Consider the following 56,094-nt stretch of genomic DNA (forward strand, 5'->3'; position numbering starts at 1 on the left):
CATCACCATCGAAGAACTCACCCGGTTGATGGCCGGCGGCGCCGAGCTGGATTCACTGGCCCGGGAGATCGAGCGCGGCTGATCCCGGTTCCGGCCGGCGCCCATCCGGTGTCATCCGTTTCGGAGGATTCCACGGCCCGGCTATCGGCCCAGGCGACATAGGTTGCTACCGTCTGGGGCGACAGGCCGGATGACGTGCGTTTGCGGGGCGAGAGAGTTGAACCCGACAGCGCGACTCCGACATCGGAAGGAATCGACGACAGCGGGGCGATGCCCGGGAATTGGAGTGCTACCCATGGCTAGAGGAACAACCCCGGTGCTCGATGCGGCGACCGAGATCAACGCGGTGTCGCTGGCCCGCACCGAGCTCGACCCACGCACCCTGATGATCGCCAGGATCGCCGCCCTCGCGGCGGTCGACGCGCCCGTCGCCTCGTACCTCCTCCACGTGGGACCGGCCGCGGAGGTAGGACTGACGGTCGATGACGTCCAGGATGTTCTCGTCGCCGTGGCTCCCATCGTGGGCACGCCGCGACTGATGTCCTCGGCGCGCAAGATCGCGGAAGCCCTCGACCTGGACATCGAGCTGGGAAGCGAAGACGACACTCAGTAGTCAGTGACCGACAACCGAGTGAGGAGCACCCCGTGACCAAGCCCATCGTGTTCGTGGTGCTGCTGGTGCTTCTCACCGGCTGCACTGCCGGCGGCGATTCCGCGTCGCCGAGCCCGACGGCGACAGGTTCGCCGACTGCCGCGGCCGGGTCCACGGCCTCCCCGCCGACCGCCTCCCCGCCGACCGCGGCCCAGGTGACCTGGGCGGGCACGGTCTGCGGCGACATCACCACGCTCAAGACGGATGTCCAGGGCCTGGCCGCCGCCGCGGCTACCGGTGGGGATTCGGTGGGAACGGCCATCTCGAAGCAGATGGACACAGTCTCGGCATCGGCCACGGACCTGGTCGACACCGTGAAGTCGCCGCCGGAGAATCTGGGCGACGATCCGGAACTGCTCGCCGTGCAGGACTCGATCGACAACGTCGACCAGTCTCTGAAGACCTTGGAGGCGAGCGCCAGCCAGGTGCAGGGCACGACGGGGGCAGCCCTGGTAGACGCGTTGGCCACAGTGGTCGGCGACACCGGAGACGCGCTCAACAGTGTCGCCGGCACCGTGCAGACCGTCACCACGGCCATCAACGACACGTCGAGCACCCTCGGCCAGGCATTCCGGGCGGCCCCGGAGTGCGCCGATCTCACCTCCTAGCCCGGCCGCCGGTCGCGACCCATCCGCTGGTCGCACCCCATTCGTTGGTCGTGACCAATACGTTGATCGAGCTTGTCGAGATCCCGTGAGTCGAACGTGTTGGCGACGACGCTCACCGGGTCTCGACGGGCTCGACCGACGAGGTGGGCGCGAGCGCAGATCCTCTCACGGGGTCTCGACGGGCTCGACCGACGAGGTGGGCGCGAGCGCGGACCGTCTCACTCGACCTCGAGAAGCTCGACCGCCGTCGAGGGGCTCGACCGTCGCGGTCGGCGATTTCGGACGGACTCAGGGGAGTCCCAGCTTCGGATGGGAATGAAAAATGACCCCAGGCGTTGACTTGAGTCGAGGGCGCTCAACTTTCGGGATCCCTCCTCGTTTTGACTTCCAGGAGGTTGTTTTGCCTACATACTTCGGCCCGGCCGGATCCGAGAACGGTTCCTTCGACGAATTCCTGGCCCGCTACCTGCAGGGCCAGCGCTCCGCGCAGTCCGGTAGGCCCATTGAGATCACCCGACTGCTCAGCCGGCGCACCCACGAACTTCTCGTGCAGGCCGCGCAGTTCGCCGTCGACCACGGCCACGCCCACGTCGACGCCCTGCACCTGCTGCGCGTCATGGTGGAGCAGGAGCCCGCCGCGTCGGCGATCCGCCGCGCCGGCGGCGACCCCGCGGCCATCGCGGCCGGCGCCGAAGAGCGCCTGCCCGAGTCCAGCGACCAGCAGGCCACCTCGGCGCCCGCGCTCACTCCATCGGCCCAGCGCGCCCTGCTCGACGCCCACCAGGTCGCCCGCGCCTTCGGCTCCACCTACATCGACCCCGAGCACCTGTTCTTCGCCTTCGTGGTGAACCAGGATGCCCCGGCCGCCCAGGTGCTGGCCGCCGCCGGCGTCACCGCCGAGTCCCTGCAGGCCGGAGCCCAACAGGCCGAGGCCGACGAGGCCCAGGCCGCAGCCGGCAACCCGGTCGGTGACGGCACCTCCGACACCCCGATGCTCGACACCTACGGCGTCGACCTGACCGAGCGCGCCCGCTCCGGCAAGCTCGACCCGGTGATCGGCCGCAGCGACGAGATCGAGCAGACCGTCGAGATCCTCTCCCGGCGCACCAAGAACAACCCGGTGCTGATCGGCGAGGCCGGGGTGGGCAAGACCGCGGTGGTCGAGGGCCTGGCGCAGGCCATCGTCGACGGCCTCGTGCCCGAGCAGTTGCGCGGCAAGCGGGTCATCGCGCTCGACCTGCCCGCCATGCTGGCCGGAACCCGCTACCGCGGCGACTTCGAGGAACGTCTCACCAAGACCATGGACGAGATCAGCCTTCATAGCGACGAGATCATCGTCTTCCTCGACGAGCTGCACACCGTCGTGGGCGCCGGCGGCTCCGGCGAGGGCGGCATGGACGCCGGCAACATCCTCAAGCCCCGCCTGGCGCGCGGTGAGCTGCACGTCGTTGGTGCCACCACTCTGAACGAGTACCGCAAGGTCGAGAAGGACCCGGCCCTCGAACGACGCTTCCAGCCCGTGCGGGTGGGGGAGCCCGGCATCGAGGATGCCGTGCAGATCCTTGCCGGCCTGCAGGAGCGTTACGCCGAGCACCACTCGGTGCGCTACACGGATGCCGCCATCCGCGCCGCCGTGGAGATGAGCGCCCGGTACATCCCGGACCGGTTCCTGCCGGACAAGGCCATCGATCTGATCGACCAGGCCGGCGCCCGGGCTCGCCTGGCCCTCGGCTCCCGCGTGGATGTCGACGGGCTGCGCGAGAAGCAGGCGGCACTCGAGTCGGCGAAGGTCGACGCGGTCGCTGCCGAGCAGTACGAGGAGGCTTCCCGCTTGCGCGACGAGGCCGAGACGATCGCGGCGACCATCGACGCGGCCGTCGTCAGCCAGGGTGGCGAGGACTCCGGTCCGTCGGCCGTGGTGGACGAGGCCGAGATCGCGGCGATCATCGCCCGGGCCACCGGCATTCCGGCCAGCCGCCTCACTGCGGGTGACCGGGAGCGCCTGGCCCGGCTCGAGGATGACCTGCACGAGCGGGTCATCGGGCAGGACGACGCCGTGACCGTGATCGCCAAGGCCGTTCGGCGCAACCGCACCGGCATGGGCGATGCGAACCGTCCGGTCGGCAGCTTCCTCTTCCTCGGCCCGACCGGGGTGGGCAAGACCGAACTGGCCAAGTCACTGGCCGAGTCGCTCTTCGGCGACGAGAAGGCCATGCTGCGCTTCGATATGAGCGAGTTCAGCGAGCGTCACACCGTGAGTCGTCTGGTCGGCGCCCCTCCCGGCTACGTCGGTTACGACGAGGCCGGTCAGCTCACCGAACACGTCCGGCGCAACCCCTACTCGGTGGTGCTACTCGACGAGATCGAGAAGGCGCACCCCGACGTGTTCAACCTGCTCCTGCAGGTGCTCGACGACGGCCGGCTCACCGATGGTCAGGGTCGCACGGTGGACTTCCGCAACACCGTGGTGATCATGACGTCGAACATCGGCTCCGAGGTACTGGCTAGCCGCAGCGGCGCGCTCGGCTTCACCGCCGATCTGGACGGTGCCGGCAACGGCTTCGGTTCGGAGAAGGCGTTGCGTGACCGGGTGATGGCCAAGCTTCGTGAGGCCATGCGGCCTGAGTTCCTCAACCGGATCGACGAGGTCGTGCTGTTCCGCAAGCTCGAACAGACCCAGCTGCGCCGCATCGTGCGGCTCCTGCTCAGCCAGACCGAGAGCCGGGTGCAGGCCCAGGGCCACACCCTCACGGTGACCGACGAGGCGATCGACTGGATCGCCGAGCACGGTTACGAGCCCGAATACGGCGCCCGTCCACTCCGCCGGGTGATCCAGCGCGAGGTCGACGACCGGATCGCCGACCTGCTGGTGGCCTCGGCCCTCGGGGACGGCGGCATCGTCGCGGTGAGCGTGAAGGACAGCGCCCTCACGGTGGCGGCCGAGCCGGCCCGGATGCCGCTGGCCGCCTAAACGGCGACACACAGGAGCCCCAGCCGGAACCCAGATGGGATCCGGCTGGGGCTCTGTCGTGCGCTCCGTCGAGGGCTACAGGATGAAGAGCATCTCCTGGTAGGTCGGCAGCGGCCACAGGTCGTCCGCGACGAGGTCCTCGAGCGCGTCCGCGGCCGTGCGCACGGCGGCCATGGCCGGCAGCAGCGCATCCCGGGCGTGCTCGGCCTCGGCCAGCGCCTCATGTCCGGTCTCGGCATCCAGCGCGGCCTTCAGGCCGGCCAGGGCCTTCCGCAGCTCGCCGACCGGGCCGGTCACGGCGAGGAGCGGCGCGGTGTCGGCGTCCACTCCCGCGGCCGAGAGCGCCCCGACGTTGACGGCCAGCTCGGTCTGGTACCGCACGGCCGCGGGGAGGATCTGCGTGGTGCCCATTTCCAGGGTGAGGCGGGCTTCCACACCGATCGTGAGTGCGTACTGCTCCAGGCCGATCTCGTACCGGCTGTGCATCTCCCGGTGGTTGAAGACCTTGTACTTCTCGAACAGATCCATGGCCGGCTCGGTGATGAGCTCGGGCAGGGCGTCGAGCGTGGTGCGCAGGTTCGCAAGTCCCCGCTTCTCGGCCTCGATCGGCCAGGCATCCGAGTAGCCGTCACCGTTGAACACGACGGCGCCGTGATCGGTGATGATCTGCGTGAGCAGCGACTGCACGGCCTCGTCGAAGTCGGTGCCCGCGGCCACGGCCGCCTCGAGGTCGGTGGCGATGTAGTCCAGCGACTCGGCCATGATCGTGTTGATGGTGACCATCGGGCCGCTCACGGTCTGCATCGAGCCCGGAGCGCGGAACTCGAACCGGTTACCGGTGAACGCGAACGGGCTGGTGCGGTTGCGGTCGCCGGGATCGGTCGGCAGCACCGGGAGGGTGTCGACGCCGATGATCATGCTGCCCTTGCCCTTGGAGGAGGTGGCGGCGCCGTTCTTGATCTGTTCGAAGACATCCGCCAGCTGGTCGCCGAGGAAGATCGAGATGATCGCCGGCGGGGCCTCGTTGGCGCCGAGCCGGTGGTCGTTGGTGGCTGAGGCTACGGAAACCCGCAGGAGGCCCGCGTACTTGTGCACGGCCCGGATGACCGCAGCGCAAAAGACCAGGAACTGGGCGTTGTCGTGCGGGGTGTCGCCGGGAACGAGCAGGCTGCCCAGCTGGTTGTTGCCGAGCGAGAAGTTGACGTGCTTGCCCGACCCGTTGACGCCCTGGAACGGCTTCTCGTGGAACAGGCACTCCATGCCGTGCTTCTTGGCGATGGCCTTGAACGTCGTCATCAGCAGCTGCTGGTGGTCGGCCGCGATGTTACCGCGTTCGAACATCGGGGCGATCTCGAACTGGCCGGGCGCTACCTCGTTGTGCCGGGTCTTGGCGGGGATGCCGAGCTTGAACAGCTCCCGCTCGGTGTCCATCATGAAGCCGAGCACCCGCTCGGGGATGGCGCCGAAGTAGTGGTCGTCGAACTCCTGGCCCTTGGGCGGCTTGGCGCCGAACAGGGTGCGACCGGAGTTCAGCAGGTCGGGACGGGCCAGGAAGAAGTGCCGGTCCACCAGGAAGTACTCCTGCTCAGGACCGCAGAACGAGACGACCTTCGCTGGCTTGTCGTGGCCGAACAGTCGCAGGATGCGTTCGGCGTGCTCGCCCATCGCCTGCTGCGATCGCAGCAGCGGGGTCTTGTGGTCGAGGGCCTCTCCGGTCATCGAGACGAACACCGTGGGGATGCACAGGGTGTTGCCGTTCGGGTTCTCCAGCACGTAGGCGGGGCTGGTGACATCCCAGCCGGTGTAGCCGCGGGCTTCGAAGGTGTTGCGGAGGCCCCCGTTAGGGAAGCTGGATGCATCGGGTTCGCCCTGCACCAGAGTCTTGCCCGCGAACTCCGCCAGGGCCGTGCCGTCGCCGACCGGTTCGAGGAAGCTGTCGTGCTTCTCGGCCGTGAGGCCGGTCAACGGGTAGAACACGTGCGCGTAGTGCGACGCGCCCTTCTCCATCGCCCAGTCCTTCATGGCGCTGGCGACGGCATCCGCCACCAGGGGGTCGAGCATGGCGCCGTGTTCGATCGTGGCCATGACCGACTTGTAGATCAGTTTCGGTAGCCGCTTCTGCATGACGACGCTGCTGAACACGTTCTCGCCGAAGATCTGGCCGGGCGTTTCGGTGTCGGTGAAGCTGACGGCCGGAGGCACATAGGCCTCGACGTCCCTGATCGCCTGCAGGCGCATGGCATTTCCACTCATTTACTACCCCTTTGATTCGGGCTCTTTCCGCGACTAGTTACGGAATCCGGTTCTCCAAATGTAGGGAGCTTCTATGCCGGTCACATTTCGGCCGCATGACGGACTCGGTCTCGACCGTCTCCCGATCGGGGGACGAAACCCACTCGCACCGCCAGCGGCTAAACTGGTCGTTTGATTTGAGGGGTGTTTGAGTGGTCGATCAGGAGCTTGCGCGCGAACAGGACTATGTCGCCACGCTGTACGCGCGCCTCGACGCGTTGCAGCGCGAGGCCGAGGACCAGCTGAAGGCCGTGCGGATGCTCGACGTCGGGGGCAACCACCAGTCCAGGTCTGAGCGCGACACCTTCGCCCGCACCTACGAAGACCGCATCGTGCAGCTGCGCGAGGTGGACGACCGGCTCGCGTTTGGCCGCCTGGAGACCGCCCCGGAGGACGACGACGGCATCCCCGTGTACCGATACATCGGCCGGGTGGGCCTGCGGGACGAGAACCTGCAGCCGATCCTGCTCGACTGGCGGGTGCCGCAGGCCAGCGCCTTCTACCAAGCCACCGCCGCCACTCCGCTGGGCGCCCGGTCCCGCCGGCACCTGCTCTCCAGCGGCCGCAGCATTATCCGCATCGAAGACGAGATCCTGGATGCAGCGCTGCTCGAGGGCGATACCGCCGGTCTCCACCAGGGCGAAGGGGCGCTCCTCTCGGCGCTCACGGCCCAGCGCACCGGCCACATGAATGACATCGTCTCGACGATCCAGGCCGAGCAAGACCGCATCATCCGCTCGGGGCTGAACGGCGTGCTCGTCGTCCAGGGCGGGCCCGGCACCGGAAAGACCGCCGTGGCCCTGCACCGCGCCGCCTATCTGCTCTACACGCACCGCGACCGGCTGCAGAACGCCGGAGTGCTCATCGTGGGCCCATCCACCTCGTTCCTGCAGTACATCGAGGCGGTGCTGCCGTCGCTCGGCGAGACCGGTGTGGTGCTCGCCTCGGTGGGCCAGCTGTTCCCCGGGGTCGAGGCCAGCCACGAGGATGCGCCGGCCGTCGCCGCGCTCAAGGGCCAGACGTTCATGGCCGACCTCATCGCGCGCGCCGTGAAGAGCCGGCAGAAGGTGCCGGCCGGCACCCAGAAGCTCCTCGTGAACGGCGACACGCTGCTACTCAAGCCCCAGCTGATCGAGTCCGCCATCCACCGGGCCCGCGTGGGCGGCAAGCCGCACAACGAGGCCCGTGTGGTCTTCGTCAAACACGCCCTCAACTCGCTGGCCCGGGAATGGCTCGAGCAGCTGCAGAAGCAGGGTCGGTCGATGGACGACACCGATCTGCCCATGCTGCGCGAAGACCTGCGCCTGGCCGACGACGTGCGGGTGGCGCTGAACACGGCCTGGCTTCCGCTGACCCCGCAAAAGCTGGTGCAGGACCTCTACGCCCGGCCGCAGTGGCTTGAGGAGCTGACCCCGCGCTGGCGGGCGGCCCAGCGCGCCCTGCTCTACCGCACCCGGGACGCCGAGTTCACGATCGCCGACATCCCGCTGCTCGACGAGGCGGCCGAGCACCTCGGCGAGTACAGCGCCGTCGACGCCGCTCAGAAGCGCGAGGCCAAGGAACAGCGCAAGCGCGACATCGAGAACGCCGAGCTGGCCATCAAGAACATGGACGTCAAGGGACTCGTGAACGCGAAGGCCCTCGCCGACAACTTCGCCGAGCTCGGCGACCGGGCCACGACGGCCGAGCGCGCCGCGCTGGACCGCAGCTGGACCTACGGGCATGTGATCGTCGACGAGGCGCAGGAACTCTCGCCGATGCAGTGGCGGCTGCTCATGCGCCGCGGCCCGCGCCGCTCGTTCACCATCGTCGGCGACATCGCCCAGGCCGCCGCCGCGGCGGCGGCCGACAGCTGGAGGGAGGCCCTCGCGCCCGTGCTGGAGGCCTCCTTCGAGGCCGACCGGTGGCGACTGGAGGAACTCACGGTGAACTACCGCACGCCCAGCCAGATCGCCGAGGCTGCCGAGAAGATGGCGGTGGCGCACGGTTTGCCGATCACCGCATCCCGCACGGTGCGGGCCAGCGACTGGCCCGTCGAGGTGCTCACGGATGCGCTCGACGCCGTGCGCCGCGAACGCGCGCTGGGCGTGGGCGGCACCGTCGCGGTCATCGTGGTGGAGGAGCACTTCGAGGCCCTCGCCGCGGAGCTGGAGGCGGAGTTCGGCGACATCGTCGGCCGGGGAGCGCTCGGCTTGCTGCGCGACGTGGCGCTGCTCACGCCGCAGGACTCCAAGGGGCTGGAGTTCGACGCCGTGGTGGTGGTCGACCCTGCGGGTGTGGTGGCCGCATCCGAACGCGGCGCAGGGGCCCTCTATGTGGCGATGACCCGAGCCACCCAGCGGTTGTACCTGGTGAGCGACGGCCCGCTGCCGGCCGGACTCGCCGACCTAGCCTGACCCACGCGACCGCGAACGTTCTGACTTGCCACTTGGGGCCCCTTCAGCGCGCACGAAGGGGCTTGAACTGGCAAGTCACCCGTGCAGACCCTGCTGACTTGCCACTTGGAGCCCACTCGACACGCACGAAGGGGCTTGAACTGGCAAGTCACCCGTGCGGGTGTTGTGTGCGGGGCCGGCTCGTCAGGCTCAATGGGGTCGGAGCGCTTGGATGGTGGCGAGGAGCGCCTCGGGGTCGAAGGCGGCCGGCGCGCGGATCGCCTGGATTGAGGCGCCCTGGATGAGCGCGACGATGGTGGCGGCAAGGTCGTCGCCCGTCGCCCGACCCTGCATGCCACCCCCGCCGCTGCCCGACGCCGATCCGTGGATGCCGTCCTGGCCGCTGCCCGTGGCGGCGACCTCGCGGCAGACCGGCAGGAAGGCCTCCAGGTACCGGCCGAACGAACCCTCGATGCGGCTGCGGAAGAGGTCGTCGCGGCGGGAGAAGTAGAACGCGAAGAGCAACTCCACGCCGGCGTGGTACTCGGCGAGGCGTTCGAGCTCGCCCCGCACCATCCGTTCGAGGCGGTCCCACGGCGCCAGGGCGGCCAGGCCGGGAGCGGTCAGGGCGTCGAGCGTGCCGTCCAGCAGCACGTCGAGCAGCGCCAGGAGCAGGCCGTCCTTCGACTGGAAATGGAAGAAGACCAAGCCGGGGGAGATGCCCGCGGCCGTGGCGACCCGCCGGGCCGTGACCGCATCGAGGCCGTCGGCCAAGGCGATCCCGTACGTGGTCGCGAGAATCTCGTCGACGCGTTCCTGCTCGGGCCGCTTGGGTCCACCCATCGGTCAGCCGATCGTCCCTGAGCGCGGCGCGGCGCCCTGCTCGGCACGCTGCTCGGCACGTTTCTGGGCGAGATAGCCGCGCCAGGCCCGCCAGGCGCCCGTGGACCACAGGGCCCAGAGCACCAGCACCGGCTGGAAGAGCAGTCGGATGGTGCGCTGGAGATCGGTGTCCAGCCCGAACGAGTCGGTGTGGGTGACCAGCTGGGAGATGTTGCCGGGGAAGATCGCGACGAAGAACGCGGCGACGATCCAGCCGACGTAGACCCGGTACCGGCCCACGGCGACCAGGGCACCGCCAAGAACGATCTCGACGACACCGGATGCGAGGACGACGAAGTCGCCGTCCAGCGGCAACCAGGTGGGCACCTGGGCGAGGAAGGCCTCCCGGTTCACGGTGAGGTGGCTGATCCCGGCCAGGAGGAGGAAGACGCCGAGCATGATCCGGAAGGTCGCCCGGAGAACCCGGGACCAGGTCGGTAGCTGAGTGTGTGGGTGGGTCTTGGGTGCGGTACGGCTGCTCATGGGGCGGCTTTCATGGGGGGACGGGTCGAACTCGAAGTGTCCAGCCTATATTGATCACCCGGTCAATGAGCACTCGATCAAGAGGGCTTGAATCGCGCTCAGCCTGCGGCGGCCACGAGGCTTGCCACTTCGGCATCCGTTCGTGCGTCGAAGACGCCCCACATGATGTGGGTCGGCCCACTGCCGTCGCTGCCGGCCACGGCCGGACGGCTGATCCAGCGGTTGGCCGCCGCTGCGGCGCCGAGGGCAGCCAGTGAGGGGGCGATGGTGGACTTTCGTAGGGTGCCGGCGACGACACTGCCGTCGCCACCCAGTCGCCAGCCGCGGCTCGCGGCCAGCACCTGGCCCACCTCGTCGTTGGTGAGCCAGCGCGAAAAGCTCCGACCGGGCGGGTCGATCTTGGTCAGCTTCATGAGAACCAGCCTAACTTCGGCTCAGGCCGGAATCAGGGCGAGTTCGGCCTCCAGTCGTTCCATGTCGACGCGGTGGCAGAGCTCGGTGGCCGGCGTCATGGCGGTGGCGCTGCCGGCGGCCACCGCGGCGCGGAACGCCGCCCGAGTGTCCAGGCCCTGGGCGATGCGCAGGACGAAGGCTCCGAGGAAGCTGTCCCCGGCTCCCACGGTGCTCTGCACCACGACCCGGGGGACCGGCAGGCGCAGGACCTCACCGGAGGAGGCGAGTACCGCTCCGGCACCGCCGAGGGTGAGCGCGACATGCTCGGCCGCGCCGCGATCCACCAGCGTGCTCGCCGCGTCGATCTGGCTCTGCTCGCTGTCGAGCGATTGCCCGAGCAGTTCCCCGAGCTCACGGGCGCTGGGCTTGACCAGGAAGACGCCCTCGGTGAGGGCTTCTGCCAGGGCGTCGCCCGACGCATCCACTATGCACCGCGCCTCGTGCTCGCGGGCCAGGCGTGCCACCCGGGCGTAGAAATCGTCGGGCACCCCCGGTGGCAAGCTTCCGCTTGCCACGACATAGCCGTGCTGGGGGATGGACTCTGCCACCCGGGCGAGGCAGGCGCGCCATTCGCGCTCGGTGAGTTCGGGGCCCTGCAGCACGAAGCGGAACTGCTTGCCCGTTGCCGTCTCGTCGACCGTGAAGCTCTCACGAGTGCTGCCGGCGATAGGAACGACCAGGGTGGGGATGCCCTCTGCCTCGATCAGCCTGCGGTAGGCGTCACCGGTGGGTCCGCCGGCGGCGTAGATCGCGAGGGTCTGCCCGCCGAGCCTCTGGATGACGCGGGAGACGTTGATGCCCCCGCCACCTGGATCCAGCCGGGAGCGCCCGCAGCGCAGCTTGTGCTCACCGACCACCTTCGGCGTCGAGGTACTGACGTCGAGGGCTGGATTGACGGTGAGTGTGAGTATCGGCTGCAGCGCTGTCGGTCTGGAGGCATCCATGGACCCAGCGTAGGACTCCCGGACGCTCCGCCGGGGGATGCGGGTCTGGGCGGTGGTGTCAGCGGCCGGAGAACAGCCGCGAGAAGAAGCCGCCGCCCGGTGTGGGCTCGTTCTTGTGCCCGGCGCACCGGTCGGCGCGGGGCACGCCGCGCATGACCTGGTCGACGTGCTGGCCGCAGCCGGCCCAGGTTGTCTTTCCGCAGGTTCGGCAGGTCACGGCTCGGCACATGGGGTCTCCTTGGATCAGGTTGAGGGTGGCTGGATTAGCTTCCCTGAAGTCCTCAGGATACCCCATGGGGTATAGCTGAGTCTGACCGGATGCTGGGTGTGACGGATCGGCGGTGTGGCCTCACGGCGGGGTATCGGTGTCGCTGCGTGTGCAGTGTTTCGCTGCGTGTGAAAACTGGTGCATTTTCACCTGCCGCGAGCACTATCGCGAGCCGCGACACCGAACCTGCGCCGCGAGAGTCAACCTGCGCCGAGGGAGCGAGCCTGGGCCGGCTGGCCGGTGCGGCGTAAGGTGGCCGCGTGCCGAACAATCCACCGCAGACGTACACGGCCGCCCAGGTGCGCGAGGCCGAGGTCCCGTTCCTCGAGCGCGGCGTGCCGCTGATGCAGCGGGCGGCCCAGGCCCTGGCGCACGAGGCGGGCGTCCTCCTGGAGGCGCGGCGCGGGGGAGTGGCGGGCGCCCGGGTGCTGGTTCTGGCCGGATCGGGAAACAACGGTGCGGATGCGCTCTACGCCGCGGAACGTCTGGCGCACCGGGGCGCGCTCCTGTGCGTCCTGCCGACGAGCGAGCACCTGCACCGGGAGGCGCTCGAAGCGGCTCTCGCGCAGGGCGCCGACCTGCGGCCCACCGACGAGCCCGCCGAGGTCATCGCCGGACTCGCTGCTGCAGCCGACCTGATCCTCGATGGCATCCTGGGCACCGGTACCAGCGTCGCGCCCGCGTTGCGGGGTACGGCCCGGAGCGTCGTCGCGGCGATTCTTCCGGTGCGCTCCGGAGAACAACCGCCTCTGGTCGTCGCCGTGGACCTGCCCAGCGGTATCGGCGTCGACGATGGGAGCGTGCCCGACCCCACGGTTCTGCCGGCCGATCTCACGGTGACCTTCGGCGGGTGCAAGGCGGGGCTGCTCACCCACCCCGCGTCCGGCTACGCGGGCCGGGTCGTCGTGGCCGACATCGGTATCGGAGCCGAGCTGGAACGCATCCGCCGCCGGGACCTCGCCTGAGTCGCTCGCGATGGCCCTGTCGCTCCTGGCGCACCGCATCGACATGCAGCGAAGTGCCCCTTCCGGTGAGCTGAAGGGGCGCTTTGCGGCATGTCGGCGTGGAGGGCGGTGCCCGAAGAACAGGTGCCGGACGGAGGGAGGTGCAGGATGGAGGAACGGGCGCGGAAGGATGCCGAGGAAGCAGACGCATGGGTCGCCTGCCGGCTCCTGGACGGGCTGTGGGCTCGGCAGCAGATCAGGTCCGTCCGCGGCGAGCCGGCGGGCGGCTCCCTCGGAGCTGAGCGCGCTGAGCCCGGAAGGCCGTGTCACACAGCCGTCCTTCCCTCGCCCTTCCTCGGCTAGGGGGAAACTACACCCGCGGCTGCTCCGGTGGCAGCGCGCCGACGGCCGCGACCGCGCGGGCCCGCAGCGCGTTGCTGCGCTCGGCCAGGTCGCGCTGGCGGCGCACGTATTCGGCCTTGCCCGCCGGTGTCTCGATGGCGACCGGGGCATACCCCCACTCGGAGAGGTCATACGGCGAGGCCTGCATGTCGAGGCGGCGGATGTCGCGCGCCAGCTCGAAGCTGTCCAGCAGCAGCTCCCCGGGAATCAGCGGCCCCAGCTTGATCACCCACTTGTAGACATCCATGCCCGCATGCAGGCAGCCGGGCTGCTCGAGGCGCGGCTGGTTCTCGCGGGTTGGCTGGAGCGCGTTGTGCGTGAGCGCCGCCGGGGTGAAGAAGCGGAACGCGTCGAAATGACTGCAAGAGATGTTGTGGGCGTCGACGACGTCATCCGTGTCGCCCTGGCCCAGTCGCAGCGGTGCCACATGACGGTGTTCGTCCTGCCGGTAGACCATCGCCCACTCGTGCAGTCCGAAGCAGCTGAAGTTGGCCGGTCGCGCAGCCGTCTTGTCGAGCAGGGTCACGATGAACCGGATGCTGCGCGCATTCCTGTCGCGGAAGGTCGCGTCGTCCACGAGAACGTCGTTCCCCTCAGTGCGGTACCACTTCCACCCGGCTCTTTCGGTGCCGGCCGCGCCGCGTAGGCGCGCCCCGGAGCCCGGATGCCAGCGGCGCAGCAGCCCGGGGCGGAACGGGTAATAGGTGAAGAGGAAGTCGTCGACCGGATGGGTGCGACCACCGGCCGCGCGTTCCCTTCGCTCGAGGGAGAGGGCGTCTGCACGGTCCTGGTGCCGTGCCTCGCGGGCCTGCCAGTCCACGGTGTCGAACACTGCGGTGTCGAACACTGCAGTGTCGAACACTGTCGACGCTGGATATTCGGGCATCCCTCGAGAGTACCCGGCGACCCGACGCCCTGCCATCGTCCGGCACGGTCTAGGCTGAACACGGAGCGGAATACTATTCCGTCGAGCAGAACATGCCGATGCAGAGGAGTTTCACCATGCCCACCACCGCCTTCGATCTCACCGGACGCCTCGCGGTTGTGACGGGGGCCAGCAGCGGCATCGGCCTGGCGATGGCCGAGGGGCTGGCGACCGCTGGCGCCGACATCATCGGGGTCAGCGGGCACTTACCCGACACCGGCAGCGAGGTCGCTCGCCGGGTGGAGGGCCTGGGCCGCCGGTTCACGCCGTTTCGGACGGACTTCGCCGACCGGGCCGCGGTCACCGCCCTGGGCGCGGAGCTGGCCGCGAGTCGACCGGACATCCTGGTCAACAACGCCGGCACCATTCGTCGGGCCCCGGCCCTCGAGCACTCGGACGACTTCTGGGACGAGGTGATCGCGGTGAACCTGTCGTCGCAGTTCGTGCTCAGCCGGGCGGTCGGCGCCGGGATGGTGGCCCGCGGCCGCGGCAAGATCATTTTCACTGCGTCCCTGCTCAGTTTTCAGGGCGGGGTGAATGTGCCCGGCTACACGGCCGCCAAGTCCGGCATCGTCGGCCTGGTCAAGGCCCTGTCGAACGAGTGGGCCGGGTCGGGCGTGAACGTGAACGCGATCGCGCCGGGGTATATCGCGACCGCGAACACCCGGGCACTCCGCGACGACGCGGTCCGCTCGGCCGCGATCCTGGGGCGCATTCCGGCGGGCCGGTGGGGCGAGGCGTCCGACCTGGCCGGCGCAGCGGTCTTCCTGGCCAGCAGCGCCTCCGACTACGTGAACGGCATCACGCTGCCCGTCGACGGCGGCTGGCTCGGCCGGTAGTCGCACGCCGACAACGCGGCGGCACGCCGGCCTGCGGCGAGGGGCCTCAGCGCAGCTCGGCCGCCTGCGCGTGGTCCATGTCGTCGAACGGCTGGTTCTCGCCCGCCATGGCCCAGACGAAGGAGTAGCTGCCGGTGCCGAAGCCGCTGTGCAGCGACCAGCTGGGCGAGATCACGGCCTCCTGGTTCGCCACGATCAGGTGGCGGGTCTCGGTGGGCTCGCCGAGCAGGTGCACGACGCGGTGTTCGGGTGCCAGGTCGAAATAGAGGTAGCACTCGGTGCGGCGGTCGTGGGTATGCGCGGGCATGGTGTTCCACATGCTGCCCGAGCCGAGCTCGGTGACGCCCATCACCACCTGGCAGCTGCGCACGCCGTCCTGGTGGATGTACTGGTTGATGGTGCGCTCGTTGGAGGTCTCCTGGGCGCCGAGTCGGCGCACGTTGCCGTGGCCGTGCGGCACCAGGGTGGTGGGGTAGCTCCGGTGCGCCGTCGCCGAGAAGAGGTAGAAAGCGGCGGGTGCGGCCGCAGTAGCGCTGGCGAAGATGACCTCGACCGCACCGCGACCCACGTACAGGCAGGATCCGGTGTCCATGGCCTGGTCGACACCGTCGACGGTGATGGTGCCCGGACCGCCCACGTTCACGATGCCGGCCTCGCGGTTGTCGAAGAAGTTCTCGGTGCGCAGCACGTCGAAACTGGGCAGGCGGATGCTGCCGATCACCGGCCGTGCGCCGCCGAGTACCACGCGGTCCTCGTGGCTGTACGTGGCGCGGAATTCGTCGTCGGCGAAGAGGTCGTTAACGAGATAGTTCTCGCGGAGCGCCTGCGTGTCGAATGAGCGGATCTGGGCCGGGTTGGTGGAGTGCCGAACCTGCATGAGCGGTCTTCTCTCTGACGCGCCCTCAGGCGTGCCGTCTAGTGGAACAAGGTTCCACTAGACAGCGTAGCCCTGCGTGGATTAGAGCGCGGGCACCCGTTCGCTCTCGATCGGGGCGTCTGGGGCGGTGCCGTCGCCGAACGGGCGGCCGCCCAGGGCTTCGCGTCCGTGCGGGGTGAGCCAGACCGACGCATCCGGACCCTTCGGCACGATGCCGGTGGGGTTGATGTCGCTGTGCGTCACGTAGTAGTGCTTCTTGATCTGGTCGAAGTCGATGGTGTCCCCGAAGCCCGGCGTCTGGAACAGATCGCGGGCGTACGCCCACAGCACCGGCATCTCGCTGAGCTTGTTGCGGTTGCACTTGAAGTGGCCGTGGTAGACCGCGTCGAAGCGGGCCAGGGTGGTGAAGAGCCGCACGTCGGCCTCGGTGATGGTGTCGCCGACCAGGTAGCGCTGGCCGGCCAGGCGCTCTTCGAGCCAGTCGAGCCGGGCAAAGAGGGTGTCGTAGGCCCGCTCGTAGGACTTCTGGCTGCCGGCGAAGCCGCACTTGCACACGCCGTTGTTGACGTCGTGGAAGATCCACTCGGCGACCTCGTCGATCTCACCGCGCAGCGCTTCAGGGTAGAGATCGGGGGCGCCGGGTCGGTGATGCTCCACCCACTCGGTCTCGAAGTCGAGGGTGATCTGAGGGTAGTTGTTCGTGACGACCTTGCCGGAGGGCACATCCACGATCACCGGCACGGTGATGCCCCGCGGGTAGTCGGGGAACCGGGCGAAGTAGGCCTCCTGGATGCGTTCGATGCCCAGGACGGGGTCGACGCCATTCGGGTCGAGGTCGAAGGTCCAGCTGTTCTTGTCGTGGGTGGGACCGGGCAGGCCCAGGGAGATGACGCCCTCGAGCCCGAGGAGCCGGCGCACGATCGCGGTGCGGTTCGCCCACGGGCAGGCGCGAGCCGCCACGAGGCGGTAGCGGCCGGCCTCGACCGGCCAACCGTCGCGGCCGTCACGCGTGATGCGGTCCTCGATGTAGTTCGTGTCACGGTTGAAGTCCTTGCCGGGCTCCACGTAGCTGGGAGTCAGGGCGCTGTCGGCGGCGCTGGGGGTCACATTGCTCATGCGTCCACGCTACGGGAAAAACCCGTGCGTACGCATGGAATCAGCCGGTTCCGTGCCTGGGTGGCACGGCATCGGTCACTCGTGCAGGTGATGCACCGGCCAGCCCGCGGTGCCGGCGAGCAGCTCGAGCAGTCGTTGGGCGGCAGCCAGTGCCTCGGCGTCACCGCGGGAGTCGTACACGTCGACGGCCAGCGGCGGCGCCTCGCCGAACTTGGGGATCTCGACCTCGACCCGGCCGCCGTGCGGAAGTGCGACGAAGGCGTGAGCGGTGTGGGCGCCCACCACCTCGGCATCCAACGTCGCGGCGATCACGGCCAACGCCTCCGGCTTGGTGAGGTGCACATCGGCGACGATGGTGGCGAAATGGTCCATGGGTGTCCTTCGATGGCAGGGGCAGGGCGCGGGTGAGCGCCAGCGTAGCCGAGATGCGGAAGGATGAGCCCCATGAGCACACTCGAAGCCCGCGCCGTCGCCGCGTCAATCGACTCCGAGGTGCTCCTGGCTCCGGTATCGCTGACCGTGAGTGCCGGGCAGGCGGTGATCGTGCGGGGGCCAAACGGGTCAGGCAAGACGACTCTGCTGCGCATCCTGAGTGGTGCGCTCCGGCCCACCTCCGGTGATGCGACCATCGACGGGATGCACATCGACGACCGGACGACCGCCGTGCGCCGGGCGATCTCGGCCCGCGTCGGGCTACCCGCCTTCGCACGGGAACTGACGGCACACGAGCACCTGCGCTTCATCGCCACCACCTGGGGTCGTTCCGGCTCGACCGCGACAGACGACGCGAATGAGGTGATGGCGGCACTGGGCATCGACCACCTCACGCAGCGATTCGTGCACGAACTGTCGTCGGGCCAGCTGCAGCTGCTTTCGCTCGCCACAGCGCTGGTGCGTCCGTTCTCCGTGCTGGTGCTGGACGAGCCAGAGCAACGCCTGGACGAGCACCGACTGGCCGTGGTCGCCGCCGTGCTCTGCGCGAGAATCGATGCCGGCGCGGCCGTGGTGATCGCCAGCCACAGCGCCGACCTGGTGGCGGCCTTGCCGGGATCGACAGTCACGCTCGGCGACCGGTGACGCGCCGGGTGCAGTCCTCCGTCGAGCGATCAGCGGCGGGGCACGCGCGTGATCGGCGAATAGTCGCGCAGGGCCGCGCCGTGCTCTCCATGCGAGGCGGCCCCGGTCGGCTGACGAGGTCGGGTACTCCCTGTATCTCGGTGTTCTCACGGTGCTCCTGGTGGCCGTTCCCCTGCTGCGCGCGATGGTGCTCGGCGTCGCGGATGCAGAGAATCTCGCCGTGCTGGTGTCGCCAGAGGCTTCTTCCCGGCTGGCCGCCGGCGCGGTGGCGCTGGCCGGCGTCGCCCTGCTGGTGGGCCCCGTTCGCGGCCCCGTGCTGCCGGGCCCTTTCGTGGTGGAATTCCTGGTCGGGACCGCCCTGGCCCGTCGGGTCACGCTGCTGCGCCCGTTCCTGGTCAGCGCGGCCGTTCTGGCCGGTCTGGCCGTCCTCGCCGCAGGGGTGGTGAGCGCGGCGCTGATTGTCGGTGGACTCCTCCCGGCCACCGTCGACGCCCTCGCCGACGCCGGCCTCATCGTGCTCGGCTGCGCCGCATCCGCGATCTTCCTGTGCGTGGTGTGGTTGGCGGGCCAGAGCCTCCCACGGCGCTGGACGTTGCCCGTCGGCGCCGCGCTGCTGGCTGCCGGCGCGGTCGGGGTAGCACTTCTTCGGCTCGGACCGGAACCGGCGGACCTCGCCGGGATGTCCGTACCGGTGGTCCTGGCGACCCTCGCGCCGGTGCTGCTCTGCCTGCCGCTGATTCCCCGGTTTCTGGATCGCCTCCAGGCCGCCGACCTGATGCGCCAGGCACGGCGTTGGCAGTCCATCGGCACGCTCCTGCAGGCCGGCGATGTCGCGGGAGCCGCCGGTGCCCTGCGCACGCCGCCGACCAGGGGGCGGCGTGACCGGATCGCCCTGAGTGGGCCTCTGCCGGTCGCGGTCGTGCAACGTGACCTCGGCGCCGCGCGGCGGTTCCCGCTGCGGATGCTGGCCGGATCCCTTGCCATCGCCGCCGCCGGTTGGCTGCAGGGCGGGGTGTGGGCCGCCCCGCCCGGGGGTGCGTGGCCGCTGGCCGTGGCCGCCGCCCTGGCCGCGTACCTCGGTGTCGGCGTGTGGTGTGACGGACTCCGCAGTGCCGCCGAGAACGCCGGTCCGTCGTCGATCTACGGGCGTAGCGGGCTGACGATGATCGGCTGTCACGCCATCGTGCCGGCCCTGGCACTGTTCGTGCTCGGAACCCTGGGAATCGCGGCCGCCGGCCTGACTGTGGCTGACGGTGCGGCCCTGAGCGGGGCGGCCCTGCCCTGGTGGGCGCTGGTCGCCGTGTTCATCACTCTCCTGCGGGTCTTCGACAGCCTCAGAGGCCCCCTGCCGATCGGCCTGCTCCTTCCGGTGCCCACGCCCGTCGGCGACGTTTCCATCCTGAACGTGATCGCCTGGCAGGCGGATGCCGTGATCCTCCTTGTGGCCGGTGCCGCCGGGTTGACCGTGCTGGCGACCCAGACCGGAGGGACATCCGTGGCCTGGCTCGTCGTCGCCTGCGGCCTGGCGGCGGGGCTGGCGGTGCGGCGGCTCCGGTCGCTCACCGCCTGAACCGGCCGGGCCGGGCGGGGCTTCGCCCGTCGAGACGCGCCAGGCGGGCTGATCGTCCAGAAACTCGCGGGAGAAGGGGTCGCCTTCGCCACCGGCGCGATCGACAACGCGGCGTTCGAGGGGTGCTGCCGCTCCCGGCGTCGGCACTCACATCGGCGTCTCCGGTGACCGGGCGCCGGTCGAGTGATCCGGCTGGTCGGGCCGGAGTACAGGGCCGCGCCCGGCGCACCTCGCGCATCCGCCGCGACCGGTCGATAATCGCACAAGGTACTCAGAGGAACCTTTCACACACCGATGGTGCGGGTACCGAGGCCCGTTCAACGAGGAGGAAATCATGACCACGCGACTGAACCCCTATCTGGGCTTCCGGGACAATGCAAAGGAAGCCATGGAGTTCTACCAGTCGGTCTTCGGGGGCGAACTGACACGAAGCACGTTCGCCGAATTCCACGCCAGCGAGGATCCCACTGAGCAGGACAAGACCATGCACGCGGTGCTGACCACCCCGTCCGGACTGTCGCTCATGGCGGCCGACACCCCGAATGCAATGGAGTACACGCCCGGCAACAACTACTCGGTGTCGCTGAGCGGCGAGAGCACTGACGCCACCGAACTGCGCGGCTTCTGGGACAAGCTCGTCGACGACGGAACGGTGACGATGCCGTTGGAGGTGGCGCCCTGGGGCGACAGCTTTGGGATGTGCGTCGACAAGTTCGGCGTGGCCTGGATGGTCAACATCGCGGGAGCCCCTGCGAACCCCGTCTAGGTACCGCGAACCGTGAGGAAAGCCCCGAAAATCGGGGATTTTCGGGGCTCAGCTCACAGTTCGCGGGTCAGATGAACAGGGTCGTGGTGGACTCGGCTGCCTCTCCGAGGAACGTCGCCACGCCCCCGAGTTCGACTCCGGGCATCAGGTCGGTATCGGCGATGCCCAGCAGGTCCATCGTCATGGTGCAGGCGATCAACCGCGCGCCGCCGGCCTGTGCGGATGCGATCAGGTCGGGCAGCGGCGCCACTGCGTTGTCTCTCATGACTTTCTTGATCATGGCGGCGCCTGCCCCCAGCATGTTCATCTGCGAGAGCGGCAGGCTGCCCGCGCCGGAGGGCATCATGGTGGCGAACAGCTTGTCCATCATTTTCCGGTCACGCCTGGGGGCATTGGCGCGACGCAGCGAGTTCAGGCCCCAGAAGGTGAAGAACATCGATACATCCTCGCCCATGGCCAGGGCGCCGTTGGCGATGATGAAGGCCGCGAGCACCTTGTCGAGGTCGCCGGAGAACACCACGAATGATGTCTTGCCCGGCCCGGCCGGTATCGCTGAGGGTCCGGGGGTGGGAGCAGGGGCAGAGATGCCGCCCTTGCGCATCGTGGCGACATAACCGGGGCCTTCGGGCTCGATGGCCACGAGCTGGTGGCCGTTGCGCCTCGCCCAGGCCGGGGCATCGCTGGCGAATCCGGGGTCGGAGACGTGCACGACCACCTCGTCGCCGGGGGTGAGGGCTTTCATCCTTTCGGAGAGTTTCATGATCGGGCCCGGGCAGGCCAGACCCGAGCAGTCCAGGTCGACCCGCACGCCGGTGCCGTGTGCCAGAACCGAGCTCGCCGCTGCAGCAGCCTGGAACGGGGCAGCCTCGGCGTAGGCCGTCATCGGCTGTGGTGGCTCGTCGCTCTCCGGCGCCACCTCGTGCCAGGAACGGAACGTGTCCGAGCCGCCCGACAGGGTGGCGACATCCGTGAACCCGCGCTGCACGAGCGCGCGGTGAGCGAGATAACTGCGAAACCCGACCGCACAGTAGAGCCGAAACGGAGCCGCGTGGTCCCAGCTCGCAGTGGCCTCGCGGACGGTGCCCAGCGGCACATTCTCGGCGCCCGGCAGGTGCCAGATCGAGAACTCCTCCGGGGTGCGCACGTCGATCAGACGCGCGCCCGCCGTGGCGTCGGGGTAGTCCTGGGCGTACCAGAGGGTGAGGTCGCCGCGCAGCACGTTGCTTGCAACGAAGCCGGCCATGTTCACCGGGTCCTTCGCGGAGCCGAACGGCGGTGCGTAGGCAAGCTCGAGCTCCTCGAGGTCGTACACACTCTGGCCGGCACGGAGTGCTGTCGCGAGTACGTCGAGGCGCTTGTCCACGCCGTCGAAACCGGCGGCCTGCGCACCGAGGATGCGCCCGGTGTCGGGGGAGAAGAGCACCTTGAGTTGCATCATCGCGGTGCCGGGGTAGTACCCGGCGTGCCCGGACGGGTGCACATGCACGGCGCGATACGGCAGCTTGGCGGCCAGGAGCTGACGTTCGGTGGCCCCGGTGCCGCCGGCGACCATGTCGAAGACCTTCACGATCGAGGTGCCTTGGGTGGAGTGATACTCGGTGTCGCGCCCGCAGATGTTCTCGGCGGCCACCCGTGCCTGCCGGTTGGCGGGTCCGGCCAGTGGGGCGAGCCACCGACCGGGCAGCACAGTGTGCGGGGTCTCGACGGAATCGCCGGCCGCCCAGATGTGCGGGTCGGAGGTGCGCATATGGGTATCGACAGTGATTCCGCCGCGGTCGCCGATCTGCAGTCCGGCGGCCACGGCGAGGGCAGTGTTCGGGCGGACTCCGGCAGAGAGGATGACCAGATCAGCGGTCAGTACGGTGGAGTCCGTCAGCTCCACACTGAGGGTTCCGTCGGGCCGGGCGGTGAACGCGGCGGCCGCCGTGGACAGGTGCAGGGTGACGCCCCTGCTGCGCAGGTGATGCTCGACCGGCACCGAGAGCTCATGGTCCAGCGGCGGCAGAATCTGGTCGCTCATCTCGACGACATCCACGAGCGCACCACGGTGCTTGAGGTTCTCGGCCATTTCCAGGCCGATGTAGCCCGCGCCGATCACGACGGTGCGAACCGGGCCGCGCGCGCCGGCTGCGGCCTGGGCGAGCGCGGCATCGAACTGGCCCTTGATGGCATCCATGTCGCCGATCCGGCGGAGCACGTGTACCCCGGCCAGATTGATACCCGGCAGCGGGGGTCGAAGCGCCTCGGCGCCCGGGCACAGGGCGAGAGCATCGTAGCTCTCGGTGTATTCCCGGCCGGAATCGACCTCGCGGATCGTGATGCGGCGCGCGGCGCGGTCGATGCCTGTGACCTCGTGGCCGATGCGCACGTCGATGTCGAGGGATTCGCGCAGGCTCTCGGGAGTCTGCAACAGCAGGCGGCTGCGATCAGCGATCACTTCGCCCACGTGGTAGGGCAGTCCGCAGTTGGCGAAGGACACGTGGTGGCCGCGCTCGAGGACGATGATGTCGGCGAACTCGTCCAGTCGACGGGCGCGGGCTGCGACGGACGCGCCGGCAGCGACGCCTCCAACGACAACGATCTTCATGTGATGCCTTCCGTGGACCCGATGGCATCTTCGCCGGCGGGTGGATACCCCTATGGGTATATGAGGGGCTGTTTTTGACAGTACACCTAGCCCTGCCGGTCTCCGGGGGATAAACCGGGACTTTGGACCCGGTATCGAGGGCGAGGTGAGAGGTCGTGGAACGAGCCGACCCATCCGGCATCCCGGCACGGGTGACCCGCCCGCTCACCGCGCCGCCGCCATCCGGACGCTTCGGCGCCTGGCTGATGCGCGACCGCGTGCAGCCGGTGGGACCGGAATCCTCCGACCTGGGCGTCTCGACGCACGCATGGTGGAAGGTGATGTGCCTGACCGGCGTGGACTACTTCTCGACCCTGTCGTACCTGCCCAGCATCGCCGTCGTCGCCGCCGGGGCGCTCTCGCCGCTGGCCACCGTGCTCATCGTGCTCCTGACCCTGCTGGGGATGCTTCCGATGTATCGCCGGGTGGCCGTGGAGAGCCCGAACGGGCAGGGCTCCGTGGCCATGCTCGAACGACTCCTGCCGTTCTGGCGCGGCAAGGTGTTCGTGTTGGTGCTGCTCGGCTTCGTCGCGACCTCCTGGATCATCACGATCACGCTCTCGTCGGCGGATGCGACGGTGCACCTCCTGGAGAACCCGGCCGCGCCCGACTTCCTGGACGGCCAAGCGGTACCCGTCACCGTGCTCTTCCTGCTCGTGCTCGGCGGGGTGTTCCTGCTCGGCTTCCGAGAGGCGGTCTCCGTCGCGATCCCGCTCGTGGCCCTGTTCCTACTGCTCAACGGCATCGTCATCGTGGTCGGGTTGTTCGAGGTTGTCACCCAACCGGATGCGCTGACCGGGTGGCTGTCCGCCGTCGCCTCCGTCGGGGCGGGTCCGGGCGACATCCTGGTGCCGGTGCTGCTGGCCTTCCCGCTGCTGGTGCTCGGGCTGTCCGGGTTCGAGACCGGGGTGAGCATGATGCCGCTGGTGGCCTCGGCCGGACGGACGGCCGAGGAACGCCTGGCATCCCGGGTGCACAACACCCGCAAGCTGCTCACCTTCGCCGCGGGCATCATGAGCGTCTACCTGATCGCCAGCAGCGTCGTCACCACGGTGCTGATCCCGGAGAGCGCCTTCGACGACGGCGCACCGGCGAACGGACGGGCGCTGTCGTACCTGGCGCACGAGTATCTCGGCAATGGGTTCGGCAATCTCTACGACATCAGCAGCATCTTCATCCTCTGGTTCGCCGGCGCATCCGCCATGGCCGGCCTGATCAACATCGTGCCGCGGTACCTGCCCGGTTACGGGATGGCGCCGGAGTGGAGCCGAGCGGTGCGGCCGGTCGTGCTCGTGTACACGGCGGTGAGCATCCTGATCACCATCGGGTTCAGGGCGAGCGTCGACGCCCAGGCCGGAGCGTATGCCACGGGCATCCTGGTGATGATGGTCTCGGGTGCCGTGGCCGTGACGATCTCGGCGGGGCGGAGGCGCCGGCGCCGGGCTGCCCTCGGGTTCGGGGTGTTGTCGGGAGTGCTGCTCTATGCCCTCGGCGCGAACATCATCGAGAAGCCCGACGGCATCATGATCTCGGCGCTGTTCATCGCCGGGATCATCCTGGTGTCGCTGGTGTCCCGGGTGTCCCGCACGACGGAACTGCGGGTGGAGAGCGTCGAATTCGACGAGCAGGCCCGGCAGTTCATCGCCGACTCCCTGGCCTTCGACGGCGCACTCGATGTGGTGGCCAACAAGCGCAAGACCGGGGACCAGGCCGAGTACGCCGAAAAGGAATCCGAGCAGCGCGGCATGAACCCGGTTCCGGGCGCGGCCGACGTGCTCTTCCTCGAGATCGAGGTGATCGATCCGTCGGGGTTCAGCGATGTGCTGCACGTGCGCGGGGTGGAGGTGGGCGACTATCGAGTGTTGCGTGCGCACAGTCCGGCGGCGCCCAACGCGATCGCTGCGATCCTGCTCGCCCTCCGGGATGCCACCGGGGTGCGTCCGCAGGCCTACTTCGAATGGTCGGAAGGTAACCCGGTGGGGCATCTGCTGCGCTATCTGCTGCTGGGTCAGGGTGACACGGCGCCGGTGGTGCGCGAGATTCTGCGGGAGATCGAGCCCAACGCCTCCCGCCGCCCCGCCATCCACGTCGGCGGGGGCTGACCCCTCCGCGAACTGTGAGAAAAGCCCCAGATTTCGCCCATTTTGGGGGCTTAAGTCACAGTTCGCGGGAGGGGGATTAGGTTGGGGGCATGGCGAGCGAATCGACGGAGCTGACTGTCGCCGGGCCCCACGGCGACCGGGTCCTGCGCATCTCGAGCCCGAGCCGGGTGCTCTGGCCCGAGCTGGGCATCACCAAGCTGGACCTGGCCCGGTACCTGGTGGAAGTGGGGGAGGCGTTCGTGGCCGCGAACGGCGACCGGCCGGTGTCACTGCAACGCTTCCCGGGCGGTATCGACGGTGAACAATTCTTCTCGAAGAACCCGCCAAGGGGAGCGCCCGACTTCATGCGTGCGGTGCCGGTGGTCTACCCGAGCGGGCGCACGCATCCGCAACTCGTGATCGACGAACCGGCCGGCGCCGTCTGGGCCGCGCAGATGAACACCGTGGTGTTCCATCCCTGGCCCTCCCGGGCGGAGAACACCGACAATCCCGACCAGCTGCGCATCGACCTCGATCCGCAGCCCGGCACCGATTTCGACGACGCCATTCCGGTGGCGCAGGAGCTGCGCACGGTGCTCGCCGAGGCCGGCCTCACAGCCTTCGTGAAGACCTCGGGCAACCGCGGCCTGCACGTGTTCGCCCCCATCGAACCCGTCGAGGAATTCCAGGTCGTGCGGCACGCCGTGATCGCCGCCGCCCGCGAGGTGGAGCGACGGTTGCCGACGACCGTGACCACGAATTGGTGGAAGGAAGAGCGCGGAGCCCGGATCTTCGTCGACTTCAACCAGGCCAACCGCGACCGCACCATGGCCGGCGCCTACAGCCCCCGGGCGCTCGCCCATGCGCCCGTCTCCTGCCCGATCGGCTGGGATGAGCTCGAGGGCGTCGACCCCACGACGTTGACCGTCGCGACCGTGCCGGCCCGGCTGCACGCCACCGGCGACCCGTGGGCGAGCATGAACGCGGAGCCCGGCCGCATCGACACCCTGCTCGACTGGTGGCGACGCGACCTCGACGCCGGCCTCGGCGAGCTGCCGTTCCCACCCGACTATCCCAAGATGCCGGGGGAGCCGCCCCGCGTGCAGCCCAGCCGCGCCCGACACGACCCCGACGACTAGTCCGTCGTCCGGGGGATGCCCTCCGCTCTGTGGGTGGCTAACGTGGCAGTCATGAGCGCACCCAGCACCAGCCAGCATCCCGCCCCTGCCGCCACCCCGCTGGTGGAGCGGGTGCCGTGGACGGCTGTCGTGGTCTACGTCGTGATGGCCTGCGCTCTGGCCTGGCTCGTGATCCTCCCGCTCTGGCTCGACGGCAGCGGCCTGGCCAACCCGCTCGCGGCCCTGCTCCTGCCCGTCATGATGTTCACGCCCGCTGTTGCGGCCCTGTTCGTGGTGTTCATGGTGCAGCGCCCGCGCCCCGCAGCCATCCCCGAATACCTCGGGCTGTGGCCGCTGCGCCCCGTCAAGCGCACCATCTGGATGACGGTCTTCGGCATCTTCGGCAGCGTGCTCCTGGTCATCGCGGGGGTCTTCCTGGCCGCGGCTCTCGGCCTCGTTCAGTTGGACCTGGTCGCCTTCTCCGGCTTCGCACAGATTCTGGACGCCGCCAACCCCACCTCGTCGCCGATCCCCGTGGGCATGGTCGTGCTGATCCAGCTGCTCACGATCCCGGTCGCGGCGATCTTCAACGGCTTCTTCGCCCTGGGCGAAGAACTCGGCTGGCGCGGATGGCTGCTGCCGAGCCTGCGTCCCCTCGGCACCTGGCCGGCCCTGCTGGTCAGCGGTGCGGTGTGGGGTTTCTGGCACAGTCCCGTGATCCTGCTCGGCTACAACTTCGCGCAACCCAACCTGCTGGGCGTGGTCCTGATGATCAGTGGATGCGTGTTCTACGGCATCCTGATCGGCTGGCTCCGACTCCGCACCGCGTCGGTCTGGCCCTCGGTCTTCGCCCACGGTGCCTTCAACGCCGCGGCCGGCTTCCTGATCCTGGTGGCCGCCGCCGGCACCTCCGCCGACCCGGCCGCGCTCGGTCCGCTGGGCTGGGTGGCCTGGATCGTGATGGCCGTGGTGATCGGCGTGCTGGTGCTGACCGGTCAGTTCCGGATCCAGCCCCGGCTGGAGCGCCGGCCGCGCATCGACCCTGCCGCGGCGGTCGTGCCCGGGTCGGGCCCCGCCGGGGTTTAGAGGGCGCTCGGCGTGTAGCTCAGAAATCGGTAGCGCAGGCCGGTGCGCGAGGTGAGCCACTCGGACGCGTCGACCCGCACGAACCCGGCGTCCACGGTCGGGGCGATGGTGTCACCGCTGGCCTCGAGATCAACCTCGGTGACCTCGAGCCGGGCGGCCAGCGGCATCGCCTGCCGGTAGATGTCGCCGCCGCCGATGACCCAGACCGGGTCGGGGGCCGCGGCGGACAGCGCCTCGGTGAGGGAGTGCACGACGGTGGCGCCCTCGGCTTGCCAGTGCAGCTGCCGGGTGATGACGATGTTGTGCCGGCCGGCCAGGGGGCGGAAGCGTTCGGGCAGGGAGTCCCAGGTGCGGCGGCCCATGATGACGGCGCCGCCGAGGGTGATCTGCTTGAAGTGCGCCAGGTCCTCCGGCAGGTGCCAGGGGATGCTGCCGGCGTCGCCGATGATGCCGTCCTGGGCCTGTGCCCAGATCAGACCGATCCGGGCGGCGGCCGTCTCCTCGGACGGCACTGACATGGGCGACCCGCTCTCAGACGGCAACTGGCGCCTTGATGGCGGGGTGGTGCTGATAGTCCACGATCTCGAGGTCCTCGAACTCGTAGTCGAAGATGCTCTCCCGTTCGGTGGTGATCCTCAACGTCGGCGCCGGGTGGGGCGTACGGCTGAGTTGCTCGGTGACCTGCTCGATGTGGTTGGAGTAGATGTGGCAGTCCCCGCCGGTCCAGATGAAGTCGCCCACCTCGAGACCGGTCTGGGCGGCCACGAGGTGCGTGAGCAACGCGTAGCTGGCGATGTTGAACGGCACGCCGAGGAACAGGTCAGCGCTGCGCTGGTAGAGCTGGCAGGAGAGCTTGCCGTCGGCGACGTAGAACTGGAACAGGGCGTGGCACGGCGCCAGCGCCATGTCGGGGATGTCGGCGACGTTCCAGGCCGACACGATGATGCGCCGGGAATCCGGGTTGGTCTTGAGGGTCTCGATGACCTGGGCGATCTGGTCGATGTGGCCGCCGTCCGGCGTCGGCCAGGAGCGCCACTGCACGCCGTAGACCGGTCCGAGTTCACCCTGCTCGTCAGCCCACTCGTTCCAGATGCGCACGCCATGCTCCTTCAACCAGCCCACATTGCTTTCGCCGCGGAGGAACCAGAGCAGTTCGTACGCGAGCGACGGGAAGTGCACCCGTTTGGTGGTGATCAGCGGGAAGCCCTGGCTGAGGTCGAAGCGCAACTGTGCGCCGAACACACTCAGGGTTCCGGTTCCGGTGCGGTCGGCCTTGTTCGCTCCGGTTTCGAGCACCAGGCGCAGCAGGTCCTCGTATGGGGTGGCGATCGCGGTGGCGTCGCTCAGGCTGGGTTCCGGCTGAGTGTTCATTGGCTCAAATCTACCCGGTGCACGCCGTCTCCGGAGTATTGTTTCGCGGTGCCGAAACCCGCCACGGCGCGGCTTTCAGCCGGTGTGGCAAACGGATGCTTGATTTCTGTGTACGTTCACAGTAATGTCTGTCCGAGTCGGGGATGAGCTGGTCAACTGCTTTTTCCCCACGCCTGGGAACGTGCACAGACGCACGTTCCCGCCTACATCAATGAAGTTGGCACAACAATGAAGTTGGAGCGCATGGATCTCACCCTCACCCCTCCCCGGGCCAAGCTGCACGCCGCACGCCGCCCGATCATCGCATCGGTTGCCGCCCTGGCAATTGCGGCGGCACCGCTGTTGGCACTGGCCCCGGCGGCTCCGTCGGCCGCCGCGACGGGCACCTCGGTCAACCTGGACCTGACCGGCCAGTGGCAATTCTCGCTGGGCGACGATCTCGCCTGGGCCGACCCGGCCTTCGACGATTCCGCCTGGTCGGCCGTGACGGTGCCCGCGGTGGGCGGCGGCCGCGAGTTCGACGACTACGACGGCTTCGCCTGGTACCGGCTCACCTTCGACCTGCCCACCGAGGCGGCGGGCACCAATCTGGTGGCGTCGATGGGGTTCATGGACGACGTCGACGAGGTCTACCTCAACGGCACCCGGATCAACGGGTCGGGCTCGCTGCCACCGGATGCCGAGAGCCAGTGGTTCGAACAAAGGCTCTATCCGGTTCCGGCCGCCCTGCCGGTCTTCGGCGGCAGCAACACTCTCGCCGTGCGCCTGTACGACATGACCGGCGGCGGCGGCTGGTATCAGGGTCCTGTCGGCCTCTACTCGAAGGACGCCCTGCGCGAGGAGGTGCTCGGTATTTCGGGTCCGCTCGCCGACCCTGCCGCGACGAGCTGGGTGGGCGACCTGCTGGCAACACAGGCCGGCGCCCTCGCATCCGGTGACATCGATGCGTACCTCGCGACGCTCTCGGCCGACTACGTGCACGACGGTCGTGACCGGGCCCGCCGGGAGAGTGAGTTGCGGCAGTGGCTGGCCGAGTCAGGCTCCCTGACCCTGACCGACGCCAGTGTGGAGGTCGTGGAGAGCTCCGACGGTCGCCTCGTCGTCGACACCAACCGTACGATCAGCGGGATGCGGGACGGCCAGCCGTTCAGCTTCCAGCCCACCACCCAGGAGTTCCTGACGCTCGACCGGGAGACCCGCACGGAGAAGGGGAACCACTCCCGGTTCTTCCGCGACTACGTGGAGTCGACCGTGGAAGATGCGCGCCGGGAGTACATCACTTACCTGCCGCCGTCGTACTACACGCAGCCCAACCGCGAGTTCCCGGTCGTCTACCTCCTGCACGGTTTCAACGGCGGCAGCCGGGAGTGGGAGCCGCGGGACTTCGGCACCAAGCTCGATGAGCTCTACACCACCGCAGGCCTGGCCGAATCGATCGTGATCATGCCCGACGCCGACTCACTCTGGTACGTCGACAATGACGGCGGCGCACCCTGGCGCACTATGTTCACCACCGAGATGATCCCGCAGGTGGACGAGCAGTACCGCACGCTCGCCTCTCGCGAGTACCGCGGCCTGTCCGGAGTCTCGATGGGCGGGTTCGGCGCGTATTCGCTCGGGCTGGCCTACCCCGAGCTGTTCTCCTCGATGGCCTCCCACATGGGAGCCCTGAACCTCGCTCCGGCGCAGGTCGGGGTCACCTCGCCCGGAGGACCACAGGGCCAGTCGGCATCCCCGCTCACTGTCGTGGCGGGACTGTCCGCCGAAGCTCTGTCGCGGTACGACTATTTCTTCGACGCCTGCGAATTCGACGACTATGCCTTCGACAACGCTGCCCGGTCGATGGACACCCTGCTCACCGGCAAGGGGATCGCGCACACCTATGCGCTGTACCCGGAGGGACGCCACAACGACGCCTGCTGGGTCCCGCGCATCGCCGACTCGTTCGGCATGCACTCCGACCACGTGCGAGCGGCCGGCCTCGTGGAGAACAACGGGCCGGAGCCGGTGACCGAGCCCGTCATCGAGCCGACACCGACCCCCGGTGCCACCGCGCCGGCGGTCACGCCCCCGACGGCACCAACCACGCCGACGGCGACGCCCGCCGCGTCGGCGACGCCGGCCTCGGACGCGAAGAGTCGCGCTCAGGCCCTGGCGGCCACGGGTGTCGACCCGTCGGGTGCGATCGGGGCCGTGCTCGCCGTGGTGGCGGCGGGGATCGTCCTGCTGGTCCTCGGGCGACGCCGGGCGCTGAAGCGGTAGCACCACCACCGTCGGATACGGCCGCTCCCCGGCACCCGGGGAGCGGCCTCAGCGGTCCACGGAGGCGGGCGCGCGCCGCCGACAGGCGCCGGGCGCGCGTTGTCACATCCCGCCGGGTTGGGCCCAGGATCGGTAACATGGGCCCGTGAAGCCCTTTCTGCTGCTGGCGACCCGGTCCGAGGACGAGGCCGCGGATGACGAGTACGCGGGCTTCCTCGCCGCCAGCGGGTTGACGCCCGACCAACTGCACCGAGTGCGGCTGGAGGCCGCGCCAATGCCGTCGATCGCTCTCGGCGACTACTCCGGGGTGATCGTCGGCGGCAGCCCGTTCAACGCCAGTGACTCCGACGACACCAAATCGTCCGTGCAACGCCGAGTCGAACGGGAACTCGCCGGGCTGCTCGACCAGGTCGTCGCCCGGGACTTCCCATTCCTCGGCGCCTGCTACGGCATCGGCCTGCTCACCAGCTACCTCGACGGCGTCGTCGACGACACCTGGTCGGAGCCGGCCGGCCCCATCATGGTGAGCCTGACCGCGGCGGGTCGCGCCGACCAGCTCTTCGGCACGGTGGCGCCCGACTTCGAGGCGTTCGTGGGCCACAAGGAGGCCTGCACGGCGCTGCCGACCGGCGCCGTGCTGCTGGCGACGGGGGAGACCTGCCCGGTGCAGGCCTTCAGGGTGGGCGAGAACGTCTACGCCACCCAGTTCCACCCGGAGCTCACCCAGGCCGGCATTCTCACCCGACTGCGGGTCTACAGCGACAACGGCTACTTCGAACCGGATGCCTACGACGAGGTCATGGCCGCCATCGCCGCCGCGGCGGTGACCGAACCGGCCACCATCATGAAGGCGTTCGTGGAGCGCTTCGGCACGCCCTGACCGTCACTCGTTGCCCGTGAAATAGCCAGCGATCCCGGTGCCAGGTCGACACGAGCCGAGAAGGTGCGCTCAGCCAGGAACCGGGTGGCGAGGATGTTGTCGCCGCCCGGGTCGTCGCCGCCCACGCCATGGTCAGAGCAACTTGCGGGCCGTGGCCCAGGCGGTCAGTTCGTGCCGGCTGGAGAGCTGCAGCTTGCGCAGAACGGCGGATACATGCGTCTCCACGGTCTTGGGGGAGATGAAGAGAGCGCTGGCCACTTCCTTGTACGCGTAACCGCGCGCGATCAGGCGCATGACCTCCTGCTCCCGGGCGGAGAGCCGATCGAGTTCGTCATTGGTCGCCGCGGTCTCGCCCGACACTGCGCCGAAGGCGTCGAGCACGAACCCGGCCAGGCGCGGCGAAAAAACGGCGTCTCCTCCGGCCACCCGGCGGGCGGCGTCGGAGACCTCGGCTCCCGACGAACTCTTGGTGATGTAGCCGCGAGCACCGGCCCGGATGACGGTGACCACGTCGTCGGCCGCATCCGACACGCTCAGGGCCAGGAACACGGTGGCCGGGGCCTCTGCGGCCGCGCCCCGGATGACTTCCGCGCCGCCCCCGCCGGTACCGCCGGGCAGGTGCACGTCCAGCAACACCACGCGGGGCTGGGTGGCCAGGACCACGGCGATGGCCTCGTCGACGGTCGCAGCCTCGCCGACAACGCGCAGCGTCGGGTCGAGCTCGGAGCGCAGGCCCGACCGGAAGATCGAGTGGTCATCCACGATCACCACGGTGAGCGCGGGACCGGGCGCGATGCCGGACGGAGTGGTCTGGTCGGTCATGGGGTGCCGTCCTGGAGGTCGGGGTGCGGAGCGATCCGGGCGGGGAGAGCCTGGTCGGCCGGGGCGGGGGCCTGCTCCGGCTGGGCGTGCTCTGGCTGGACGTTGAGGGGGAGCGTGAGCCGGATCTCGGTGCCTGTGCCTCCCGGGCCCGTCTGCACCACAGCCGTGCCGCCGGCCCGCCGCATGCGGGCCACGATCGACTCCCGCACTCCCATGCGGTCGGCGGGGATCTGATCGAGCGCGAAACCCGGGCCCCGGTCGGTGACACTGACGTCGATGGCGGTGGGCGAGGACTCGACGTAGACGGATACCCGGCCGCCGGCGTGCCTGGCCGCGTTGAGGATGGCCTCCCGCGCGGCCGCCAGGAGGGCCTCCGGCACATCCCGGTCGATGCTGCCAACCGCCACCACGTCCACGTGCACGGCGAAGTCGCGCTCAACGGTGGTCGCGATGCCGCGCAATTCCGCGGCCAGATCCACCGGTCCGGTCGCCGAGCCGGTGAACAACCATTCGCGCAGATCGCGTTCCTGGGCGCGGGCGAGCCGGGCGGCATCGGAGTGCGGTCCGGCCTTCTGCTGGATGAGGGCGAGGGTCTGCAGCACCGAATCATGCAGATGAGCTGCCATCTCGGCCCGTTCGGACTCCCGCTCGCGCAGGGCACGCTCGTCGGACAGATCGCGCATCAGACGCACTGCCCACGGGGCCACGACGACCGCCACCCCCACGAGCACCGACAGGGCGGCCACGACAACGGTCCAGATGTTGGGGCTGTCACTGGTGACGAAGAACAACAGGATCCCCAGGGCCACCAGCACCAGCGCGCCCAGGGCGCGCACGAGCATGCCGGAGCTCCGCGGCCCCGCTCCGCTGCGGAGCTCGGCGAACTGGCGCCAGGCCAGCCCGGTGCCCGCCAGGGCGACGATCGCCGGAATGATGGCATCCACCGGCAGCGCGGCACCCAGCCGGTTGGCGATGAGCGCGCCCGCCGTGCTGACAAGCGCCAGGCCGAGGAGGATCTCGGTGACCGGTGCCTGCCGCCAGGCGGCCTCACCGTCTGCCTCCCCGTCGGCCCCGCCGGTCACCATGCCGGCCGGGGTGAGGACGGCCTTGGGTAGCTCGGGGCGGCCCGGGTCGCCCGGGAGATGCGCGGACTCGTCGGGGGTGGTGGCCCACAGCCAGCCGTAGAGCAGCACCCCGGCGCCGCCGCACAGGGCCAGAACGACGGCGACCGTGCGAACGTAGGTGACCGGCAGGCCGGAGTGCCGGGCGAACCCGGCGCAGACGCCGGCGATGATGCGCAGGCGTGGCCGCACAAGCTGCCCGCTGAGGCGGGGTCCGGTGGGACGCACGGTGGTCACAGGTCCATCCAAGCACGCCCAGAGTTGCCGGTCGCACCCTGATTCGCAGGGTCAGGGTGCAATCAGGGTCTTCCCCCATGGCCGCCGTGCCGCGGGGCGCGGGAGTATGGAGCCATGACAGAAGCAGGGTCCACCACCACATCGGGTTCCGCCTACGGAAACACCGGCCAGCCCACGCCGCCCGGCGGCGCCGCGTTCTTCGACTGGGTGCGAGGCCTCGGCTTCGTGCGCGGCCGGGACCGCTGGCTGGCCGGCGTGTGCGGGGCGATCGCGTCCCGCACCGGTCTCGACCCGCTGGTCGTGCGCGGCATTGCCGTCGTCATCGCGATCCTCGGTGGGCCGATCTTCTTCCTCTACGCCGTCGGCTGGGCCCTGATGCCCGACGAATCCGGGCAAAGCCTCGTCGAGAAGGCCGTACGCCAGGTATTCGAGCCGGCCATGATCGCCGTCGGCGTGCTCCTGTTCTTCACCTTCATCCCCTGGATGCAGGGCATCTGGTGGCAGGGTCCGCCCGAGGCGTGGGGCATGCCCGGATGGCTCGAGGTGCTGTTGCGCACCAGCTGGGCCATCGGGCTCACGGTGGGCATCATCCTCCTGGTGATCTACATCGCCAAGCGGGTGCCGTCACCGCGCGGCCGGACCGCCGCCGGCTACGGCAGCGCTTCTCCGCAGCCGTCGCCGTACGGCAGTGCACCGCAGTACGGCAGTGCACCGCAGTACGGCAGTGCACCGCAGCCCGGCAACGCACCGCAGCCGAGCGCGGCATCCGACGCGACCGCCGGCGCCGGAACACCTGCCCAGCCGGCCCGGACACTCCCGACCGACTCCGCGCCCACCACGTACCCCGCCGCTCGCCCCACCGCATCTTTCGTCCCGCCCATCCCGCCGGTGCCCGAACCACCGGCGGCTTCGGCCCCTACTGACTCGACCGCGGCCCCCACTGTCCCGGTGCCGCCCGTCACCGGGAGTACGCCTCCGACGGGCCCCTCGCTCTGGGACGACCTGACCGGTCGTGGTGCCCAGGCAGGATCGGCTTCCGCCGGCACTGCGCCGTACGGATCTGCGCCATACGGATCAGCGCCGTACGGCGCAGCCGCGTCCGCCTCCGGCCACAGGTCGGCCGGTTCCTGGTCAGCCGGCTACGATCCCGCAGACACCGCCCGACCCTTCGACCCCGACCGGTACCGGGCGTTGCACCGCCGCAAGCACCTGGGCGCCGGCTACATCGCCGTCGTCAGCGGAATCGCCCTGAGTGTCGGCGCCGTGGCCGCGTCCTTCGTCGCAGATGGCTCCTGGTCGAACAGCGCGTTCCTGGTGGGCGCGTCCGCCGCGCTCGCCGTCATCGCCCTGGGAATCGTGATCGCCGGGGTCCGGGGCAAGGAGGGCGGCTGGCTCACCTTCTTCAGCATCGTGCTGGCGGTCTCCCTGGCCTGGACAGCATTCATTCCTGCGGGAACAGACGTTGCCACCTTCGGCGACCCCACCTGGCAGTACAGCACCGAGAGCCCCACAGGTTTCGCGATGATCGCCGGCGCACCCACCATCGACCTCACTGACCTCGACACCGCGCCGTCAGGCACATCCCGCGAGGTCGACGTCTGGACCGCCTTCGGCGACGTGGAACTCGTACTTCCCGACAACCGCACCGTGGTCGTAGAGGCCAGCAGCCTCGCCGGCGGGATCGACTACGGCACCAGTAACGACCTCGACCGGGGTGGTGTGCTCTTCCACGACTCGCAGGTGGTGGCGGACGGCGCCGGAATCGGCGTGACCACGGTCCGGGTCTGGATGCTCTTCGGCCAGGTCACCATCAACCAGCCCGTAGAACGGTAGGAGAAGACCATGACCAGTCTCAACAGCAGCCCCGACAACACCCCCGACAGCGGCCCCAGCGGCATCCCGGCCGGCAGCCCGAGCGCCGATGCCCACCCGGATTCGCACGCATCCGCGGAGACGGAGCCAGACACCGCCGCATACAGCACGTCCGCCACCAGTACGGCACCGACCAGTGCGCACCCCACCAGCACGACGCAGACCGGCACGGCGGCCACCGGTGCCGCTCCCACGCCCCAGCCGGCGGCACCTGCGGCGGCAGAACCGGCGCCCCGGCGCCGGCCGTTGTTCTCGACCATGCTGTGGGGCGCGTTGATGCTCGCCCTTGCGGCGTTTGTCGCGGCGCGCGAGCTGGTGCCGGGCGAACTCGACCTGGTCACCTGGCTGCTCACCGCCGTTGTGGGTATCGGTCTGCTGCTCGTTGTGGCAGGCATCGCCGCGGCATCCCGGCGGGCCGGGTAGCGCAGTCGTGCGGCGACTCCGCCGGGCTCAGACGACCCTGAAGACCTTGCTGATCACGGGTTCGGCATCCGTCAGCTGCCAGTCCGGGTCACCGAGGTGCCTGCGGATGGCGGGAACCAGAGTTTCCCAGTAGTCCCGGTGCACCGTGCGCCAGTGTTCGAGCGTGGGGGATTCGTGCCGGGCCAGCTCCAGGGTGGCCTCGGCTGCTGTGGTCTCGACCACCTCGAGAACCTCGATCACGGCGACCCGGAAGTCACCCGAATCGACCAGTGCGTACCGCGAGCCGGCTTCGGGCAGCGTCTCACCGGTCATCTCATAGGCGACGCGCAGGTTGGACGAGCCGGTCTTCGCGCCGCTCATGACCAGGGCCACCATGAGTTCGCGGAACTCGCCCGGTTCGCCGAACACGAGTGGTGGAAGCGTGGTGATCTCGGCGTGCATGGTGGCTTTCTTTCACGGGCACCCGCGTCCGTTCGCGCGTGGTGGGGAGAACCAGCTTAGGCGGCACGCGAGCCACCCGAAGACGACACTTCTGCCGTTCGGCACCCACGTGCGCCACCGTCGGGACCGGCAGCCGTGCCGCGCCGCACCGCGGCTCGCCGGACGGCCATGCCGGTGGCATGATGCGAGGAGCGCGGGCCGCCGACCGAGGCAGACGCGATGACGACGGGAGAGCACCATGGCGCAGCGAAAGTGGAGCGATATGAGCGGAGCCCAGCGGTTCGGTGTGGTGGCCGGGGGCATCGTGCAAGTGGTCCTCGCCGGCCTGGCCTGGAGCGACCTGGCCCATCGACCGGCCAAGAAGGTCAATGGGCCCAAGGGTGTGTGGGCCGCCGTGATCGCCATCAACTACGCCGGCCCGATCGCCTACTTCATCGGTGGCCGCAAGGACTGATCAGGTGTACCAGCTGGGTTCGGGCACCTCGTTGAGCAGCACGTACTGGCCCACCTCGCGCTTCTTGTAGGCGGCGGGATCGTGCAGGCTGTGCGTTCGCAGATTGCGCCAGAAGATGTCCAGCCCCACCGTGTTCGCCGACGCCCGTGCGCCGGTGAACTCGTAGATCTTACTCGTGGTCTCCAGGCCGTCTTCGATGGCGCGGAGCTTGGCGGCGGCGATGAGCACGGCGATCTCGCCGCGCCGCCTTGGGCTCAGGTCTTCCCGGGGCTCGTGCAACACCCGGCTGATCTCGGCGCCGGCCCGATCCGCGATGGCCTCGTCCGCCCAGAGCTTCGACCGCAGCTGCCCGTAGCCCTCGAGGAGGTACCACTCGTCGGTCGCCCGTTCCTTGTTGTCACCGCCGTAGGGCCACGCGCGGGTGGAACTGCGGGTGTATTCCGCCGCCGTCTCGAGGGCGCCCTGGGTGATACCCAGGTAGAAGTTCGTGAAAACCAGTTGGATGGCGGGTACGTTGAGCGTGTTGTAGACCAGCGGCTGGAAGACCTTGTCCACGAACCCGGCGGCGTCGGACCATGGCACCCGCACCTGGCGGATCTCCACAGAGCCGGACTCGGTGAGGCGTTGGCCGAGATTGTCCCAGTCTCCGCCGAAGACAATCCCGGGCTGGCTGGTGGGCACGATAGCGAAGATGTGCGTGTCGGTGCCGTCGAGAACCCCTTCCAGAACGGTGAGGTCGGCCACCTCGCCCCCGGTGGAGAACGACTTATGCCCGGAGAAGACCAGTTCCTCGCCGTCCTCTCGCACAGACAGGTCCGAGTCGCGGGGATTGACGGCGCCGCCGAACAGGAAGTTATTCCTGGTGTAGAGCTCCTCGACGGCCGCGATCTGCTCGGCGGTGGCGACGAGGCGGGCGGCCCACGCCCACAGGTAGTGGTAGCCGAGCAACTGGCCGATGGAACCGTCCCCACGCGCGACGACTCGGATCACCTGGTAGGCGGTTTCCCAGCTCTGACCACCGCCGCCGTGAGCGACCGGGCCGAGCAGGGTCACCAGACCGGAGTCCTTGAGGAGGCGCACCTCGGCATGGGGCGTCAGATTGGCGCGGTCACGGTCGACGGCGTCGACGATCAGGATGTCCGAGACTTCCCTGGCCCGGGCCAGCCACTGCTCTGCCGATGACGGTTGCGGCGAGCCGGCCCACCGACCGGCGGAGGAGCCGTCGGTGTGAGCGGTGCTGACGCCGAGCTGCTCGGTGTGGGTCATGGTGTCTCCTTCTGTTCGGTGATGGTGCTTTCAGGTGATGGGCCGTGCTGTGATGGTGCTGCGTCCTCGCCCGTCCCGACCTGTCGTGGGCACCACGAAGTAGCGGCCGGCGGCGGCCGCTGCGAGCGTGTCGACGCCACGGGGGTGGGAGATCCGGTCGAGGTGTTGCAACCCTAGACAGCGCCAGTGGCCGGCACCGGAATACGACCGGAAGTTACGTCGAGCGCGCGGACGGCGGCCGGGTTGCCCGGAGGCGCACCCTCGCTTAGCCTGAATGGGCGTCGTGACCTGGCACGGCAGAAGTGGGTGGGAGCTGACGATGTCGTCGAACGTGCAGGTTGTCCAGACCGCCTCCGGCCGGAAGCGGCTGGTGCGCCTGCGGCGCAGCAACACAGCGGGGGTGGGGTACACCCGGCGCCGCTCAGGCCGCGGATTCAGCTACCGGGATGCCGACGGGCGCACGGTGAGCGACCCCGAGCTGCGCGCCCGGTTCACCGCGCTCGTGATCCCGCCGGCCTGGACGGATGTCTGGATCGCCCCGTATCCCAACGGCCACATCCAGGCCACCGGCGTCGATGCCGCCGGCCGCCGTCAGTACCAGTACCACCCGGACTGGCACACCCGGCAAGACCGGGTGAAGTTCGCCCGCGCGCTCGAGCTGGCGCAGTCACTGCCCGCGGCGCGCGGCTATGTCACCCGGAGCCTGCGCCGCACGCCGTCGTCGGCCGACGAGTCCCGGGATCGGGCGCTGGCCGCCGCGTTCCGCATCCTTGACCAGGGTGCCCTGCGGATCGGCAGTGAGCGGTACGCCGAGGAGAACGGCAGCCACGGCCTGTCCACGCTGCTGCGCTCGCATGTGCGGGTGACCGGCGACACGGTCGTTTTCGAGTTTCCCGCAAAGAGTGGACAGTCCTGGTCGAGTATTTTGGTGGATGCCGACGTGGCCGGCTACGTGCGTGACCAGGACCGTCTGCTGGGTTCGGTGGACCCCGACTACGTCGATGACCCCGAGCGGGTACTGCTCACCTGGATCGACGACGACACGGTGCGCACGGTGTCGGCCTCCGACGTGAACCAGTTCATCAAGGATCGCACCGGCGGAGACTTCTCCGCCAAGGACTTCCGCACCCTGCGCGGTACGGTGGCCGCGGCGGTGAGTCTGGCCCGAACGGGCGCCGAAACCACCGCCAGAGCCCGCAGTCGCGCCCTGACCACGGCCATGAACGCCGCCGCCGATGTCCTCGGCAACACGCCCACCATCGCCCGGTCGAGCTACGTAGATCCTCGGGTGGTGGATGCCTACAACATGGGTCGGACCATCGACCCCGCCCGCACAGCGTCAGCCGAGTCGGAGGTGCGGCGGTTGCTGCTGGACTGACGTGGACGACCCCGGCCTCTAGTCCAGGACCTGGCCGAGGTCGTACGCGATCGGACGCTCCAACTGGTCGAAGGTGCACGAGCGGGGTTCCCGGTCGGGCCGCCACCGATCGAAGTGCACGGTGTGCCGGAACCGCTCGCCCTCCATGTGGTCGTAGCGCACCTCGAGCACCCGGTCGGGTCTCAGCCGCACAAACGAGGTGTCCTTGTTCTGCGAGAACCTGTTGCGTTCGGTCTCGCCGGTGACCACGGCGCCCGTCTCGTCGCGCAGCACCAACGGCTCAAGCTCCTCGACAAGCTCCAGACGGCGGGCATCACTGAACGCGGATGCACCACCCACGTTGCGCAACTCGCCGTCGGCGTCGTAGAGGCCGAGCAGCAGCGACCCCACCCCGTTGCCGCTCACATGCGTACGGTAGCCGAGCAGCACCACATCGGCCGTGCGGTGGTGCTTGACCTTGAACATCAGCCGCTTGCCCGGCGCGTACGCCGCCGCGAGGGGCTTGGCGACCACCCCGTCCAGGCCGGCGCCCTCGAACTCGACCAGCCAGCGCCTGGCCAGTGCCACGTCGCGCGTGGTGCGGGTGAGGTGGATCGGGTCACCCAGGCTGCCGACCAGGCCTTCGAGGATCGCGCGGCGCTGCTCGAAAGGCGTATCCAGCAGGCTGGTGGACCCCCGGGCGAGAATGTCGAAAGCCACGAACGTGGCCGGGGTTTCGTCGGCGAGGCGCCGCACCCGGCTTGCCGCCGGGTGGATGCGCTGGGAGAGCTGTTCCCAGGACAGGTGCTCACGGCCGGGTTCGCCCGTGCGCAGCACAATCTCCCCGTCGAGCACGCATGGCTCGGGCAATAGATCTTCGAACGCGTAGGTGAGTTCGGGGAAATACCTGGTCAGCACTTTGGATCCCCGACTTCCGATGGCGCTCACGGAGCCGTCGAAGGAGACGATGCTGCGAAAGCCGTCCCACTTGGGTTCGTAGCTCAGGCCGCCGGGCACGCTGTCCGGCTCGGGCACGGTGTCCACCGCACGGGCGAGCATGGGAGAGACGGGGGCTGCGACTGCCATGTCCTGAGTCTCACCCGCCTGCGCCCGAATGCAAGCTCTTGCACGAATTCTCAGGAAGCCTGGTCATTCATGCCGCTGCAGGCATCCATCGGTGAGGATGATGGAGGGATGACTGAGCGCACGAGCACGACCAACTTCCGCCGCGCCCGCGACCAGCTCCTCGAGCTGCGCAGCGATCACCCGGGTGCATCCGCAGCCTTCGTCTGGCCCGACGTGGGTGAACGCTTCAACTGGGCGGTCGACTGGTTCGACGTGATCGGCACTGGAAACGACAAGACCGCTCTGTGGATCGTCGAAGAAGACGGCCGCGAACTCAAGGTGAGCTTCGACGAGATGGTCACCCGCTCCGACCAGGTCGCCAGCTGGCTCCTCACCCACGGGGTGCAGAAGGGTGACCACGTGATGCTCATGCTCGGCAACCAGGTGGAGCTGTGGGAGACCATGCTCGCCATCATGAAGGTGGGCGCGGTCATCCTGCCCACCTCGACGGTGCTCGGCACGACCGATCTGGCCGACCGGGTGCTGCGCGCCGACGTGCACCACGTGATCGCCAACACGTCGGACACCGCGAAGTTCGACGGCGTCGACGGCACGTTCTCCCGCATCTGCGTCGGTGAGCCGGCCGCCGGCTGGACCGACTACGCCGACTCCCTGCGGGCGACCACGGGCAAGGTCGACGTCCCCGTCTCCTCCGACGACCCGTCGCTGATCTACTTCACCTCGGGCACTACGAGCAAGCCCAAGATGGTCGTGCACAGCCAGACCTCGTATCCGGTCGGGCATCTCACCACCATGTACTGGCTGGGTCTGCGCCCCGGCGACGTGCACTTGGCGATCAGCTCGCCCGGGTGGGGCAAGCACGCCTGGAGCTGCTTCTTCTCACCGTGGATCGCCGAGGCCACGGTCTTCATCTACAACTACTCGCGGTTCGATCCAGCCGCTCTGGCGCACCAGCTGCACCGCGCCGCCGTGAGCACGTTCTGCGCGCCGCCGACGGTGTGGCGGATGCTGATCCAGTCGGATGTCGGCGCCAAGCCGGCGAACCTCCGCGAGATCCTCTCGGCCGGGGAGCCGCTCAACCCCGAGGTGATCAGCCAGATCCAGCGCGCCTGGGGCCTGACCATCCGGGACGGCTACGGCCAGACCGAGACCACCGCGATCGTGGGCAACGTGCCCGGCTCGCGCCTGAAGGCAGGGTCGATGGGGCTGCCGTTGCCCGGAGTGGCCGTGGTCCTGGTCGACCCGATCACGGGGGAGCTGACCGAAGAGGGTGAGATCTGCCTGGACCTCTCCGCGCTCGCGGTGAACCTGATGTCGGGGTATCACGGTGATATCGCGCGCAGCGCCGAGGTGCTGCGGGACGGGTACTTCCACACCGGCGACGTCGCCAACCGCGACGAACACGGCTACCTGACCTTCATCGGACGCACCGACGACATCTTCAAATCGTCGGACTACAAGGTCTCGCCGTTCGAGGTGGAGAGCGTGCTGATCGAACACCCAGCCGTGATGGAAGCCGCCGTGGTGCCTGCGCCCGACGACACCCGTCTGAACATCGCCAAGGCTTACGTGGCGCTGGCAGCCGGCTGGGCACCGGATGCCGAGACGGCGCTGGCCGTGCTGCGTCACGCCCGCAACGGGCTGCCGCCGTACATGCGGGTGCGCCGGGTGGAGTTCTTCGAGCTGCCCAAGACCAACTCGGGCAAGATCCGCCGGGTGGAGCTGCGGGCCAGGGAGAACGATGCGGCTGCCGCGAACGTGCGGCTGGCCGAAGAGTGGCGCGACGACCAGTTCCCGGAGCTCAAGAAGCGGTCCTGATCGGGTGGGGCAGGGGCTTCGCGTTCCGTCTCCTCTGCGGGTATGTTCCCCAGCGTGCGGAGGTCCGCTCCGCTCGCTGACGGGAGCAGCAGATGAGCCAGACGACCGAACTCGTTCCGAAATCCGTTCTTACCCGCATCCAGGACTTCTCCGATCCCCGACAGGAGTGGCGCCGGCTCTTCGCCGAGCTGTACGGCACGTTCCTCCTCGTGCTCGTGGCGGCCGGCGGTGGCATGATGGGCCAGGCGTTCCCCGGCGTGATCGACCGCGGGGCGGCCGTCACCGCGCCCGGGCTGATGGTCCTCGGGGTGATCCTGTTCATGGGCAAGGTGTCCGGCGCCCACCTCAATCCCGCCGTCAGCATCGCCTTCGCGCTCCGCGGTGACTTCCCCTGGTGGCGGGTTCCTGGCTATATCGTCGTGCAGCTGGCCGGAGCCGCTCTCGCCGCCCTCGTGCTCAAGGCTGTGATCGGCGTCTCGGCCACCGCCGGGTCCAACTATCCGGCCAGCGGCTACTCCACCTGGGCCGCCTTCTGGATGGAAGCCATTCTCACCCTCGGCCTGGTGAGCGTCATTCTCGGCACGGCGTCCGGCGCCCAGAACGTCGGCCTGTTCGGCGCGTTCGGCGTCGGCGCTTACATCGTTCTTGCGGGTCTCTGGGGGAGCCCTCTCTCCGGAGCGTCGATGAATCCGGCCCGGACCTTCGGACCCGACCTTGTCGGCTGGGACTTCACGGACTACTGGGTGTACCTGGCCGGCCCGCTCGCCGGGGCGGTCGCCGCCGTTGGCCTGGCATTCCTGTTGCGCGGCCGCGGTGGCGGCGCCTCCGGTTCGGCCGCGGCCCAGGGCGCCCTGTTCACCGAGGTGTCGGCGGACGACCGTTAGGGCGTGCGGGAGGTGGCCGGCTGCTGCGGGCCGCGCGGTTCGAGGGGCACGCCCTCGAGGGTGAGCGGTGTCCTCGCGGCGTCGTCGACCAGACCGGCGACGGCCAGCAGCGGGATGGGTAGCCAGGACGGCCTGTTCCGGGACTCGTAGACGCTTTCGTAGATGGCCTTGTCGAGCTCGAACGCGGCCAGCAACGGCTCCTGGCCGGTGAACGAATCGCCGCCCAGCGCCCGATACCCCTGCAGGAACGCGGCTCGGGCGTTCGTCGCCCAGGCCAGCGCTGCGGGACCGGCGGCCGGGTGGCGGCTGGCGATGGTCGCGCCCACGTAGGAGAACGACCGCAGCATGCCGGCCACGTCCCGCAGCGGCATGTCCGGCAGGGTACGTTCGTCCAGCGGCCGCAGCGGTTCGCCCTCGAAGTCGATCAGCACCCAGCCGCGTCCGGGTGCATCGAGGACCTGCCCAAGGTGATAGTCGCCGTGGATGCGCTGCAGGCGGGGCCAGGACACCGCCTGGGCGCGGGCGAACGCGGCCGCCACCGCCTCGCTGTGCTGGGCCAGTTCCGGCACCTCACGCGCGGCCTGGCGGTACCGCTCCCGCATCGTTGAGCAGAGCTGGTCGATGACGTCGGGCGTGGATTCGACCGTGGGGAACACCCGGGCCAGGTCCCGGTGCACCGCTGCCGTGGCCGCCCCCAGGGCCCGCGCCGGGCCGGAGAAGTCCTCGCCGACGGCCGCTGCGTCCAGAGCGACCCGCCACGCGTCTTCGACCCCGGGCAGGAACTCCTGCACGAAGGCCAGGTGGCCGCTGCTCCGGGTCGCTGCGAGCGGACCGGTCCACTCGGCCCACACCGCGCCCACGGGCTCTGGCACGAACCTGGAGCCGGCCAGGGCGAGGGCTGACTGCACCGACACATCCGGGTTCTGGCCGTCGGCCACCACCCGGAACACCTTGCAGATCACCGGGCGGCCGGGCCGGCCGTCAGCGTCGGCGAGGTCGACGATGATCGAGGTATTCGACTGCTCCCCGCTCAGGACCCGGCTGGCCACCACCGTGAGCCCGCGCAGGCCACCGGCGGCCGCGGTGCGAATCGTCTCGCCCCGCGCGTTCATGCCGGCGGCGTCGCCGGCCGGTGCCGTCCCGCCGGACAGGACGAAGTCCAGCAGGGCCGCCGCGTAGGCGGGGTCGTGGGTGGCGTCGTATACGTAGCGGGGGAGCCCGTCGGGGCCGGTGACCTGCGCGATCAGGGCCGCAGAGCCGGACTCGTTCGGTCCGGTCTGGGACAGCGGAGCCGCACGCTCGGTCAGCGGCAACTGGTAGACCGTCGAGAACCGGCTGGCGGTGTCCAGCACCAGATGGCACCGAATGCGCACGCCCGGCTCGGTGCTGGGCAGTGCCCACTGGCCGATGCTTGTCAGCTGCGGGCTGTGGCCCTTGCCGGCAAACCAGCGCTGCCCTCCCGCCCAGCCGTCGAGGCCGGGCGGGAGGTCGGTGCCGGTGCCGGCGCTGGCGTGCTTCATGTGGCTCAGCGTATCCCGGCCGGCTACTCGGGCGGTGCCGAACGCACCTGCGAGACGTCGGCGCTGAGCAGCGACACCAGCACGGAATCATTTTTCGTGGCCTGCTGGCCGATCTCGGTGAAGCCCAGACGGTCGTGGAAGGCCAACGACTCGGGGTTGGCCGGCCGCAGGTTGACCTCGCAGAACACCACGTCGGTGTTCAGGGCCCGCGCGGCGTCGAAGACCGCCGAATAGAGGTGCGCACCGAGGCCGAGGCCGCGGTGATCCGGCGCCACGATGATTCGGTCGACGTAGAGGAAGGAGTCGGTGCGGCGGGAGAACCACCGGTAGTTCTCGCTGGCGTAGTCGGCGCCGGCGGCGAAGAGGACCACGAAGCCCAGCACGGTGCCCGGTTCGGTGTCGGTCGTGACGGCGACGGCGCTGTGGCTGGCCGCGAGGAGCGCCGTGAGTTCGTCGACGTCGAGGTCGTTGACGGCCGGCACCGCGGCGCTGTTGAGTTCGAGCAACTGGGCGGTGTCCGTGTCGAGCACGGGGCGGAGGGACACCGGGGGCAGCGTGGAGTTCATCCTTCGACGATAATCGATGGGCCGCGTCCCGTCCCACCGCCACGCTCCTAGCCGCCGCCGCCGGAGAGCAGTAGGTTGCCGCTGCCGGCGAATTCCGCGCCGGCTCTGAATGCGGGAGGACTCATGCGTGGTCGCGAAGTTGTCTGGTTCAACACCATCGGACTGACGGACGTTCCTCAGGTCGGCGGCAAGAACGCGTCCCTGGGAGAGATGGTGCGCTCGTTGGCGGCCCGCGGCGTGCGGGTACCCAACGGCTTCGCCACCACGGCCGACGCATACCGCGCGTTCGTCGCGGACAACGGGCTGGAGAGCGTGATCCGCGAACAGATCGACCGCTATCACTCCGGCCAGTCCTCGCTGCGCCAGACCGGTCTGTGGTTGCGTGAGGCGTTCCTGGCCGGGGAGTTCCCCGCGGCGATTGCCGACGACATCCGGGTGTTCTACCGCACGCTGTCGACCGAGGCCGGGGTGCCCAACCTGCCCGTGGCCGTGCGCAGCAGCGCCACGGCCGAAGACCTGCCGGATGCGAGCTTCGCCGGCCAGCAGGAGACCTTCCTCAACGTCAGCGGCGAGCGGGACCTGCTCGATGCCTGCCGCCGCTGCTACGCGTCACTGTTCACCGACCGGGCCATCAGCTACCGGGAGGTGAAGGACTTCGACCACCTCGAGGTCGCTCTGTCGATCGGGGTGCAGCGGATGGTGCGCAGCGACCTGGCCGGATCCGGCGTGATGTTCTCCATCGACACCGACACCGGCTTTCCGGGCGCCGCGGTGATCAGCGCCGCCTGGGGGTTGGGCGAGACCGTGGTGCAGGGTGCTGTGGACCCCGACAAATACCTGGTCTTCAAGGCGCTCCTTGCCGAACCCGACTGCGAACCGATCATCGAGAAGACCTTGGGGCGGAAGGATCGCAAGATGACCTACGCCGAGGGCGGCAGCGCGCGTACCCGGGTCATCGACACCCCGGAGCGCGAACGCGGGGCCTTCGTGCTCGACAACGCCGAAATCGTGCAGTTGGGCCGCTGGGCGCACATCGTGGAGGACCACTACGGCCGGGCGATGGACATGGAGTGGGCCAAGGACGGGATCACCGGTGAACTGTTCCTGGTGCAGGCCCGGCCGGAGACCGTGCACTCGCAAAAGAGCCTCACCCGGTTCTCGGTGAGCCGGCTGACCGAGAGCGGGCCGGTGCTGGTGTCCGGCGTCGCCATCGGCGACAGCATCGCCTCTGGCACGGCCTGCGTGATCCGCGACCCCGCCGACATCGAGAAGTTCCGCGACGGCGCGATCCTGGTGACCGAGATGACCGACCCCGACTGGGTGCCCATCATGACGCGGGCGGCCGGGATCATCACCGACCACGGCGGCCCCACCAGCCATGCCGCCATCGTCAGTCGGGAACTCGGCGTGCCGGCCGTGGTCGGCACACGCAACGCCACCGAGGTGCTCACCGAGAACGCGCCCATCACGATCTCCTGCGCCGAGGGTGATGAGGGCTTCGTGTACGCCGGCATCCTGGCCTCGGAGACCGAAGAGATCGACCTGGGCGAGGTGCCGATCACCCGCACCCAGGTGATGGTCAACATCGCCAGCCCGGCCGCCGCCTTCGAGTGGTGGAGGTTGCCCACGGCGGGGGTGGGGCTGGCACGGATGGAGTTCATCATCAACAACCTCATCAAGATCCATCCCATGGCTCTCGTGCACCCGGAGCGGGTGACCGATCCGGCCGTGCGGCGCCAGATCGCCGAGCTCACCCGCGGGTACGACGACCTCGGGGAGTACTTCGTGAACACCCTGGCCCTGGGCATCGCCAAGCTGGGGGCGCCGTACTACCCGCATCCGGTGATCGTGCGGCTGAGCGACTTCAAATCGAACGAGTACGCGCACCTGATCGGCGGCGACGTCTTCGAGCAGGGCGAGGAGAACCCGATGCTGGGCTTCCGGGGCGCCTCCCGGTACTACGACCCGAAGTACGCCGAGGGGTTCGCGCTGGAGTGCCGGGCGCTCAAGCGCGTGCGTGAGCAGATCGGCTTCAGCAACGTGATCGTGATGGTGCCGTTCTGCCGCACCACGACCGAGGCCGACAAGGTGCTCGCGGTGATGGCGGAGAACGGCCTGGTGCGCGGCCAGAACGGCCTGCAGGTCTACATGATGTGCGAGATCCCGGCCAACGTGATCCTGGCCGAGCAGTTCGCCACCCGGTTCGACGGGTTCTCCATCGGCTCCAACGACCTCACCCAGCTGGTGCTCGGTGTCGACCGGGACTCCGGGGAGCTGGCGGCCCTCTTCGACGAACGCAACGAGGCCGTGACCCGGATGATCAGCCAGGCCATCGAGAAGGCGCACGCGGCCGGCATCAAGATCGGCATCTGCGGGCAGGGGCCCAGCAACTACCCGGATTTCGCCCAGTTCCTCGTCGGGGAGGGGATCGACTCGATCTCGCTCAACCCGGATTCTTTCCTGAAGACCGTGCACCTGATCAAGGAGGCCGAGTCTGCGGCGGCGGCGGGCACCTGGCCGACGCTCACCCGGGTGACGACGTAACCGGCGCCACGGGCCCGGCCGGCAGGTCGACGCGGCCAAGACCCCGCGGCCGGGACCCTGCGGCGGGTGACTCCTAGGCCGAGTCCTCCGTGCTCTGGTCTGCGCCGTCGAGCAGGGCTCGCTCATAGTCCACCTCGGCGGCGTCGGCCACCTGTCGGGCGGCGATGACGCGCTCACTGATGCGGTGCTCCACGGCCTCGGCCATGGCCACCTCCTCGGGAGAGGCGTTGGACAACAGATCCTCCAGAGTGTCGGGGTCGCGGTGCAGGGCCTCGATGGCCGCCACCTCCGCCCGGGCGACAGCGGCCCGGCTGCGCAGGAACGTGATCCGCGCCTCCCACTGCCGGCGGGGGTTCGGCGGCGGTGGCGGAACCGGCTGCACGCTGTGCCCGATGCCGGCGGTATCCGCGTGCCCTGTGCTGCCCGGCCCTGTGCTGCCCGGCCCGGCGCTTCCCGTGCCGGTACTGCTGGTGTTGCTGCTGCCGGTGTCATTGCTCTCGACGTTCACGGCGCCTCCCTTGTCGGTGGGAGCCTAGCGCCGCATCCGGTCGGGCGGAATGGAGGCGCCGGAGCCGCCCGCGCCCATTATTCGAAGGTGCGCAGGAGCTGCCAGCGACCCCGGCCGTCGTCGTGCTGGATGTCGAAGACCAGCGAGGTGCCGTCATCGGCGGTGCCCTGGCACCGCCAGGCCGCCACGGGTTTGGGCGGATGGGTGAGGAAATGCAGCAATTCGTCGGGCAGCGACGCCGATGCCGTCAGCGGCGTGGGGGTGTCGGTCACCCGGAACCGGCGGGCTCGCCAGACCAGGCGCACGGGGGAGCCCTCCGGGGTCACCCAGACCGCAACGGTCTCATTGATCACACTCATGGGGCATCACCTCGACTTATAGAACATATGTTCGAAGTTTACTGCACACCCGCCGACATTACGAGACCCGGATGCCGTGACCGGGGTGTCCGGCCCGGCCGGGCAGGCTCAGCAGTGGCTCATAACCCGGGCATAGCCGGCTGATAGGCGCCTCCGGCTAGATGGACATCGTTGCGTTACCGATAGTTCATTTGGAGGACACCATGTTGCAGGCCGCGATCATCCTGATCGATCTGCTCTTCATCAGCCTGCTCACGTTCGGGCTGTATTTTCCGCGTCACCGCCGTCGAGACCTCGTCGTCGCGTACCTCATCGTCAACGTCGGAGTATTGGCCGTGGCCCAGGTGCTCGCGTCGAGCACCGTGGGTGTGGGGCTGGGCCTCGGCCTCTTCGGTGTCCTCTCGATCATCCGGCTGCGCTCCAGCGAGATCGAGCAGCACGAAGTGGCCTACTATTTCGCCGCCCTGGCCATGGGACTGCTCGCCGGCCTGAGCACCGAGCCCTCCGTGCTCACCGTCGTGTTGATGGCCCTCATCGTGGCCGTCGTCTACTTCGGCGACAACCCCCGGCTGTTCAGCAGCTACCGGCAGCAGACCGTGGTGCTGGATGCGGCGATGCCCGATGAATCCGCCCTCATCGCCCATCTCGAGGGACTGCTCGGCGCCCGGGTGCACGGCGTGCACGTGCGCAGCCTCGACCTGGTCAACGACACCACTGTCGTCGACGTGCGGTACCAGGTGGGAGCCCAGCGTTTCTCGGCGCCCGCCCCGGCTCCGCGGCCCAGCATCGGTGTCACGCTCCTCAAGGAGGCGAACCGATGAGCGCCGTGCTCGACCTGCCGCTCGGCGGCCTCGGCAACATCGACCTGGCCGAACTGACCGAACGCGCGGGACTGCTCACCCGGGTCGACCGCAAGTACGTGTTGCCGCGGAGCGAGCTCGTCGAGGTCCTGGCCGACCTCGACCCCGGTGTGCGGGTGCTGGACATCGACGGGGTGCGGTCGTCGGCGTACGAGTCGGTGTATTTCGACACCCCGGAGCTCACCAGCTTCCTGATGGCGGCGCATCCGCGTCGGCGGCGGTTCAAGATCCGCACCCGCACCTACGTCGACTCCGCCCAGAGCTACCTCGAGGTGAAGACCCGCGGTGGCCGCGGCGTGACCGTCAAGGACCGCCTGCCGTACGGGATCGACGACCGGGACACCCTCACCAGCGAGGGCCGCCGCTACACCGACACGGTGCTGGACGAGGCCGAGATCCGCGGTGCGGAGGGGCAGGAGCTCGTGCCCACTCTCACCACCCGCTACCTGCGCACGACCCTGTTCGTTCCGGAGTCCAGCAGCCGGGCCACGATCGACACGGGCCTGTCCTGGACCGCGGCGCCCACCGGCGCCGGGCCGCTCGGGCTGGACCGGCCGCACCTGGCGATCGTGGAGACCAAGTCCGGCTCGCGGCCCTCCGCGGTCGACCGGATCCTCTGGGCGCACGGGCACCGGCCGGCCAGCATCTCGAAGTACGGCACCGGCATGGCGGCTCTTCGCGCCGATCTCCCCGGCAACAAGTGGGCACCTGTCCTGCGCCGGTTCTTCCGCTAGGCGCCCCTCGCGCCGGCATTCCCCACCTCCTGACCACCGCCCCAGCGCGGACACCCATCGATTGTGAGTACCCCATGAAGAAATCACCCGCCGCGCCATCCGCGCCCGGCACCCGCCGCTTCGGTGTGCAGGCCTGTACCTACCGAGTGCTGCCCTTCCTCGTCACCGCGGCCCTGCTGACCGGATGCACCGCCGTCGCCGGGGCCACCGAGTCGACCGGCAGCAGCGGCACCAGCGCCTCCGCCACGGCCGCCGTCGCCGTGGACACGTCCACCACCGCCGCCGAGGTGCTGGCCGCGAACCAGCAGACCCACGATGACGCCGCCGACTACGAGTGGGACGACGCCGACGTGGTGGCGATCACCCTCGACGGCGACAGTGCCTCAATCGACACGGCAACCGCAGGGAGCGCCTCCGAAGACACCGGGGCCGTAACCATCTCCGGCAGCACCGTGACCATCACGGCCGCCGGAACCTACGAGCTCAGCGGCACCATCGACGACGGCCAGATCGTCCTCTCCTCCGCGGGTGAGGGCACCGTGCGCCTGATCCTCAACGGCGTCGAGGTGAGCAACTCCACCGGGGCCGCCCTGGTCGTCTCCGAGGCCGACGAGGCGATGATCGTGCTGGCCGCCGGCTCGAGCAACTCCCTCTCCGACACCGACAGCCACGCCGAGGACGCCGACGCCAACGCGGCACTCTACAGTGCGGCCGACCTGACCATCACGGGCACGGGCTCGCTCGACGTGACCGGCAACGGCAACGACGGCATCACCAGCACGGATGGCCTGATCATCAACTCGGGCACCATCACGGTGACGGCGGTGGACGACGGCATCCGCGGCAAGGACTACCTGGTGGTGGACGGCGGCACCGTCACTGTCACCGCCGGCGGCGACGGCCTGAAGTCCGACCACGCCGAGGACGTCACCCGCGGCTACATCTCACTGACCGGCGGCACCATCGACGTGACGGCCGCGGGAGACGGCGTGCAGGCCGTCACTGACGTGGTGCTCTCCGGCGCCGACGTCACCGTGCAGTCCGGCGGCGGCCACACGGCCACGGTCTCAGACGACGTCTCGGCCAAGGGCCTCAAGTCCGGGGTGGTGACGGTCGTCGACGGCGGCACCCTCTCCGTCGATGCGGCGGATGACGCGTTGCACTCCGACGGAACGGTGCGGATCGCCTCGGGCGAGGTCACTCTCGCAGCCGGCGACGACGGGGTGCACGCGGACACGGCGCTCGACATCATCGGCGGCAGCACCACAGTGACGAGCTCCTACGAGGGACTCGAGAGCACAGCCATCAGCATCGGGGGCGGCACCGTCTCGGTCACCGCCAGCGACGACGGCCTCAATGCCTCCAGTGGCAGCACCACGACCGCCCAGGGCGGCGGTGGCGGCGGCATGGACTCCGACGGTGGGGAGACCATCACCATCACCGGCGGCAGCACGGTCATCGACGCGGGGGGAGACGGCTTCGACTCCAACGGGTCGGCGACCATGAGCGGCGGCACCCTCGTGGTGAACGGTCCCACCAACGACGGCAACGGTGCGCTCGACGTGAACGGCACCTTCACTCTGACCGGCGGTACCCTGTTGGCCGCCGGAAGCGCCGGGATGGCGGTGTCGCCCGAAACCGGCTCCGGCCAGACCTTCGTGGCGATCTCGTTCGATTCGGTGCAGGATGCCGGCAGTACGGTGCAGCTCGTGGACGGCTCAGGCGTCGTGGTGATGGCCTTCGAATCGATCAAGGACTTCCAGTCCGTGGTGTTCTCCTCCGACGAGCTGTCCGACGGCGGGACGTACACCGTGTACGTGGGTGGAACGGCCTCGGGCGAGATCGCGGACGGGGTCTACGCCGACGGCGACTACTCGGCGGCGACGAACGCGACAACCGTCACCGCCGGTGTGGCGGCAACGGGAACGATGGGCGGCGGCGGCGGCCCGCGCTGAATGCTCGCAGCTCGTTAAAATGCTCGCAGCTCGTTAAAATGCTCGCAGCACGTGAAAATGGACCACTTTTCACACGCTGCGAGCATTTTCGCCCGCTGTCACGCTTTTCACCCGCTGCGAGCGAACGGGAAGCCCGCGGCGGGGGGATGACGCGGCACCGGCCCGGCGCTACCATCGCGGCATGATTCGCATCCTGCTGCGCGCGCTGATCTTCCTGCTGTCGGCGGCACTGGGGCTCTGGGTGGCCTCGCTGCTGCTGCCCGACCTGACGGTCACGCCGAGCGGCTTCATCACGGCCGTCGTGGTCTTCGCCGTGACGCAGAGCGTGCTCTCGCCGTTCCTGGCCAAGGTCATCGCCCGGGGCGCGCCCGCCTTCCTGGGCGGGATCGGGCTGGTGTCGACCTTCGTGGCGCTGTGGATCGCGTCGCTGTTTCCCGGCGGACTCACCATTGTGGGCTGGCAGACCTGGATCCTCGCCGTCCTCGTGGTGTGGCTGGTCACGGCCCTGTCGACCCTGCTGCTGCCGCTGGTGCTCCTGCGCGAGGTGAAGAACAAGCGCACCGGCGCGGCCGGCCGCACGCCGTAGCGGGGCGACCGGGGTGAGGTGCAGCAGGCCGCGGGGTTCCCGTTCCGGCTCGGTCAGGCGCGGCGCAACCCCACGGCCGTCAGGGCCAGGCAGCCGGCGCAGGCGACAGCGAGCAGCGAGAGCATCAGCGGGTACCCGACGAAGCCGCTCAGGCTCGCGAAGGCGACGGGCAGCAGGAAGCCCACGTAGGTGAGGCTGTAGTAGACACCCGTGATGCCGGCGAGGTCGGTCGGCGTGGAGATGCGTTGGATCTCGACCAACCCGGCGACCACCGTGATGCCGTAGGCGGCGCCGAGCAGGATCCCGGTTCCCAGAGCCAGCGCGGGGGAGAGCGTGAGTGACGTGGCCACGGCGCTGAGTACGCCCACCACCATGAGTCCCATCCCCACCAGGAGCGCCCGGCCGTGGGTGATCGAGTTCAGGCGCGACACCTGCGGTTGCACGAGGGCGCCGGTCCCCAGGGTCACCACGGTCAGGAGGGTGGCGAAGGCGAGGTTCAGCTCGCCGAGTTGCGCCTCAACGAGCTTGGGCATCATGGCGTACGCGATGCCGGCGGCGCCGAACACCCAGGGCGCCGTGGGTAGCACCACGCGGAGGAAGCGGCGATGTCCGGCGAGGGGCACCTGCAGGTCGAGCCAGAGCGAGCCGTGCACCCGGCTGCGGGGCACGGACTCCGGGGCGCGAAAAAGCGCGGGCAGGATCGCCAGGCTGAGCAGGATGTGCACGGCGTAGGGCAGCAGCGTCGGCAGCGGCCCCCACTGAGCGAGGACCCCGGACACCCCTGCGCCCAGTCCGAAACCGATCGTCAGGGTGAGCGCCGGCCGCCGTGCGCCGGCCGTGGGGCGGGCGACCAGGTCGAACGGGGCGCTGGAGAGTTCCTTGAGCCAGGCCGTTCCCACCGACATGGCCACGCCCACACTCAGACCGACGAGGAATCGGCCGAGGCAGATGATCAGCTCGCTGGAAAAGCCCAGGCCCAACAGGATGCTCGCCGTGATACCCGCGACGACGCCCGCGATCACGAGGGGCTTGCGTCCGTACCGGTCGGAGAGCGCACCTGCGAGCAGGAGGCCGGGGACCAGGCCGACCACGTAGAGCCCGAGGAAGAGATCCGCCGTGACGGTGGAGTAGTGGCCGAGGGTCTCGTACATGTGCAGCAGAGGGGTGAAGTGGTTGCCGCCCCAGGCCATGACGAAGAGTGCGGGGGCGGCGAGCTGCCACGGGGGAATGACGCGGGGAGTGCGGGCAGACATGGGTCTTTTCGGGTCGGGACGGCGGGCGGGTGATGACAGGTGGGTAGAGGGAGCCGGTGAGTGGGGTGAACAGGTGAGGTGAGCGGTCTCGAGAGGCGGCCGGGCTAGAGCGGCCGGTGCACGCGATGCCCGGTCTCCAGGTGCAAGCGCAACGCCGCGTCGTAGGCGAGGGTGTCGCCGGCGCGCAGGTGGTCGGCCAGCACGGTGTGCTCGTCGATGAGCACGGTGATGCTGTCGGGGTCGCGGGCGGCCACCCGGTGCACGAGGCGTTCCAGCCGGGGCCCCAGGCGGGCGTAGATGTCGTCGATGATCCGGTTTCCGGTCTCGTCGACGATGCGGGAGTGGAACCTGTGGTCTGCACGGGCGTAGGCCAGGAGGTCGCCCGCCACTGCGGCATCCGTCTGAGCCTGGATGAGGGCACGCAGCTCGGCGTCGACGGCATCGATCTGGTGGGGACGCTCACCGATCAGCTGCACGGCCTTGGTCTCCAGGAGCATGCGCACCTGGAGCAGGTCTGCGGTCTCCGCGTCGTCGACGGCCGTGACCACTGCGCCCTTCTTGGGGAACAAGCGCAACAGGCCGGCGGACTCGAGCATGAGGAAGGCCTCGCGCACGGGGGTGCGGCTGAGCCCGAGAGTGTGGGCCACGTCGCCCTCAGTGATGAGGGCGCTCGCCGCGAGCGTGCCCGAGATGATGGCGTCGGCCACGTGGGAGTACGCGCGATCGACCGCGGAGGGCCCGTTGGAGCGGGGGCGAGTGGAACTCGAAGACTGCATGCTCCCATCGTAGCGCTGATAAATGCATCAATAACCTCAACAGACGCGACGGTGTGATCAACGCGAGGGCACGGCGACGCGGCAGTAGAGTGCAGTCACCGTGAGCCGACGATGCCTCGCCCCGGGAATCCGCCGGAGACGGCCCGTGCCGGATCCGGCCTGAGTGGAAGAGCGACTGATGAGCGAACGAACGATTGTGATCACCGGGGCCAGCGACGGAATCGGCGCAGCGGCGGCTCGAGCGCTCAGCAGGGCGGGTGACCGGGTGGTCATCGTGGGGCGCTCGCCGGAGAAGACCGAGGCCATCGCCGCCGAGCTGGGAGTCGACCACTTCATCGCCGACTTCAGCAGGCTCGACGAGGTGCGTACCCTGGCCGCCGAACTGCTCAAGCGGTACCCGCGCATCGACGTCCTGGCCAACAACGCCGGCGGCATCATGGGGGACCGGGAGCTCACGGTCGACGGTCACGAAAAGACCATGCAGGTCAATCACCTGGCGCCGTTCCTGCTTACCACGTTGCTCATGGACCGCCTCCTCGCGAGCCGGGCCGCGGTGATCAACACCTCGAGCACGGCCAATCGGTTCGGCCGCATCAACCTCGACGACCTCGACAACGAACGCAAGTACTCGCCGAACAAGGCGTACGGCGATGCCAAGCTCGCCAACATCCTCTTCACCCGTGAGCTACACCGCCGCTATCACGCGCGCGGCCTGGTCACGGCGGCCTTCCACCCCGGCGTGGTCGCCACGAGTTTCTCCACCGACTCGACGAGCCTCATGCGT

The 56,094-nt window shown here is 69.3% G+C and carries 51 protein-coding genes (2 of these 51 only partly in view); 27 read left to right on the forward strand and 24 right to left on the reverse strand.

The annotated features are described in order from the left end of the window. The 4 genes from KY500_RS04980 to KY500_RS04995 all read left to right on the forward strand — a co-directional run. Positions 1 to 82, forward strand: partial view of an ATP-binding cassette domain-containing protein gene (locus KY500_RS04980; protein WP_219902586.1) — the 3' portion only. The gene continues 704 nt to the left of window position 1, outside the view; only the last 82 of its 786 coding nucleotides appear in the window; its start codon lies off the left edge, out of view; the stop codon is at positions 80 to 82. A gap of 213 nt (positions 83 to 295) precedes the next feature. Next, positions 296 to 613 carry a carboxymuconolactone decarboxylase family protein gene (locus KY500_RS04985; protein WP_219902587.1) on the forward strand — a complete coding sequence of 106 codons (318 nt, stop codon included), beginning with the start codon at positions 296 to 298 and terminating at the stop codon, positions 611 to 613. A gap of 32 nt (positions 614 to 645) precedes the next feature. Then, the gene (locus KY500_RS04990) at positions 646 to 1,260 is read left to right on the forward strand and encodes a hypothetical protein (protein WP_219902588.1); all 615 of its coding nucleotides are present in this window, start codon (positions 646 to 648) and stop codon (positions 1,258 to 1,260) included. A 400-nt stretch (positions 1,261 to 1,660) separates the two neighbouring features. After that, positions 1,661 to 4,231, forward strand: coding sequence for an ATP-dependent Clp protease ATP-binding subunit (locus tag KY500_RS04995; RefSeq protein WP_219902589.1), 2,571 nt, complete (start codon positions 1,661 to 1,663; stop codon positions 4,229 to 4,231). A 75-nt stretch (positions 4,232 to 4,306) separates the two neighbouring features. Here KY500_RS04995 and KY500_RS05000 read toward each other — a convergent pair whose 3' ends face one another. Beyond that, complete coding sequence (locus KY500_RS05000) at positions 4,307 to 6,484, reverse strand: glutamine synthetase III (protein WP_219902590.1); 2,178 nt, start codon at positions 6,482 to 6,484, stop codon at positions 4,307 to 4,309. Positions 6,485 to 6,675: 191 nt separating this feature from the next. Between KY500_RS05000 and KY500_RS05005 the strand changes: the two genes are divergently transcribed. Further along, the gene (locus KY500_RS05005) at positions 6,676 to 8,919 is read left to right on the forward strand and encodes a UvrD-helicase domain-containing protein (protein ID WP_219902591.1); all 2,244 of its coding nucleotides are present in this window, start codon (positions 6,676 to 6,678) and stop codon (positions 8,917 to 8,919) included. A gap of 189 nt (positions 8,920 to 9,108) precedes the next feature. Here KY500_RS05005 and KY500_RS05010 read toward each other — a convergent pair whose 3' ends face one another. The 5 genes from KY500_RS05010 to KY500_RS05030 form a co-directional block, all read right to left on the reverse strand. After that, positions 9,109 to 9,741, reverse strand: coding sequence for a TetR/AcrR family transcriptional regulator (locus tag KY500_RS05010; protein ID WP_219902592.1), 633 nt, complete (start codon positions 9,739 to 9,741; stop codon positions 9,109 to 9,111). Between the two features lie 3 nt (positions 9,742 to 9,744). Continuing rightward, positions 9,745 to 10,263, reverse strand: a complete 519-nt coding sequence (locus KY500_RS05015) for a hypothetical protein (protein ID WP_370626890.1) — start codon at positions 10,261 to 10,263, stop codon at positions 9,745 to 9,747. Positions 10,264 to 10,361: 98 nt separating this feature from the next. Continuing rightward, on the reverse strand, positions 10,362 to 10,676 hold the full coding sequence (locus KY500_RS05020) for a hypothetical protein (protein ID WP_219902593.1): 315 nt from the start codon (positions 10,674 to 10,676) through the stop codon (positions 10,362 to 10,364). Between the two features lie 21 nt (positions 10,677 to 10,697). Continuing rightward, positions 10,698 to 11,660, reverse strand: a complete 963-nt coding sequence (locus tag KY500_RS05025) for a 1-phosphofructokinase family hexose kinase (protein WP_219902594.1) — start codon at positions 11,658 to 11,660, stop codon at positions 10,698 to 10,700. A 58-nt stretch (positions 11,661 to 11,718) separates the two neighbouring features. Then, positions 11,719 to 11,889: a hypothetical protein gene (locus tag KY500_RS05030; protein ID WP_219902595.1), complete on the reverse strand. Its 171-nt coding sequence runs from the start codon at positions 11,887 to 11,889 to the stop codon at positions 11,719 to 11,721. A 299-nt stretch (positions 11,890 to 12,188) separates the two neighbouring features. Between KY500_RS05030 and KY500_RS05035 the strand changes: the two genes are divergently transcribed. Next, a complete protein-coding gene (locus tag KY500_RS05035; protein WP_255579805.1) occupies positions 12,189 to 12,893 on the forward strand; it encodes an NAD(P)H-hydrate epimerase in 705 nt (234 codons plus the stop codon). Positions 12,894 to 13,242: 349 nt separating this feature from the next. Here KY500_RS05035 and KY500_RS05040 read toward each other — a convergent pair whose 3' ends face one another. Next, positions 13,243 to 14,160 carry a 3-methyladenine DNA glycosylase gene (locus tag KY500_RS05040; protein WP_255579806.1) on the reverse strand — a complete coding sequence of 306 codons (918 nt, stop codon included), beginning with the start codon at positions 14,158 to 14,160 and terminating at the stop codon, positions 13,243 to 13,245. A gap of 116 nt (positions 14,161 to 14,276) precedes the next feature. Here KY500_RS05040 and KY500_RS05045 point away from each other — a divergent pair, with 116 nt between their 5' ends. After that, positions 14,277 to 15,038: an SDR family oxidoreductase gene (locus KY500_RS05045; RefSeq protein ID WP_219902596.1), complete on the forward strand. Its 762-nt coding sequence runs from the start codon at positions 14,277 to 14,279 to the stop codon at positions 15,036 to 15,038. 46 nt (positions 15,039 to 15,084) lie between these two features. Here the strand turns inward: KY500_RS05045 and kduI are convergent, their stop codons facing one another. The 3 genes from kduI to KY500_RS05060 form a co-directional block, all read right to left on the reverse strand. Then, the gene (gene kduI, locus KY500_RS05050) at positions 15,085 to 15,915 is read right to left on the reverse strand and encodes a 5-dehydro-4-deoxy-D-glucuronate isomerase (protein WP_219902597.1); all 831 of its coding nucleotides are present in this window, start codon (positions 15,913 to 15,915) and stop codon (positions 15,085 to 15,087) included. 81 nt (positions 15,916 to 15,996) lie between these two features. Next, complete coding sequence (locus tag KY500_RS05055) at positions 15,997 to 17,031, reverse strand: glutathione S-transferase family protein (protein WP_219902598.1); 1,035 nt, start codon at positions 17,029 to 17,031, stop codon at positions 15,997 to 15,999. Positions 17,032 to 17,106: 75 nt separating this feature from the next. Then, positions 17,107 to 17,403, reverse strand: coding sequence for a hypothetical protein (locus tag KY500_RS05060; protein WP_219902599.1), 297 nt, complete (start codon positions 17,401 to 17,403; stop codon positions 17,107 to 17,109). A gap of 72 nt (positions 17,404 to 17,475) precedes the next feature. Between KY500_RS05060 and KY500_RS05065 the strand changes: the two genes are divergently transcribed. From KY500_RS05065 to KY500_RS05075, 3 genes are all read left to right on the forward strand, one after another. Continuing rightward, positions 17,476 to 18,108, forward strand: a complete 633-nt coding sequence (locus KY500_RS05065; RefSeq protein ID WP_255579807.1) for an ABC transporter ATP-binding protein — start codon at positions 17,476 to 17,478, stop codon at positions 18,106 to 18,108. 160 nt (positions 18,109 to 18,268) lie between these two features. Continuing rightward, on the forward strand, positions 18,269 to 19,678 hold the full coding sequence (locus KY500_RS05070) for a hypothetical protein (protein ID WP_219902601.1): 1,410 nt from the start codon (positions 18,269 to 18,271) through the stop codon (positions 19,676 to 19,678). A gap of 334 nt (positions 19,679 to 20,012) precedes the next feature. Beyond that, entirely contained in the window at positions 20,013 to 20,444 is a 432-nt protein-coding gene (locus KY500_RS05075; RefSeq protein ID WP_219902602.1) for a VOC family protein, read from the forward strand. Between the two features lie 67 nt (positions 20,445 to 20,511). On the opposite strand, the gene KY500_RS05080 is transcribed toward KY500_RS05075, so the two are convergent. Next, entirely contained in the window at positions 20,512 to 23,031 is a 2,520-nt protein-coding gene (locus KY500_RS05080; RefSeq protein WP_219902603.1) for an FAD-dependent oxidoreductase, read from the reverse strand. Positions 23,032 to 23,276: 245 nt separating this feature from the next. Here KY500_RS05080 and KY500_RS05085 point away from each other — a divergent pair, with 245 nt between their 5' ends. The 3 genes from KY500_RS05085 to KY500_RS05095 all read left to right on the forward strand — a co-directional run bounded on the left by KY500_RS05085 (position 23,277) and on the right by KY500_RS05095 (position 27,355). Beyond that, the gene (locus KY500_RS05085) at positions 23,277 to 25,172 is read left to right on the forward strand and encodes an amino acid transporter (RefSeq protein ID WP_370626925.1); all 1,896 of its coding nucleotides are present in this window, start codon (positions 23,277 to 23,279) and stop codon (positions 25,170 to 25,172) included. Positions 25,173 to 25,261: 89 nt separating this feature from the next. Continuing rightward, complete coding sequence (gene ligD, locus KY500_RS05090) at positions 25,262 to 26,290, forward strand: non-homologous end-joining DNA ligase (RefSeq protein WP_219902604.1); 1,029 nt, start codon at positions 25,262 to 25,264, stop codon at positions 26,288 to 26,290. Positions 26,291 to 26,341: 51 nt separating this feature from the next. After that, the gene (locus tag KY500_RS05095; protein ID WP_219902605.1) at positions 26,342 to 27,355 is read left to right on the forward strand and encodes a CPBP family intramembrane glutamic endopeptidase; all 1,014 of its coding nucleotides are present in this window, start codon (positions 26,342 to 26,344) and stop codon (positions 27,353 to 27,355) included. Here KY500_RS05095 and KY500_RS05100 read toward each other — a convergent pair. Beyond that, positions 27,352 to 27,873 (reverse strand): dihydrofolate reductase, encoded by a 522-nt coding sequence (locus KY500_RS05100; protein ID WP_219902606.1) that lies wholly within the window; start codon positions 27,871 to 27,873, stop codon positions 27,352 to 27,354. The two genes, KY500_RS05095 and KY500_RS05100, sit on opposite strands and share 4 nt — an antisense overlap. Positions 27,874 to 27,886: 13 nt before the next feature. Continuing rightward, a complete protein-coding gene (locus KY500_RS05105) occupies positions 27,887 to 28,726 on the reverse strand; it encodes a thymidylate synthase (RefSeq protein ID WP_219902607.1) in 840 nt (279 codons plus the stop codon). A 243-nt stretch (positions 28,727 to 28,969) separates the two neighbouring features. Here KY500_RS05105 and KY500_RS05110 point away from each other — a divergent pair, with 243 nt between their 5' ends. Both KY500_RS05110 and KY500_RS05115 read left to right on the forward strand, forming a co-directional pair. Next, on the forward strand, positions 28,970 to 30,988 hold the full coding sequence (locus tag KY500_RS05110) for an alpha/beta hydrolase-fold protein (RefSeq protein ID WP_219902608.1): 2,019 nt from the start codon (positions 28,970 to 28,972) through the stop codon (positions 30,986 to 30,988). Between the two features lie 145 nt (positions 30,989 to 31,133). Continuing rightward, complete coding sequence (locus tag KY500_RS05115) at positions 31,134 to 31,868, forward strand: glutamine amidotransferase (RefSeq protein WP_219902609.1); 735 nt, start codon at positions 31,134 to 31,136, stop codon at positions 31,866 to 31,868. Positions 31,869 to 32,000: 132 nt separating this feature from the next. On the opposite strand, the gene KY500_RS05120 is transcribed toward KY500_RS05115, so the two are convergent. Both KY500_RS05120 and KY500_RS05125 read right to left on the reverse strand, forming a co-directional pair. Continuing rightward, positions 32,001 to 32,690: a response regulator transcription factor gene (locus KY500_RS05120; RefSeq protein WP_219902610.1), complete on the reverse strand. Its 690-nt coding sequence runs from the start codon at positions 32,688 to 32,690 to the stop codon at positions 32,001 to 32,003. After that, positions 32,687 to 34,048, reverse strand: coding sequence for an ATP-binding protein (locus KY500_RS05125; RefSeq protein ID WP_255579809.1), 1,362 nt, complete (start codon positions 34,046 to 34,048; stop codon positions 32,687 to 32,689). Before KY500_RS05125 ends, KY500_RS05120 begins: the two co-directional genes overlap by 4 nt. Positions 34,049 to 34,162: 114 nt before the next feature. Here KY500_RS05125 and KY500_RS05130 point away from each other — a divergent pair, with 114 nt between their 5' ends. Both KY500_RS05130 and KY500_RS05135 read left to right on the forward strand, forming a co-directional pair. After that, the gene (locus tag KY500_RS05130) at positions 34,163 to 35,881 is read left to right on the forward strand and encodes a PspC domain-containing protein (protein ID WP_219902611.1); all 1,719 of its coding nucleotides are present in this window, start codon (positions 34,163 to 34,165) and stop codon (positions 35,879 to 35,881) included. A 9-nt stretch (positions 35,882 to 35,890) separates the two neighbouring features. Then, complete coding sequence (locus KY500_RS05135; protein ID WP_219902612.1) at positions 35,891 to 36,343, forward strand: hypothetical protein; 453 nt, start codon at positions 35,891 to 35,893, stop codon at positions 36,341 to 36,343. A gap of 27 nt (positions 36,344 to 36,370) precedes the next feature. Here the strand turns inward: KY500_RS05135 and KY500_RS05140 are convergent, their stop codons facing one another. After that, entirely contained in the window at positions 36,371 to 36,784 is a 414-nt protein-coding gene (locus KY500_RS05140) for an ASCH domain-containing protein (protein WP_219902613.1), read from the reverse strand. A 238-nt stretch (positions 36,785 to 37,022) separates the two neighbouring features. On the opposite strand from KY500_RS05140, the gene KY500_RS05145 reads away from it, so the two are divergent. Next, on the forward strand, positions 37,023 to 37,238 hold the full coding sequence (locus tag KY500_RS05145; protein ID WP_219902614.1) for a hypothetical protein: 216 nt from the start codon (positions 37,023 to 37,025) through the stop codon (positions 37,236 to 37,238). Here KY500_RS05145 and KY500_RS05150 read toward each other — a convergent pair whose 3' ends face one another. Continuing rightward, a complete protein-coding gene (locus KY500_RS05150; RefSeq protein ID WP_219902615.1) occupies positions 37,239 to 38,504 on the reverse strand; it encodes an acyl-CoA dehydrogenase family protein in 1,266 nt (421 codons plus the stop codon). A 319-nt stretch (positions 38,505 to 38,823) separates the two neighbouring features. Here KY500_RS05150 and KY500_RS05155 point away from each other — a divergent pair, with 319 nt between their 5' ends. Continuing rightward, positions 38,824 to 39,882, forward strand: coding sequence for a DNA topoisomerase IB (locus tag KY500_RS05155; RefSeq protein ID WP_255579810.1), 1,059 nt, complete (start codon positions 38,824 to 38,826; stop codon positions 39,880 to 39,882). A gap of 18 nt (positions 39,883 to 39,900) precedes the next feature. Here the strand turns inward: KY500_RS05155 and KY500_RS05160 are convergent, their stop codons facing one another. After that, complete coding sequence (locus tag KY500_RS05160) at positions 39,901 to 40,947, reverse strand: ATP-dependent DNA ligase (protein WP_219902616.1); 1,047 nt, start codon at positions 40,945 to 40,947, stop codon at positions 39,901 to 39,903. Positions 40,948 to 41,055: 108 nt separating this feature from the next. Here KY500_RS05160 and KY500_RS05165 point away from each other — a divergent pair, with 108 nt between their 5' ends. Both KY500_RS05165 and KY500_RS05170 read left to right on the forward strand, forming a co-directional pair. Next, positions 41,056 to 42,765 carry an AMP-binding protein gene (locus KY500_RS05165; protein WP_219902617.1) on the forward strand — a complete coding sequence of 570 codons (1,710 nt, stop codon included), beginning with the start codon at positions 41,056 to 41,058 and terminating at the stop codon, positions 42,763 to 42,765. Positions 42,766 to 42,857: 92 nt separating this feature from the next. Then, positions 42,858 to 43,649 carry an MIP/aquaporin family protein gene (locus tag KY500_RS05170; protein WP_219902618.1) on the forward strand — a complete coding sequence of 264 codons (792 nt, stop codon included), beginning with the start codon at positions 42,858 to 42,860 and terminating at the stop codon, positions 43,647 to 43,649. Here KY500_RS05170 and KY500_RS05175 read toward each other — a convergent pair. Together KY500_RS05175 and KY500_RS05180 are read right to left on the reverse strand one after the other, a co-directional pair. Then, positions 43,646 to 45,169: a phosphotransferase gene (locus tag KY500_RS05175; RefSeq protein ID WP_219902619.1), complete on the reverse strand. Its 1,524-nt coding sequence runs from the start codon at positions 45,167 to 45,169 to the stop codon at positions 43,646 to 43,648. The genes KY500_RS05170 and KY500_RS05175 overlap by 4 nt on opposite strands. 23 nt (positions 45,170 to 45,192) lie before the next feature. Continuing rightward, positions 45,193 to 45,735 (reverse strand): GNAT family N-acetyltransferase, encoded by a 543-nt coding sequence (locus KY500_RS05180; protein WP_219902620.1) that lies wholly within the window; start codon positions 45,733 to 45,735, stop codon positions 45,193 to 45,195. A gap of 123 nt (positions 45,736 to 45,858) precedes the next feature. Here KY500_RS05180 and ppsA point away from each other — a divergent pair, with 123 nt between their 5' ends. Continuing rightward, complete coding sequence (gene ppsA, locus KY500_RS05185) at positions 45,859 to 48,279, forward strand: phosphoenolpyruvate synthase (protein WP_219902621.1); 2,421 nt, start codon at positions 45,859 to 45,861, stop codon at positions 48,277 to 48,279. A gap of 73 nt (positions 48,280 to 48,352) precedes the next feature. Here the strand turns inward: ppsA and KY500_RS05190 are convergent, their stop codons facing one another. After that, on the reverse strand, positions 48,353 to 48,787 hold the full coding sequence (locus KY500_RS05190; protein WP_219902622.1) for a hypothetical protein: 435 nt from the start codon (positions 48,785 to 48,787) through the stop codon (positions 48,353 to 48,355). Positions 48,788 to 48,864: 77 nt separating this feature from the next. Beyond that, positions 48,865 to 49,146: a hypothetical protein gene (locus KY500_RS05195; protein WP_066594818.1), complete on the reverse strand. Its 282-nt coding sequence runs from the start codon at positions 49,144 to 49,146 to the stop codon at positions 48,865 to 48,867. Positions 49,147 to 49,349: 203 nt separating this feature from the next. Here KY500_RS05195 and KY500_RS05200 point away from each other — a divergent pair, with 203 nt between their 5' ends. The 4 genes from KY500_RS05200 to KY500_RS05215 all read left to right on the forward strand — a co-directional run bounded on the left by KY500_RS05200 (position 49,350) and on the right by KY500_RS05215 (position 53,281). Next, positions 49,350 to 49,967, forward strand: a complete 618-nt coding sequence (locus KY500_RS05200) for a DUF4956 domain-containing protein (protein ID WP_219902623.1) — start codon at positions 49,350 to 49,352, stop codon at positions 49,965 to 49,967. Further along, the gene (locus KY500_RS05205; protein ID WP_219902624.1) at positions 49,964 to 50,740 is read left to right on the forward strand and encodes a polyphosphate polymerase domain-containing protein; all 777 of its coding nucleotides are present in this window, start codon (positions 49,964 to 49,966) and stop codon (positions 50,738 to 50,740) included. Before KY500_RS05200 ends, KY500_RS05205 begins: the two co-directional genes overlap by 4 nt. Positions 50,741 to 50,814: 74 nt before the next feature. Then, positions 50,815 to 52,695: a carbohydrate-binding domain-containing protein gene (locus KY500_RS05210; RefSeq protein ID WP_219902625.1), complete on the forward strand. Its 1,881-nt coding sequence runs from the start codon at positions 50,815 to 50,817 to the stop codon at positions 52,693 to 52,695. A gap of 181 nt (positions 52,696 to 52,876) precedes the next feature. Next, positions 52,877 to 53,281 (forward strand): phage holin family protein, encoded by a 405-nt coding sequence (locus KY500_RS05215; protein ID WP_219902626.1) that lies wholly within the window; start codon positions 52,877 to 52,879, stop codon positions 53,279 to 53,281. Between the two features lie 53 nt (positions 53,282 to 53,334). Here KY500_RS05215 and KY500_RS05220 read toward each other — a convergent pair whose 3' ends face one another. Both KY500_RS05220 and KY500_RS05225 read right to left on the reverse strand, forming a co-directional pair. Next, complete coding sequence (locus tag KY500_RS05220) at positions 53,335 to 54,534, reverse strand: MFS transporter (RefSeq protein ID WP_219902627.1); 1,200 nt, start codon at positions 54,532 to 54,534, stop codon at positions 53,335 to 53,337. 104 nt (positions 54,535 to 54,638) lie between these two features. Then, a complete protein-coding gene (locus tag KY500_RS05225; protein ID WP_219902628.1) occupies positions 54,639 to 55,310 on the reverse strand; it encodes a GntR family transcriptional regulator in 672 nt (223 codons plus the stop codon). A gap of 178 nt (positions 55,311 to 55,488) precedes the next feature. Between KY500_RS05225 and KY500_RS05230 the strand changes: the two genes are divergently transcribed. Then, positions 55,489 to 56,094, forward strand: partial view of an SDR family NAD(P)-dependent oxidoreductase gene (locus KY500_RS05230; protein WP_219902629.1) — the 5' portion only. It continues 240 nt past the right edge of the window; 606 of the gene's 846 nt are visible here — the first part of the coding sequence; the start codon lies at positions 55,489 to 55,491; its stop codon lies beyond the right edge, outside the window.

The sequence above is a fragment of the Cryobacterium sp. PAMC25264 genome (genome assembly GCF_019443325.1).
GTDB lineage: Bacteria > Actinomycetota > Actinomycetes > Actinomycetales > Microbacteriaceae > Cryobacterium.

What these genes read in the sequence shown, in the direction of transcription:
- KY500_RS05140 (WP_219902613.1), bottom strand. Translation starts at nt 36,784, where the DNA reads ATGCACGCCGAGATCACCACGCTTCCACCACTCGTGTTCGGCGAACCG.
- KY500_RS05155 (WP_255579810.1), top strand. Translation starts at nt 38,824, where the DNA reads ATGTCGTCGAACGTGCAGGTTGTCCAGACCGCCTCCGGCCGGAAGCGG.
- KY500_RS05170 (WP_219902618.1), top strand. Translation starts at nt 42,858, where the DNA reads ATGAGCCAGACGACCGAACTCGTTCCGAAATCCGTTCTTACCCGCATC.
- kduI (WP_219902597.1), bottom strand. Translation starts at nt 15,915, where the DNA reads ATGCAGGTTCGGCACTCCACCAACCCGGCCCAGATCCGCTCATTCGAC.
- KY500_RS05210 (WP_219902625.1), top strand. Translation starts at nt 50,815, where the DNA reads ATGAAGAAATCACCCGCCGCGCCATCCGCGCCCGGCACCCGCCGCTTC.
- KY500_RS05120 (WP_219902610.1), bottom strand. Translation starts at nt 32,690, where the DNA reads ATGACCGACCAGACCACTCCGTCCGGCATCGCGCCCGGTCCCGCGCTC.
- KY500_RS05105 (WP_219902607.1), bottom strand. Translation starts at nt 28,726, where the DNA reads ATGAACACTCAGCCGGAACCCAGCCTGAGCGACGCCACCGCGATCGCC.
- KY500_RS05075 (WP_219902602.1), top strand. Translation starts at nt 20,013, where the DNA reads ATGACCACGCGACTGAACCCCTATCTGGGCTTCCGGGACAATGCAAAG.
- KY500_RS05025 (WP_219902594.1), bottom strand. Translation starts at nt 11,660, where the DNA reads ATGGATGCCTCCAGACCGACAGCGCTGCAGCCGATACTCACACTCACC.
- KY500_RS05015 (WP_370626890.1), bottom strand. Translation starts at nt 10,263, where the DNA reads ATGAGCAGCCGTACCGCACCCAAGACCCACCCACACACTCAGCTACCG.
- KY500_RS05195 (WP_066594818.1), bottom strand. Translation starts at nt 49,146, where the DNA reads ATGAGTGTGATCAATGAGACCGTTGCGGTCTGGGTGACCCCGGAGGGC.
- KY500_RS05150 (WP_219902615.1), bottom strand. Translation starts at nt 38,504, where the DNA reads ATGACCCACACCGAGCAGCTCGGCGTCAGCACCGCTCACACCGACGGC.
- KY500_RS05060 (WP_219902599.1), bottom strand. Translation starts at nt 17,403, where the DNA reads ATGGACCATTTCGCCACCATCGTCGCCGATGTGCACCTCACCAAGCCG.
- KY500_RS05200 (WP_219902623.1), top strand. Translation starts at nt 49,350, where the DNA reads ATGTTGCAGGCCGCGATCATCCTGATCGATCTGCTCTTCATCAGCCTG.
- KY500_RS05225 (WP_219902628.1), bottom strand. Translation starts at nt 55,310, where the DNA reads ATGCAGTCTTCGAGTTCCACTCGCCCCCGCTCCAACGGGCCCTCCGCG.
- KY500_RS05180 (WP_219902620.1), bottom strand. Translation starts at nt 45,735, where the DNA reads ATGAACTCCACGCTGCCCCCGGTGTCCCTCCGCCCCGTGCTCGACACG.
- KY500_RS05205 (WP_219902624.1), top strand. Translation starts at nt 49,964, where the DNA reads ATGAGCGCCGTGCTCGACCTGCCGCTCGGCGGCCTCGGCAACATCGAC.
- KY500_RS04985 (WP_219902587.1), top strand. Translation starts at nt 296, where the DNA reads ATGGCTAGAGGAACAACCCCGGTGCTCGATGCGGCGACCGAGATCAAC.
- KY500_RS05045 (WP_219902596.1), top strand. Translation starts at nt 14,277, where the DNA reads ATGCCCACCACCGCCTTCGATCTCACCGGACGCCTCGCGGTTGTGACG.
- KY500_RS05010 (WP_219902592.1), bottom strand. Translation starts at nt 9,741, where the DNA reads ATGGGTGGACCCAAGCGGCCCGAGCAGGAACGCGTCGACGAGATTCTC.
- KY500_RS05030 (WP_219902595.1), bottom strand. Translation starts at nt 11,889, where the DNA reads ATGTGCCGAGCCGTGACCTGCCGAACCTGCGGAAAGACAACCTGGGCC.
- KY500_RS05215 (WP_219902626.1), top strand. Translation starts at nt 52,877, where the DNA reads ATGATTCGCATCCTGCTGCGCGCGCTGATCTTCCTGCTGTCGGCGGCA.
- KY500_RS05135 (WP_219902612.1), top strand. Translation starts at nt 35,891, where the DNA reads ATGACCAGTCTCAACAGCAGCCCCGACAACACCCCCGACAGCGGCCCC.
- ligD (WP_219902604.1), top strand. Translation starts at nt 25,262, where the DNA reads ATGGCGAGCGAATCGACGGAGCTGACTGTCGCCGGGCCCCACGGCGAC.
- KY500_RS05040 (WP_255579806.1), bottom strand. Translation starts at nt 14,160, where the DNA reads ATGCCCGAATATCCAGCGTCGACAGTGTTCGACACTGCAGTGTTCGAC.
- KY500_RS05220 (WP_219902627.1), bottom strand. Translation starts at nt 54,534, where the DNA reads ATGTCTGCCCGCACTCCCCGCGTCATTCCCCCGTGGCAGCTCGCCGCC.
- KY500_RS05160 (WP_219902616.1), bottom strand. Translation starts at nt 40,947, where the DNA reads ATGGCAGTCGCAGCCCCCGTCTCTCCCATGCTCGCCCGTGCGGTGGAC.
- KY500_RS05065 (WP_255579807.1), top strand. Translation starts at nt 17,476, where the DNA reads ATGAGCACACTCGAAGCCCGCGCCGTCGCCGCGTCAATCGACTCCGAG.
- KY500_RS05100 (WP_219902606.1), bottom strand. Translation starts at nt 27,873, where the DNA reads ATGTCAGTGCCGTCCGAGGAGACGGCCGCCGCCCGGATCGGTCTGATC.
- KY500_RS05095 (WP_219902605.1), top strand. Translation starts at nt 26,342, where the DNA reads ATGAGCGCACCCAGCACCAGCCAGCATCCCGCCCCTGCCGCCACCCCG.
- KY500_RS05000 (WP_219902590.1), bottom strand. Translation starts at nt 6,484, where the DNA reads ATGAGTGGAAATGCCATGCGCCTGCAGGCGATCAGGGACGTCGAGGCC.
- KY500_RS05085 (WP_370626925.1), top strand. Translation starts at nt 23,277, where the DNA reads ATGCGCGACCGCGTGCAGCCGGTGGGACCGGAATCCTCCGACCTGGGC.
- KY500_RS05020 (WP_219902593.1), bottom strand. Translation starts at nt 10,676, where the DNA reads ATGAAGCTGACCAAGATCGACCCGCCCGGTCGGAGCTTTTCGCGCTGG.
- KY500_RS05175 (WP_219902619.1), bottom strand. Translation starts at nt 45,169, where the DNA reads ATGAAGCACGCCAGCGCCGGCACCGGCACCGACCTCCCGCCCGGCCTC.
- KY500_RS05145 (WP_219902614.1), top strand. Translation starts at nt 37,023, where the DNA reads ATGGCGCAGCGAAAGTGGAGCGATATGAGCGGAGCCCAGCGGTTCGGT.
- KY500_RS05110 (WP_219902608.1), top strand. Translation starts at nt 28,970, where the DNA reads ATGGATCTCACCCTCACCCCTCCCCGGGCCAAGCTGCACGCCGCACGC.
- KY500_RS05130 (WP_219902611.1), top strand. Translation starts at nt 34,163, where the DNA reads ATGACAGAAGCAGGGTCCACCACCACATCGGGTTCCGCCTACGGAAAC.
- ppsA (WP_219902621.1), top strand. Translation starts at nt 45,859, where the DNA reads ATGCGTGGTCGCGAAGTTGTCTGGTTCAACACCATCGGACTGACGGAC.
- KY500_RS05165 (WP_219902617.1), top strand. Translation starts at nt 41,056, where the DNA reads ATGACTGAGCGCACGAGCACGACCAACTTCCGCCGCGCCCGCGACCAG.
- KY500_RS05055 (WP_219902598.1), bottom strand. Translation starts at nt 17,031, where the DNA reads ATGAGCAATGTGACCCCCAGCGCCGCCGACAGCGCCCTGACTCCCAGC.
- KY500_RS05080 (WP_219902603.1), bottom strand. Translation starts at nt 23,031, where the DNA reads ATGAAGATCGTTGTCGTTGGAGGCGTCGCTGCCGGCGCGTCCGTCGCA.